Genomic DNA, 57,671 nt, shown 5'->3' on the forward strand with positions numbered 1-57,671 from the left:
GACGGAGATAAACATGGCACAACATTTTGACTATATCTGCCTGGGTGCGGGCAGCGGTGGTATTGCGTCAGCCAACAGGGCCGCCATGCGTGGCGCCAAGGTGTTGCTGATTGAAGCCAAACACCTGGGTGGTACCTGCGTCAACGTCGGCTGTGTGCCCAAGAAGGTCATGTGGTATGGCGCCCAAGTGGCCGAAGCCATGCATCTCTATGCCAAAGATTATGGTTTTGATGTCAGCGTCAACCAGTTTGACTGGAACACTTTGGTGGCCAGTCGTGAAGCCTATATCGAACGGATCCATGGCTCCTATGAACGCGGTCTGGCCAACAACAAGGTCACTGTGGTTAACGGCTATGGCCGCTTTGTTGATAACCACACCATTGAGGTCGACGGTGAACACTACAGTGCCGAGCATATTCTGATAGCTACCGGTGGCGCGCCCAGCATCCCCGACATTCCCGGGGCAGAACATGGCATAGACTCGGACGGTTTCTTTGCCCTGCGTGAACAGCCCAAGCGGGTAGCTGTCGTGGGTGCCGGTTATATCGCGGTGGAAATTGCCGGTGTATTGCATGCCTTGGGCAGTGAAACCCATCTGTTTGTACGCAAACATGCGCCGCTGCGTAACTTCGACCCCATGCTCTATGAAACACTGATGGAGTCCATGGCCAGCGAAGGGCCTTCGCTGCATACCCAGAGTATTCCCAAGGAAGTGCGTAAAAATGCCGATGGCAGCCTGACTCTGGTGCTGGAAAACGCTGAAGAGTACACAGTGGACTGCCTGATCTGGGCCATAGGTCGGGCACCGGCCACAGGCAATATCGGCCTTGAAAATACCGATGTGCAGTTGGATCCCAAGGGATACGTGATAACAGATGCCCAGCAAAACACCAGCGCCAAAGGGGTTTACTGTGTTGGTGACATCATGGCGGGCGGAGTGGAGCTGACACCGGTTGCTGTTAAGGCGGGTCGCTTGCTGTCAGAGCGTCTCTTTGGCGCCATGCCGGACGCCAAGATGGACTATGACTGCATCCCGACTGTGGTCTTCAGCCACCCGCCAATTGGCACCATGGGGCTGACAGAGCCCGAGGCCAAAGAGCGCTTCGGTGAGGATCAGGTTAAGGTCTACACTTCATCCTTTACCTCCATGTACACTGCGGTTACTGCGCACCGTCAGGCTTGTAAGATGAAGCTGGTTTGTGCCGGCGCCGATGAAAAAGTCGTCGGGATCCATGGTATCGGCTTTGGCATGGATGAAATCCTTCAGGGCTTTGGCGTTGCCATCAAGATGGGCGCCACCAAGGCTGACTTCGATGCCGTAGTCGCTATCCATCCAACGGGCGCAGAAGAGTTTGTTACTATGAGGGGTTAATGTAGAAAACCCACCTACACACTGACTGTAGAAAAACTGAGAGGCCAGAGCATTGTTCTCTGGCCTTTGTTTATCGACTCATCGATACACAGCCTCTTCTAACACGTTTATGCCCCATTCAGTGTTACGTATCACCTAACAAGTTCAGCATGTCACTAGCTAGTTGACCAAATTTTTGTAATGATCCAGAGTGTCTATTGGGCCAATGTCGATTCAATAACTAAGGATATTTGATGTCATTTAGTAGAGACTCTCAGAAGATCAGGAATTTAATAAAACGTTACACAAAAGCGTCTGTTGTACAGCACTTACTGACTCGGCTACATACCGTTTATCCGGGTGAGTCTAGTGCATTAGGTCGACCTTGGACTGTCTGTTTAATGCTGGAGTGGACATTAGAACTAGAGCCCAATCAAAGCGCAATTCCTGCGACTGAAAAAGATGTTTGGAAAATATTGAATAAAATTTGGGCATTACAAGGAAAGGCTACCAATTTTGCCGATGAGGATAATATTTGGCTGTCTTTAAGGGCATTTATATTAACACAACTCAGATTCCAAACTAACCAGATAGTACATAGCTATTTTTTGGTCAGATTGTTCACAATCATGTGTCATGAAAGCGCAAGTCGATCTTTTCGAGATAGCTTCAAAGCTCAGACAGAAATTGAGTTGGAAGACTTTTTTGTTTTGTCAGTTTTTTTCTTTTCTATATTTTATAGTTCCAAAAAACCAGTCATCAAATACGAAGAGTTTTTACCAAAGCTTTCGCCGGAATATCCTGTCACACTAATAAAGCAGTACCTCAGTTTAGTTGGAGCCAACTTTCAGCAATTGCAACAATTGATGAAATGTCGAAAGTTTGAAATTAGAGGGGGTGGAGATATAAGAGCAGAAGAATATTTTTCTGAACCACTATTGCTTGAGAAACCAATTCTTATTTTAGCTGAAGGTATATCAACCGTTCATCCATATGTTGCAAGTATAGGATTGAGTGAGTTTGTCCTCAGAACCCTTAAAACGGCTGACTCGGAAGGTTTTCGAGACAAGTTTACTAAAGAGTTTGAAGATTATTTAGCATATGTATTTAATGCATATGGTTTCGATATCACACGAGAAGATCAACTGAAGGTTATTTATAAAAATAACAAAATACAAGGCAAAGTTGTCGACTTCTTACATCAACGAAACGGAACTTCGGTATTTATTGATGCAAAGGGCGTTGAACCAAACCAAAAAGTACTTGTTACTGATCAGAGTCATATAATAAAGGACAAATTAAGGGATACTCATCTAAAAGGTATTAAGCAAGCAAGTGAGTGTGCAGCTAAGTTGAGTGATGTTGGTTTTGATAAACTTGCAGACTTTAACGATAGATATGCCCTCATTGTTACTCATCAAGATTTCTACCTTGGTAACGGTGTTAAGCTCGCCTCTTATTTAGGGCAAGAGTATAGACAACGAATAGATGAAGCTGTTGCTGGTAGGATACCTCTGAAAAACATCCACTTTTGCTGTGTTGCTGATCTTGAGGGAATACTTGCGCTATGCAATGAGACAGAAACCGAAATAAGTGATTTTTTGGATTTTTGTGCCGTAGAAGAAGAAGTTCCGGAAACCGCAAAATTTGAAATGCGTCAGCACATTAAAGTATATGCAGCGAAGCTGTCGTCAGATAAAAGCTCTCCTATCGGCACCGATAAACTTGTGAAAAACTATGAGTATTTAACTTCAGAACTAGCCAATAAAATGTTGAAGTCCAGCCAGTATTGGAAAGAAGGTTTGGTAAAAATTCCTGAGTTCTTACAGCAGTTTAAAATTATCAAAGAGTTAGTGTAGAAATTTTGTGAGTTAACTTACTTTGTCCAAGAGCGGACCTACGTATGTTTGCCCGTGTAGCAGCCTCAATGGCGTTGAGATAATCACATTCGATGGCCTCAAGAGCGCTCGAGGTTTATTGTCCATGCAGAGAATAGCTAACAAAAAGAAACTCTGCGAACCGGGACTTCCCCAGTTTTACCTGGGGAAATGTTCTCTACCTGTCCCCCCCATAACGTTTTTGGTGGAGGGGCCCGGGGTTGCTCAGTTATGGTGATGATCACCACGGATGAACAAAGACTACTACTTATGCCAAGAGATTCATAGATGACAACACTATTTTCATGGGCTGGTATCGATACACATGGCCCAGCATCGATTTATATTGCTAGCGATAGTCGAATTTCCTGGGGTAAAAAGGATACTTGGGACGTAGGCCGGAAGTTGTTTGCTTCAAGAAATTTCCCTGAAGTATTTGGCTATTGCGGCTCAGTTTCGTTCCCTATACAGATATTAGGTCAGTTAATTGAGCATATTGATAATGGATTTTTACTCTGTGAAAATGACGATATAGAAATAAAAATTGAAAAGATCAGACACGAGATTGAAAGGAATCTCAGTCTGATGCCAAAGGCTCATAGAGGAATTTGTCAAATTTTATATGCAACCCGCTTGGGGAATAGAATGAGGTCTAGTTTCCATGCTGCCAGAATTGAGGTTACTTCTGATGGGGTTAGAGCTGATAAAATTGAATTACCTGAAAGGTCTGGATTAATAGCACGTGCCGGTAGTGGAAAGACTTCTTTAAAGACATGGTATGAGCAATGGATTGGAAATCCTAGCCAAGATCCTCATCAATCAGGAAGAACTAGTAGAAATGTTTTTAGTGCCTTCTGTGACTCACTTGAATCCAAGCAAGATCCATATAGTGGTGGTGCCCCACAACTTGTAGGCATCTATCGTGAAGGCCCAGCAAAGAATTTTGGTATAATATATCGTGGACATCGATACCTTTATGGAAGTGAAGTAACTGCCTCGAAAGACTTTAACTCAATTGAATGGCGAAATGAGTTATTTGAAAGATGCTGCGGTGAATCTATGGATATTTTAAAAAATGCTCAACGTCAGCCAAAGTTAAGAGAAATAAAGGCCCCATAGCTAACAAGTTGCTGCTACGGAAAGTTTACTCGTTCCGCTCCTAAACTTCCGCGGAGCAAGGCGTTACCCATATAAATTTTAATCCGAAACTGACGAATTAGAGCTAATTGTCTATCACGCTTTTGTCCAGAAAGGTGTTTCATTGGATGGTCAAGACAACCAGCATGATACTTTGTTCCTCTCCCACCGCTTAAGCCAGTTTTACTTGACCACTATACTGAACAGCTTCTCCACAATAAGCCAAAAATCCGCCTTTGCCTATCGCTTTTTGGGTGGGAATTACCTCAGACGCTTTTGAGGTTAAGGGATGCGCAGGGGGCAATCTGCCTCATATCTTGTGACAGTTTTCTGCTTGGCCGCCAAGCGGTGAAATGAGATAGACTCGAAGATTAAACGCCTGAAACCCCATAAATAAGATCAAGGAAATTTGCATGTTCAAGCCCAATGCAATCGCGCTGTTTACCGCCGCGGCCCTGCTCGGCGGCCTGGCCGCTTGCCAGTCTCAAGAGACAGCTTCAACCAAGGTGCCGTCTGTGACTTCCAGTCAGGGAGAGGCCAATATAGGCATCAGTCTGGCGGCCATGGATACCAGTATTAAACCAGGAGATGACTTCTACAATTACGCCAATGGTCAATGGATGCGGGATACCAAGATACCTGCCGACCGAGCCTCAACTGGGTCTTTTCTGGTGGCCTTTGAATCGACCGAGCAGCACAAGGCCGAATTGATTGCTGAGCTGGTGGCCAAGCCCCATGCTGCCGGTAGTGATGAAGCGCGAATTGCCGATTTTTATCTGGCCTATACCAATACTGATGCCATCGAAAAAGCCGGCCTGCAGCCATTGGCGAATTACCAAAAGCAGATAGCAGCCCTGAAAACCAAACAGGCGCTATCGGCGGCCTTGGGAGCCAGTTTACGGGCCGATGTTGACCCGCTTAATGCCACCGACTATCACACTGAGAATCTGCTGGGGGTATTTGTCACCCAAGGGCTGGCGACTCCGGGAGAGGTATTGCCCTATCTGTTGCAGGGCGGGCTGGGATTGCCGGAGCGGGAATATTATCTGTCGGGCGATCCCAAGATGCAGCAACTGCGACAGGCTTATCGTCACTATGTCGAGACCTTGTTGCAAACCGCCGGCATAGACAATGCCGGTGAACGGGCCGAGCGAATATTCGCGCTGGAGCTGAAAATAGCTGCCGCCCACGTCAGCCGTGAAGACAGTGAAGACTTTGCCAAATCATCCGCAGTTTGGAGCCGGGCTGACTTTGACACCAAGGCCCCGGGTATCGACTGGCAGGCATTCTTTGAGGCCGCGCAACTTGGCCAGCAGCCACGCTTTGCCGCTTATCATGGCCCCGCCATCCGCGCACTCTCGGCCTTGGTAGCTTCCGAGCCGCTGGCGAGTTGGCAAGATTGGTTGCTGTTCCACCAGATCAATAGCCACACAGATGTCTTGCCTTCGGCGCTGGATCAGGCGCACTTTGCCTTCTATGGCACGACCTTGTCAGGCACGCCTATGCAACGTAGCCGCGATAAGCGCGCCTTGGAGGCGTTGGATAATTATCTGGGAGATGCTGTTGGCCGCGCCTATGTGAGCCGTTATTTCCCTGCGTCGGCCAAGGCCAAGGTCAGTGAGTTGGTGGATAACATAGTCGATGCCTTCCATGGCCGGGTTGAGGCGATTGATTGGCTGGCACCGGCCACCAAACAGGAAGCCCTGGCCAAGGTTGATACTCTGGTGGTGAGTGTGGGCTATCCGGATAACTGGCGTGATTACAGCCATTATCAGGTGGAGCAGAGTGCTTATGCCAATGCCGTGGCCGGTGAACAGGCCGAATACGCTCATCAATTGGCCAAAATAGGCAAGCCCCAAGATAAAGGGGAATGGTGGATGAACGCCCAGATAGTCAATGCGGTAAACCTGCCGGTGCAAAATGCGCTCAACTTCCCGGCCGGGATACTGCAACCGCCGTTTTTTGATGCCACTGCCGACGATGCCTATAACTATGGTGCCATAGGGGCGGTCATCGGCCATGAGATCAGCCACAGCTTTGATAATAATGGTGCGGCTTTCGATTCCAGCGGCGCTATGCGCAATTGGTGGACTCAGGCGGACTTTGAGCATTTCGCCGCCCAAGGAGACGCCCTGGCCAAGCAGTTTGACAAATATGCGCCTTTCCCCGACTTGCATGTCAACGGCAAACTGACTCTGGGGGAGAATATCGCTGATGTAGCCGGATTGGCTGCCGCTTACGATGCTTACCGGGCGTCACTCAAGGGCAAAGAAGCGCCTGTTATTGGCGGTTTTAGCGGTGATCAACGTTTCTTTATCGGTTATGCCCAAACTTGGGCAACCAAGATGCGAGATCAGGCCATGCGCCAACGTATTGCCACCGATGGTCATGCTCCCGGCAACTACCGGGCCCTGACTGTGCGCAATCTGGATGCCTGGTATAGCGCCTTCGATGTCAAACCCACAGATGCTCTCTATCTGGCGCCAGAGGACAGAGTCAGGATCTGGTAAGCCTACCGATAAGAAGACCGCCATTAGGCGGTCTTCTTACATCTAGGCGGATCGCTTAAGCCCAATTCTGCGCTAATCCAAACTCAGAAAAAGAACTCCAGACCAAGAAAGACACCGTCTACCTGATTTCTGTCCAACATATAACGACGGTAATCGGCTCTGATCGCCCACTGTTCGGAGAGTTGATATTGGCCACCCAGACCCCAGTAGAAGTCGACGCCAGAGTCGTCATAACGCAACTCTTGCTGTTGCCACTGGCTGCTGAAGTTGCTCTCCCAGATAAATATCCCGCCGTTGAGGCTGAAAGACCAGTCGTGATATCGCCAAAAGCGGTATTCGGCTCCGGCAGTTACCCCGGAGGCCAGTTGCGGCCCAAGGTTGGCAAGTGATTGCTGCAAGGCCTGTGGGTCGAGTGTGCTGCCGGCCAGCATGAGTGAGGTTTCGCCCAAATCAAGATAGCCAAACTGCAGCGCCCAGGCATCACTAGCCTGGTAGTTCAGCGCCACAGACCAGGCGAAATCATCTTTGTCCAACTCCGTCAGTTTGACCTCTGCCGGTAAGGCCTGGTTGATATCCGACTCCGAGAGTCGGGCATGGCTGTAACCCAAGTTGAGGTTCACAGACCAGCGTGCCTGGGCATTGAAACTGACCCCAATTGCCAGTAGTAGCAACAGCGGCAGGCTTGCCAAACGCAGGCTTAAGCGCCTGAATCCTGCCATCAACAGCATTAGTGCCAAGGCCCAGGGGGCGACCGCCCCGCCGGAAGAGCGGTTTTCCACCACAACCTCTTGATAGGCCGTGACCGTCACCACTACCTGAGCGGTTGCCGAGGCGCCGTTGCCATCACTGACACTAAAGCTGATGATGTCTGTGCCTGCAAAGCCGGTCTTAGGTTGATAGCTCAGCGTCTGTGATGTTGTGATGCTGACGCTACCGGATTGAGCCACAGCGCTTTCCAGTGTCAGGCTGTCGCCATCCGGGTCACTGGCAGTGCTCAATACATCCAACTCTATCGCCGTCCTGTCATCCGTGCTGGCGCTGCTGTCATTCACCACTGGAGCCCTGTTGTAAAAGACAACCAGTTCGGCATGGCTCATTGCCGTACCGCCCATGCCGTCGCTGACGGTATAACTCAGCTGTGCGTTGCCGATAAAGTCTTCCGGCGGCGTGTACATCAGACTGAGCTTGTCGTCACTGACACTGATCTCACCGATAGAGACACTGGCCTGCACCAGATAGAGGCTGTCGTTATCGGCATCATTATCGTTGGCCAGTACGTCCAGTAGATGTTGCTGATTCCATGGCAAACTAAAGCTGTCAGCCTGGGCTATGGGGGCTTGGTTGGCTGACAGCTTCACGGCAACGCCGCCCGGGTCGACTATGGTGCCATTAGCTTGGCCGTCACCGTCGTTGGGGCCACCATCCTGAATAAGCAGTTGCACACACCAATGACCTTCAGTAAGGCCACTCTGCCAGCTGGCATCACCCATTGGTGGACAATATCCGGGTTCTCCCGCGCTGCTAAATATCTGGTTGTTGGCATCTGTTACAAACTCCTGCCAGCCGGAAGCGACATATTTACGGTATTGAGCTTGTGCCGGTATCGCCTGAACTTGCGGGATCACTATGCTGACATTGCCGCCATACTCACTGCCCTCGAGTTCGAAGTCGAATAAACCTCCGACAATTTTCCCTTCACTGTCATCTGGCAACATTGAGCCATCTTCCAGCTCAATACCGTTATCCAGCCGCTGTAGACTTAGCAACCCCTTACGGGAGCAGATGCCGGGTTGCGCCTCGGCCAGGTAGCTATTGGCGCGGCTGAGCTGTTCGGGGATTACATTACAAGGGTGATCGCCCTGCAGATAGGCCGGAATACCATTGCCGTCCGGATCGCCATAGCCTTCGGCACTATCCGGTAAACGGTTGTTGTTGGCGTCTGTTTCCCCAAGAGCCGGTAGCTGTGCCAGCAGCAATAGCTTTAGACTCTTGCTGCTTCCCAGTTGGGGGGAACCATCGTCCATGGCGTTCAATGTCAGAGTCATAATCCCTGGAGCCAGCGTTGCGGGGTCAAAGGTGAACTCGTTTGCAGAGGTCGAGAGGTTTGTCATAGCTGGCTCGCTGGACCAACTGAGGCTGATGTTGTCTGCCGGGTTGGGGTCAGCGACTTCTGCCGTTACCGTTACCAAGCCATCCGAGCTGCTGACACTGGAGCGCATTTCACCCTGTTGACTGGCGCTCAAGCTGAGGTTGGGCGCCAGATTATTGTTACTGATGCGTATTTCAGTAGCGGCGTTGTGCCCGGGGTTTTGGCCGTCGTCCAGGGTGATTGTCAGCGATTTTTGTTGCCCGGCGGTCAAGTCGGCAAAAACATTGAACTCCAGGCTGGTGGACATTCCCTGACTCAAGAGCAGGCTTCCGCTTGCAAGGTCATGGTCTTGACCTGCAATCGCATCGCCGCTGACACTGTAGCGGATTTCCATCGGATACTCGGGGGCCGAGCCGTTGAGTAAAACCGGCACCTGCACTTGAGTGAAGTTGGCGACAGTTTTCGAGGCTCCCAGGTTAATCCTGGGGTACACGGTAACCAACTGCGACGCTGTGGCACTTACCCCCTTACCATCTGTGGTTTTCCAGTAAGCCAAATGTTGGCCGGGAGCAAAAAACGGGAAGCCGTTCAACAAGGATACCGGAATGGGGTTGTCATCGCTGTCGATGGCGCCGACCCGACCCAAGTTTACCCGGGTAAACAGACCTGTGGCGTTGGCTGTGACATCGGCCGGGATATTGATGACGGGGGCTTCTGGATTACTGCCTTCTATGCTGAAGCTCACCTTGGCACTGTCATAAAACTCCCCGTCCGTGATGCTGTAGCTGAGTCGCACCTGACCATTGAAGTTTTCCGGCACTGTCAGTTGCAGCTTATCTCCCAGTACAGTAGCAGTGCCCAGACTGGCGCTGATATCCACAATCGTCAGTGGATCGTCATCTGGGTCACTGTCGTTGGCCAGTACATCGAGTAAATAGATATTTTCCTGGCTGAAGGCCTGGGTTATCCGGTCGTGGTTGGCCTGTGGCGCTTGATTGACAGCCTTGACTTCCACACTAAAGGGCGCCAAATCTGTACTGAGCGCACCATCCGAGACTCGAATAATGATGTTGTCACTAACGCCTACATGTTCTCGCAGTGGAGTACCGCTGAGCTCGCCGCTTGCCGTGTTGAAACTGGCCCAGGCCGGTTTGTTGCTGATGCTGAACGTCAGAGGATCCTGATCCGGATCTGTGGCCGTGGGGATAAAGCTGTAATAGCTATCCTGATCTACGCTGCCGGCTGGAGTACCTGAAATACTGGGGGCCTTGTTATCCGGCTCCGGGGTTACAGTATTGGAGGGGCTTGAGGCCGGGCCTGTGCCTGCGATGTTGCTGGCGCTGACGATAAAGCTGTAGTCGGTGCCGTTGCTCAGGCCGCTAACTGTCAGCGGCGATCCGGTGCCGCTGGCGGTGAAACCACCTGGGCTTGAGGTGACTGTGTAACTGCTGATCGCCGCGCCGCCGGTACTTGCCGGGGCGCTGAAACTGACTGTGGCGCTGGCGTCAGAGGCAACGGCGCTGACGGACATCGGCGCGCCGGGCACCACAGCATTAACTGTAAAGCTCTGGGTCACTGTGGGCGCCGCATTGTAGCCGCTGTCCCCGGCTTGGTCGGCGTTAATGCTGCAACTGCCCGCACTGACAAAGCTGAGAGTGCCGGTAGTTGTGATGGTACAGACGCCAGTGCTGTTGGAGCTGAATACTGGCGCCAGCCCTGAACTGGCGGTGGCCGTAAGGGTTGGCGTGGTACCAAAACTCTGCGCCCCCGGGTTGTTGAAGCTGATGCTCTGGTTTGCCTTGGGGGTCACAGTATTGGAGGGGCTTGAAGCCGGGCCCGTGCCTGCTGTGTTGCTGGCGCTGACAGTAAAGCTGTAGTCGGTGCCATTGCTCAGGCCGCTAACTGTCAGTGGCGATCCGGCGCCGCTGGCGGTGAGGCCTCCCGGGGTTGAGGTGACGGTATAGCTGCTGATCGCCGCGCCGCCGGTACTTGCCGGGGCGCTGAAACTGACCGTGGCGCTGGCGTCAGAGGCAACGGCGTTGACGGACGTGGGCGCGCCGGGTACCACGGCATTGACCGTAAAGCTCTGGGTCACTGTGGGCGCCGCATTGTAGCTGCTGTCTCCGGCTTGGTCGGCATCAATACTGCAAATGCCAGTAGTGACAAAGGCTAATGTACCAGTGGATGTGATGGTACAGACCCCAGTGGTCGTGGAGCTGAACACAGGTGTTAGCCCTGAGCTGGCGGTGGCGGTAAGGATTGGCGTGGTGCCAAAGTCCTGCGCCCCCGGGTTGCTGAAGCTGATGCTCTGGTTTGCCTTGGGGGTCACAGTATTGGAGGGGCTTGAAGCCGGGCCCGTACCCGCTGTGTTGTTGGCACTGACAGTAAAGCTGTAGCCGGTGCCGTTGCTCAGGCCGCTAACTGTCAGTGGCGAACCGGCGCCGCTGGCGGTAAGGCCACCCGGGCTTGAGGTGACGGTATAGCCGCTGATCGCCGCGCCGCCGGTACTTGCCGGGGCACTGAAACTGACTGTGGCGCTGGCATCAGAGGCGACAGCGCTGACCGACGTCGGCGCTCCGGGCACCACGGCATTGACCGTAAAGCTCTGGGTCACGGTTGGCGCCGCATTGTAACTGCCGTCTCCGGCTTGGTTGGCATCGATACTGCAATTACCCGTGGTGACAAAGGTTAAGGTGCCGGAGGCCGTGATGGTACAGACCCCAGTGGTCGTGGAGCTGAACACAGGCGTCAGCCCTGAGCTGGCGGTGGCCGCAAGGGTTGGCGTGGTGCCAAAGTCCTGCGCCCCTGGGTTGTTGAAGCTGATGGTCTGGTTTGCCTTTGGGACTACCGAGTTGGATGGCGCGGATGGTGAGCTTGTACCCACGGCATTGATGGCCTGCACAGTAAAGGTATAACTCGTGCCGTTGGTCAGGCCTGCAACCCCTATCGGCGAGTTGGCGCCACTGGCGGTGATCCCGCCTGGAGATGAAGTCACTTGGTATGAGGTAATCGCAGAACCACCATCACTTGCCGGCGCCGAGAAGTTGACCACGGCTTGGCCATCCAAGGCCGATGCCGTGCCTATGATGGGGGCGCCGGGAACAGTCGGGACGGCAACAGTATGAACATCGCCAGAGGTGTAGGCTGCCGGCCCACTGTTGGCCTGAGCATCGCTGATGTTGGTTGCTGCTTTCAGATCCAGGCGCAGCGAACCGTTACCGCTGATATTGTTGATAGTTACAGTAACGCTGGTGCCTGAGCTGGCGGATACCGACGCAATATTGCCTGCGGCAGAGCCAGTGTTGGTCAGGTTAAAGTCGTCGGTCGAGATATTATTGGCCAATTCATTGAAACTAACTGTGTAACTGATGCTGGTTGCGGTATCTGCGGGTGAGCCATCGATAGTAATTCCGGTCACTTCCGGAGCAAGGTCATCCACCACTGTGATGCTAAAGGCTTTTTCAAATGTGGCATTGCCTGAATCTGTCGTCTGCACCCGGATGCTATAACTACCGCCAATCAAGGTGGAGGCATTGTTGGCCCTGAGGGAATCACCACTGAGATTGAAGCTGCCATTGTTGGTGTCACCACTACCGGCAATCAAGGCATAACTGAAACTGTCACCAACATCGGCATCCGTGGTTGTCAGGGTGCCCACCACAGCATTGCTGCCGCCGCTTTGGTTGACTGAGGTGCTGGAAAGCGTGATATCAGTTGGGCTTTGATTGACGCTAAAGGCCCCGGCGACAGCTAATGTAACACCGCTGCTGCTACCGTTAAGCAATGCTCCGTTGGTTTGGCTGTCATTGACAACTGTGCCGCTGGTTTCGTTGAGTTTCCAGTAGCCAATCAAGCCGGTTTCATTGCCCGCCAGCTCGAGTTGGCGGTCATTTTGAATTTCGGTTTGAGTCCGCGCCGTACTCCAAAGGCGGATGTCATCTATTTTGCCGGTAAAGTTGTTTACCGCACCATGATTTTGAAGACCGGCGACCAGGTTGTTGACGTTTGCCGCTTGATAATCCGGCACTGTGTTGTTGCCACCCATGTCGGCAACACCAATACCTGTGGCTTGGCCATCCAGATAAAAATCCCACTGGCCGTTGTTGAAGACAAAAGCAAAGTGATACCAGACATTGGTTGAAATAGTGATTGGATTACTTTGGGTCAAAGAGCTGAAGTCGCCGCTCAGGTCAACTGTCATTGTATTGTTATATATGATAAAACCACCGGCATCGAGTGAGCCGGTAATATCCATCAGATTGATGATGCCTGAGGTGCTGGAAAAATTGGCCCACATTTCCAGGGTAAAGGTGCTGTCATTGGAGAGTGCAGAGGCGGCATTGGTGAGGGTAACCGCATCACCGTCGGAGAATTCGTAAGCTGTGTTGGACAATAGCGTATTAAATCCTCTCACGTCACCGGAAAACAATGTCCTGGCAGCCATGGTCGAGGAGGTGGAGTATTCGAGTTGCCAATCACCGCCAAGACGCTTGTTGCCTGTGGCGTTGGTTGAGGCCAATACGGGCCGGGCTAAAATCGAGGCCAGATTATCGACAAAGGCTTGGCCCTTTGGATCCTGAGCCAAGTTACAGGCGTACAGATAGAGAGGGGCACCCGGTAGTAGCAGTTGATCCAACTGAGAGGCCAGTTCCCGCGGCGCCAACTTGTAGCCCGCCAACAGTATTTCGCCGCTTTGACCGTGAGTGATCAAGTGTAAACCCGAGTACTTCTTGTCTTGGGCTATCAAGGCGTTGAGTTCGGTCAGTTCGGTAATGGGTCTAGAGGTGAGGGCCGTGGTAGATGCCTGTTCCAGCAAGGTTTGATATTGGGAGATTGTGGCATCGACCAAGATGAGCTCAGCCTTTGTCCCCGGTTCTGTGACACTCTTTGCTTGTACAAATGGCAACAGCAACAATGTCACCAGGCTTAATATCCGTATTAAAGAGTTCATGGTTTTGGCAGCCCTGAATAGTCTGGTGTTAGCTTGAGCAAGTCAACGGCAGCGGGAAAGCACACTTCCAACTGCCGTTGATTGTGATGCTTTATGTTCTGGGAGGGTAAATGCCTTGTAAGGCAATGATGAAGTTCACCACGGTTAACGGCTGGCGCAAGTCGACAGTGTCACTGTTGCCCGTTGTGTTTGTGTTGCCATCCAAGCTGACCGGTGACGGTTGCATACTGGTGTCCGCCGTGGTGCTGTATGCTTCCAGAGCATTGAGACCGCTGGCAATCTTGGCCGGTACCGTATTGGGACCAGGCTCATCAGTGGTGCCGCTGCCGGTGGATGCCAGTGGGCTGACACTGGCATTGATCTGGTTTGAATGAATGGTGTGGTTATGGGCTGGCAACTGGGCTGTTGTCAGATTGGTACCCTCGACTCCAAGCATCTGCCCTTGGTTGTATAAACTGGTGCCTGGACTCTGGCCAAAGCTGACGGGTACCCGGCCACGAAGATCCGGCAGCTTAAAGGTGCTTACTCCATCACCGCCATACATAGTGCCTAATAAAGAGAATAAAGCCGTATTACTGGCAATGCTTATTGTCTGTCCGGCGCACAGTGCCCAACCTGGCGGAGCATAGTTGAAGCCCACCATACGAATTTCGCCGATAAAGTTGTCTGCCATGATATTCACTCCTTGAAAATGAAGGCTTGGCTTGAGCAAGCCATCTTGATGATGTCCATTTACCTTGAGGTGTCGCTGCGAGGCAGTGACAGGTCTCCATAAACACTGGTACACAAGTCCGGAAATAACAAGTTGATTACTGGATTTTAACTTTGGCAGAGAATTGCGGAGGGGTAAGTTGTATCTTTGCAGGTCAGCAGTCGGTACTTAGTGGCAGTGCCAGTGCATCAATTCGTGAGTCTCAGTAACATCTTGGGTAACAAAGCCTTTGTTCAAGTACAGTTTTTTCGCTTGCGGATTGTCCCTGGCGACCATCAGGGACACCGCCAGTTGTTTTAGCTGGGCCAGAGATTGAATGGCGCTCAGCAATTCGCTGCCCAGGCCTTGTCCCCGATACTCAGGTAACAAAGCCATATCCAGAATATGCAGTGCTTCAGTACCTGTGTTTAGGGTGAGTATTCCTGCCGCTTGCTCTTGCACCCGGAGTATTTGGGTAATGGCATTGGGATAGTGATTCTGGAACCAGGTTTGTTGCAGCTGAAACTGTTGTAACAACAGCACCTGAGCCATCTCCTCAGGTAAGCCCAGGTGCAGAAAATAACTGCGGCAGGAGTTGAAGACTTTTTGGATAAAAGCTGTGTCTGCGGCCGTGGCCATTGAGGCCGACAATGGGGACTGAGGTGTGAATTCAAGCTTCATAGTGTGTCCATCCTTGAGTCATGAGGTTGCTGACCAGAGGATAGCCTGGAGCAGGTGTCCGATTTTTGCAAATAGCGGCGGCTTATTGCACATTAGGGGTTCTTCAATGGCATCTGAGTTGGAAAGAGCATGCAGCTGTGGCAGATATTGGCGACATTCCTGTTGTTGGGCGCCCTGAGTGGCTGTTCCGGTCGTCCCGATCCTGCTTCCGCTCCGGCTACTGTGGCTAAGCCCCAAGACGGCACAGGGTCCGAAGCCAAGCGCTCTGAGCAAGTGTCCCTGTCACAGCAGCGGCTGCTGACGATGCAGCGAGAATGGCATGGGGTTCCCTATCGTTTGGGAGGCATGAGCAAGCGAGGTGTCGACTGTTCGGGCTTTGTCAGCCTGACTTATCAGCGATTGAGCGACATCATGCTGCCGCGCACCGTGGATGAACAGCGCAAGCTGGGGTTTGCGGTCAAGAAAAGTCAGCTCAAGGTCGGCGATCTCCTGTTCTTCAAGACTGGCTGGAGTAGCCGCCATGTGGGGATCTACATAGGTAACAATGAGTTTATGCACGCCTCTACCAGTCAGGGGGTGATGATCTCATCGCTGGATAACAGCTACTGGAAGCAAAAGTATTGGCAGGCCAGGCGTCTGCTCTAGTGTCGGGAGAAGGGAGATGGATAGCCTGTTACTCGCCAAAATAGCTACCGCCATCATAGCCGTGGTGGGCCTGTCGCTGGTGGCTGAGCGGGTCAGCCCCAGAGTGGCTGGTATTTTGTCCGGCTATCCACTGGGTACGGCTATCGCGCTGTTTTTTATCGGCATTGAATTGGGTGAGCCCTTTGCCGCCGCCAGTGCCACCGCCGCCTTGTCTGGTTTTATCGCTTCGTTGCTGCTGATTTGTGGTTATGCCCTGGGTATTCGTCTCGGCGGCGAGCGGCGACTGCCGTTAGTGGCACTGCTGGGGTCAGGGCTGGGATTGCTGGCCTTTGGCCTCAGTGGCTATCTTCTGAGTCTGTTGAATCTCAATCTCCTCAGCGGAAGCCTGGCACTGCTGCTGGCGATTGTGCTTGTGGGCTTGGTGCTTGCCAAAATACCGGACGCCACTGTGGCCAAGCCCGTTCGACTCAGCCCACTGGTATTGCTGCTTAGGGCTGCGGCGGCCGCCATGATAGTGCTGTTGGTCACGGCGGCGGCCAAACTGTTGACGCCGGCTCAGGCCGGTATTCTGGCCGCCTTCCCCATTACGCTTTATCCGTTTTTGTTGATCATTCATCTGGCCTATGGCGCGCCGCAGGCGCAAACCATTATCAAGCATTATCCCAGAGGCCTGGGGTCGCTCATGTGTTATGTGATTGCGGTGAGCTGGCTCTATCCGCTGCTCGGCATTGCCTGGGGTACTGTGCTGGCGTTTGTGGTGGCGACCCTGTATCTGTTGGCGTTGAGCGCCTGGCACCGCTTGAGAACCAAGCCTCTTGAGACTCCCGCTCCCGAGACGACAAAATGCTCCCGCTGATGGGGGCTAATTGTGGTATGTTAGGCGCCACTGCAACACAAGCATTTTTGCCAAGGGGAACAGCATGGCCAAAGCCAAAATCGGGATAGTAACCGTCAGTGACCGTGCCAGCGCCGGAGTCTATGAAGACATTTCCGGTAAGGCGATCATAGAGACTCTCAATGCTTATCTCACCAGTGAGTGGGAAAGTGTTTATGAAGTGATCCCGGACGAGAGGGAGGTGATTGAAGCCACCCTCAAGCGGATGGCCGATGAAGACGGCTGTTGTCTGGTGGTGACCACAGGGGGCACAGGGCCGGCCAAGCGCGATGTTACGCCCGAGGCGACCGAAGCCGTGTGCGACCGTATGATGCCTGGCTTTGGCGAGCTGATGCGCGCCGAGTCGCTCAAGTTTGTTCCAACGGCGATTCTGTCACGGCAAACCGCCGGGTTGAGAGACGACACCCTGATAGTCAACTTACCGGGTAAGCCCAAGTCGATTCGTGAGTGCCTGGATGCGGTATTCCCGGCCATTCCTTACTGCATAGATTTGATGGAAGGCCCCTTCCTCGAATGCGACGAGACAGTGATTAAGCCATTTCGTCCCAAGGCGAAATAAGCGCCCCCCGGTTTTTACCCGGCCGATACCCTTGAGTTTCGGGGGGCGGGTTTCGGGGTTTTGGCAATCGAAAGGCAAGCCAACACTGAATATCGGCTTGCCTTTTCTTTTGCGGCCTTGGGGTTTGGATCAGAGGCCGAACACCACCTTTTCGCTCTTGAGGGAGCGCTCCAGCCCCAGCACTAGGGTGGCGGCTATGGCCAACGTCAGCAAGCTGGATACCAACAGCTGCAGCAGCGGCAACTCCTTACCCTTGATAAAGGCCATCAACGCCTGTTGCTGCCCCGAAACCGGCAACCACTGCAAGGTGTCCGGCGCTATGTCGTAACTGGCGGTCATTGCCAGGGCCAAGGGCACGAACAGCACTATGGTCAGATAGGACTGGGCTTCCTTAAAGGTCTTGGCTAGGAAGGACACAAACAGTTGCATGCTGGCGGCCAGCAGGGCGACCGGCAAGCCTATCAACAGCATCAGGGCAATAAACTCGGCGCTGATACTGATGCTGAAGCCGAGCTCCTGCCAAGGCACCATGGGATAGGCAAACTTGGAAATCAGCAAAATCAGGATCAAGCCCAGCATGGCAAACACTGTCACCGCCAGCAGCTTGGAGATCACCAATTGCCTCGGGGTGACAGGGTGACTCAGCAACAGCGCCAATGAGTTGCGTTCACGTTCGCCGGCACTGGTATCTATCGCCAGATTCATCCCGGAAATAAAGACCGAGTAGATCATGGTGAAGATGGCGATTCCGAGGATCATTCCGCCCTTGGAGTCGGGCGTGGCCTGATCCTGCAGTTGCACCTTAATCGGCTGCATTATCCTGGGATCTATGCCGCGGGCCAGTAGGCGCAGGCTGCCCATTTCGGAGGAATAACCCTGCAGCGCCCGCTCCAGACGGCGAATCGATTTCTGCAGCTTTTCATCCGAGTTGTCGGCTATCAGGATCACCTCGGCCCTTTCGCCTTTGGCCATCTGCTCCCGATATTGCTCGCTTATCTGCAGTATCAGAGCGCCTGCCTGCTCGCCGCTGTCATGATTGATCCCCTTCTGGCCGAGATAGCGCACCAGATCCGGCGCCTGTTCGGCGTTGTCTATGCGAATTTGCAGGTCATCCGGGCTGGAGAGCTGACCAATCAGCACCACAAACAGACCGCACATGATCAACGGAGTGCCTATGGCATAGTAGAGACCGGCCATTACAGAACGCTTGTCGCGGGCGGCATCCAGCAGCTCCTTGCGAACCAGTGTCAAGAGTCGACTCATCATGCGGCTATCCCCTCATCCGTGCCTATCAGTTGTATAAAGGCATCTTCCAATGACTCCTTACCGGTTTGACGGCATAGATCGGCCGGGCTGCCAACGGCCACCACGCGTCCCTGGGTCATGACAATCACCTTGTCACAGAGGGCGGCGACCTCCTGCATCACATGGCTGGAGAACAACACACAGTGGCCCTGGCGTTTGAGATCCAACAGCAGCTCCCGCAGTACCCGGGTGCTCATCACATCCAGCCCGCGGGTGGGTTCGTCGAGAATAATATTGGTAGGTTGATGCACTATGGCCTGAGCCAGTGCCGTCTTCATCCGCTGCCCCTGGGAAAAGCCCTTGCAGTGGCGGTCGGCAATATCGTCCATCTTGAGTTTGCCGAGCACATCGGCGGTTGCCTGCTTGGCGGCCTTACTCGGCATGCCGCTGAGTTCGGCGAAGAAACGAATATATTCCCTCGGACTCAGGCGTTCATAGAGGCCGAAGGGATCCGGAAACAACCCCAGTTGCTGCTTGGCCGCCAGCGGATTGCGACCGACATCTATGCCGTCGACTTCGGCTATGCCTTCGTCCGGTTTCAGCAGGCCAAACACAGTGCGCAGGCAGGTGGTCTTGCCGGCGCCATTGGGGCCGAGCAGGCCGGTAATCATGCCATCTTCGGCGCTGAAACTCAGGCCATCCAGGGCTTGAACCTTGCCAATGCGCTTACTCAGATTGGTCACCTTGATCATTTTGTTCCTCCTGGAATGGCTTCCACTGTGCTGGCGTTGAGATAGAAACTGCGACGCACATCTTTGTTGAGACACTCGCCATCCAACTTGTCCGGCGCCGTGCCCTTGACCAGCTCGGCGATCAGCTCATTGGCGCAGGACTGGGCGGCAACACCATGGGTGGCATAGGGGGAGATCAAGTGTCTGGCGTTGCTCAACTGGGCCATGGCCAGCTCGCCCCAGGAAGGCGGCGTGGCGGGGTCCTTGGCTCCGGAAAGCAGCAAGGTGGGGATATCGCTGACTATCGGCTCGGCAAAGGTGGCCGCCGCGGCCGGGACATTCCAGATAGGGCAGCTTCTGTCCAGGCTGCTGAGCATCTCTTTGCCTATGACGCTGGCCTCTGCCTGTTGGCGCTCGGCGGCGGTCAATCTGGGCCAATCTTCACCGCAAACCACGGCGGCGTGCATGCCCATGGCGATACCTGTGCTATCGACACTGAGAGCCATCAGCCCCAGCAGAGGTTGGTATTCCTCCATTGCCGCCCGGTGGATGGCGTAGGGCAGCAGAGCTCTGACCGAGGGGCTGTAGAGCGCCATTCTAAGGCTGCCGAGCAGCTTGCTACGGGTCAGGGTCAGCATGGCGATATCACCGGTTACCGGATGAGGCACCTTCTTCATCACCGCATGTTGCCCCAGGCGCTCGGCCAGCTGGTTCAGTTCCTGACGCAGCTGTGGGTAGGTCTGAGCGCACAAAGCGTCCTGCTCACAATCGCTCAGCAGCAGATCCTGGGCCCGGCCAATGGCGGCACCTATGGCCAGCACACTCTGCTGCATAGGCACGACGCCATCCAGGGTCACTGTCTTGAGTGCCTCGGGATAGTGGCGCATATAGAGCTGAGCCATGCGGCTGCCGTAGGAAATGCCATAAAGGTGCAGTTTCTGATAACCCAGATGCCGGCGAACCGCTTCGAAGTCGTGCAATGCCTGCTCGCTGCCGTATTGGCTGATGTCGGCATCCAACTTACTCAGGCAGTTACGGGTTTCCTGTTCGACATCGAGTGCTTGGTCGTTATAGGCCAGGGTTTGTTCCAGATCCAACGCCGCACACTCAAGGGCGTTGGACTGGCCGGTACCGCGCTGATCTATCAGCAATATGTCCCGGTTTTGACGGACTTTGCTTAAGATCAGGTTGAAGGTGGCGGCATTTTCGATGGCCGACTGTCCCGGCCCGCCGGCGATGGCCAGTACGGCTTCATTGGGGGCGGTATTCTTGATGGCCGGCAAGACGGCATAGTGGATTGCCAACTGGCGGCCTTCGGGCTTTTGCGGATCCTCCGCGACTCGAATCGTGCCGCAACGCAGACGTTCAGACAGACCATCGACATAACAGCCCGTGCTTTCGGAAGCTGTCTGTGCCTGACTCAGCGGCGTCCAACAAAGCCCCAGTGCCAACAGCAGCATGCTGGTTACGGCAAGCCTGTGGTGCCGGCCAAAGTTCCTTTGCTTCATGCTTGTGTTCCTTTTTGGCATTCCTGCCGGAGTGTGTTAGTTTTATTGGTGTATCAATGTATTAATACAGTGTTTCAAGGCTAATGTTAGAACTATTGCATGTCAACCCCGGCAGCGGTGAACCCATCTACCGTCAATTGAGCGAGCAGATTATCCATCTGATTGTCGGCGGCCAGCTGCCCGAGGAAACCGTATTGCCCTCGGTGCGGCAGATGGCTGAGCATCTGGCTGTAAACCCCATGACAGTTTCCAGGGCGGTGAAACAGTTGGTGGAGCAGGGATGGCTGGAGCGGCGACGCGGCCAGGCAACCCGGGTAGCCCAGCGCCGGGCCCATCAGAATTTGTCGGCCGAGGCCATTATAATGCCGCAGCTTGAAGACTTGTTGGCAACGGCGCAGCAATTGGGGTTGTCGCAACAGGGGCTGCAACAGTTGATAGTCAAACATTGGCCCCGAACCAAGGAATAACAGGGAACAAGTATGAAGCAGCCGGCCGGGCGATTATTGCATTTCGCCAAGATTGGACTGTGAGTCTTAGCTGGGGTGGCGTTGGTCAGGCTGCTCTTTGCCAAGGGCGCTGTTTCATCTTGGCCGCAATAGATTATGGCGTACAGAAGTACTGGAACCCTGATATAACAACTGGTCTGATCTCTATGAGTGGAGCGTGATACTGTACGGAATTAGAGCAAAAGCTCTTATGTTTGCCTGAGCCTTGGGGTAGAATCGCAAAAGCGGAACAGCTGTAAGCTAAAAAGGTAAACCGAGTTATGTCTCTAGAGCAGTACAGAATCACCCATCTCTTGCGTCAGCAGCTTAAAGCGCGCGCAGAGCATATCGCCCTGGAAGGCTTCGAAATGGCTGCGCCTTGGGATAAGGTCAGCTGGAATGAATTTAACCGTATCAGTGCTGCCATTGCCGGAACTCTGATTGCCAATGGCTTTGAGGTTCAGGATCGCGCCGTGATCTTGTCCCACAACTGTCCGCAATGGACCTGTGTCGATGTCGGTGTGATCCGCGCCCGAGGTGTTGTGGTGCCAGTTTATCCTACCTCCACCCTGGAGCAAGCTGCTTATATCATCAATGATGCCGGTGCCAAGCTATTGTTTGTGGACAACAAAGCTCAGTATGAACTGGCTTGTGAGTTGGAGTCCTTGTGCCCGACACTGAATTGCGTGGTGGTGTTTGACAAGCAAGTCACCCTCAAGCAGCCCCATCATCAACACCTGGACACCCTGCTAGAGCAGACAGTGCCCGAAGAAGCGCGCACTGAGCTGGCCGCCAGGGAGCAGAGCGCCACGCTGGATGATCTGCTGACTCTTATCTATACCTCAGGCACGACCGGCGATCCCAAGGGGGTGATGCTGGATCAGCGTAACTTCGCCTCGGCCATGCGCCAGCATCAACAGAAGATCTCCTTCAGCAGTGACCAGGTGTCACTGGTTTTCCTGCCCCTGAGCCATGTTTACGAGCGGGGTTGGAGCTTCTATGTGCTCAGTCGTGGTGGCCGTAACGTTTATCTTGCCGACACTCAAAGAGTCAAGGAAGCCATAGCCGCCGTGCGTCCTCACACCCTGTGTGTGGTGCCCAGATTCCTGGAGAAGGTATACAGCGCGGTGCAGGACAAAGTTGCCCGAGCCGGAAATGGTCGCCGCAAGTTATTTGCCTGGGCATTGTCAGTGGGCGAGCGCCAGTTTGAGGTTATGCAGGGCCGGGCCAAACCCAGTGCCAGGTTGTCGTTGCAATGGCGCCTGGCCGACAAGTTGGTTTACGGCAAACTCAGAGCCGCTCTCGGTGGTCGCCTGCAGCTGATGCCCTGTGGCGGCGCGGCTTTGGATGCCAAAGTGAGTGCGTTCTTTGCGGCCATTAACCTGCCGGTACTCTGTGGTTACGGTATGACAGAAACCACGGCAACCGTTACCTGCAATACATTGGACAACAGAGTTACAGGTTCCAACGGCCGCTGTATGCCTGAGGTGGAAGTTCGTCTCGGGGCCGAGAATGAGATTTTGGTTCGCGGTGATACCGTGATGCGCGGTTACTTCAACCGTCCCAAGGATACTGCCGAGGCCTTCGAAGATGGCTGGCTCAGGACTGGTGATGCCGGCTACCTGGATGAACAGGGCAACCTGTTTATCACCGACAGGATCAAAGAGCTGATGAAGACCTCCAACGGCAAGTACATTGCGCCGCAGCGGGTTGAAGGCAAGGTGGGTTGCTGTCCCTTTATCGAACAGGTGGCGGTGATTGCCGATGCCCGTAACTATGTGACTGCGCTAATCGTTCCGGCCTTTGAAGCCCTGGAAGCCTGGGCCAAACAAAAGGGACTCAGTTATGAATCCCCGCTGGAGCTGATACGTCACAGCCATGTGGTGGAGCATTTTGAAGAAAGGCTCAAACACCTGCAACAGGAGCTGGCGGGTTTTGAACAGATCAAGAAGTTTACCCTGCTGCCGGAAGCCTTCTCTATGGAGGCGGGTTTGATTACCCCGACTCTCAAGCTCAGACGCAAGATGATCTATCACAAATATTCTCGCGAAATTAACGCCATGTATGGTGGTTAATTCTGAAAAAGGCTGCCTGGGCAGCCTTTTTTAATAGCATGATTCCTTTAGATTTAATACCGGCTGTTGTAGTATTGGCCCCCAATCTTGGCCGGGTTGCCAAGGTCATTTCTCAAGGAAGCAGTATATGGAACGACTATTCCAACCGGGCTTGCTCACAGGCTTATTTCTCCTTATTTTTTCCCCGCTTTCTTCAGCCTCTGAATTGGCTCACGGCCCTTTGACACTGCCCGGCGGTGACGGCGAGCAGTTGTCTTTCTACCGTGATGCCGAGCAGGTATTGGCCCAGGTTCAGGATGACAAGGGCAGTAAAACGCTGGATAGCTTCCCGTCAGCAACTCAGGTGGTCGCCGTTTTCTATCTGGATCTCGATGGTGATGAACAGCGCGAAGTGCTGGTGATGCTCAAGAGCGGCTCAGAACTTTCCATCAGGGGATATGGTCGGGACTACAGCAATTGGCAGTGGCTGCAACGTCTGCAGCCCAGGCTGGACAGGCTGTTCCCTTCCCTCAAACACTTCACAGTGGCCGAAGTGCGTAAACAGTTGAAGCGCTGGCCGCCGCAACAATATTTGATGACTTACGATATTGATGGCACTGATGACGCCAATATCAGGGCCTTGCTGCAAGGGACCCTGGAGAGTGAAGGTCAACTCTTGGGTTACCGGGATGAAGAGGGGCGGGCGGTGAAGCGCGCCGAGCAGGCGTACTCCTATCGGCTCAAGTATCCCGTCAGTATCAAAGAGGGACAGACAGCATTCTTCCTGACAGCCAGCTTCGAGCGGCTCAGCTTTGGTATTGGTGAAGCTGAAGGCTTTATGGTGACTGAAGTGGCTTACCAGCGCGATGATATCGAAGGTGAGGCCGGTCGCAGTGGCCCGCTGCTGGGGTTTACTCCTTCCGGTAGTACCTGGGGTGGCGTGACACTGAGCGCCCATTATCAAGGCGGTAAGCTGCATGGTAGTTGGGCCAGCTATAGCCCACGTAATGGCCGTATCAACGCCGCCGGTGACTATCAAAATGGCTTGCAGCAGGGCGAGTGGATAGAGGCTGACTTCGATGGTCGTTTTTGGCGGGGGCAGTACGTCGACGGCAAGCAACAGGGCCTGTGGAAGCTGGAATCTGACTATGACGAAACCTTGTCGCTGGGGTTTGCGAACTACAAAGATGACTTATTGCATGGTGAATACGAGGAGCTTATGGCCGATTTTGGCAGTGACGCCGAACCCACACCCACAAAAATCTGGCTCAAGGGTGCGTACCTTGACAACAAACGCCATGGCCCCTGGATTGAAGATGGCAATCGGGTGACTTATGACCACGGCTTGAAAGATGGACTCTGGGTTGAGGTGGATGGCGAATCTGAGCTGCGGACCCATTACCATCAAGGCAAGAAACAGGGACTGCGGCAGCGACTGGATAGCAGCGGCAAACTGCTGCAGGAAGAAAATTATCTTGCCGATCAGCTTGATGGCCAGAGCCGTTACTTCTACGCCAGTGGCCAGTTGAAAAAGCTGGCGCAGTTCAAGCAGGGTAAGCAAGACGGCCAGCAGCTGTATTTCCATGAAAATGGTCAACTGAGCAGTTTGTATGATTATCAGGCGTACCAAGATAAAGAAGGTCGTTGGTATGAGATCCTTCAGGGGCAGGTTCTGAGATACAGCGAGCAGGGACAGCTGCTGGAGGTGCAGCAGTATCGCGATGCTCGCGCCGAAGGCCGCTGGTATCGCTTTGATAAACAGGGGCAACTGGAGCGCCTGCAAAACTTCAGTCAAGGGCTGGGTCAGGGAATGCAGGCCAGCTTCAGCCCCCATGGGATCTCCTCTTTTCGGACCGTAGAAAAAGGGATATCCATAGGCGATGGCTATCGTTTTCACCGCAACGGCCAGTTGCAGGAGATCAACTTCTATTGCGATTATGACGGCGCGGCAACCAGCAATAACCTGTGCGGTTGGCAACACAGCTTCTATGAAGATGGTCAGGATGCTTGCTTCAGACGCCTCAGCTACGGTTATGAACAGGAATATATCTGCTATGACCGGGAGGGACGGCTGCTCAAGAGCCAGGAGCTGACGGCGGCCAACAAGATGGTTGAACGCCGTTACATCAATGGCAAGCTCCATAAGGAGGAGCCGAGGATCTCTGTATACAACCGGATGATCAATGGCGAACAGGTTTACAACTTCAACGGTGCCCGTTTCGATGGCGTGGTCATCGGCATCTATCACGATGGCCGCTATGAAACCCTGTATCGGGACGGCAAGAAAATTTGCGGCAAACAGTTTGACCCTCAAGGTAAGCTGAAGCCCGGCAAAGACAAGTGCGAGTTTTAATCAACAATAATAACAATAGGATACCCTATGGAAGCGTTAAGCCTGGATATTCAACCCAGATTCAATGAAACCGATGGCCTGGGCCATATCAATAACACTGTGCTGCCCGTGTGGTTTGAAGCCGCCAGAGAGCCTGTGTTCGAAATCTTCAACCCAGGTCTGGATCTGACCAACTGGAACCTGATAGTGGCCGGATTCACCATCGCCTTTAAGGCGCCCACCTATTACGGTAAGACAGTCAGAGTATTGACCTCGGTCAGCCGCATAGGCAACAGCTCGTTCGAAGTATTGCAGCAGAGTTGGCAGGGAGAGCTGCTGACCGCCGAAGCCAAGACCACCCTGGTGCACTACGACTACAGCTGTGAGCAGAGTCGACCTATTCCTGATGAGATCCGTCAGCGTCTGCAGCCTTTGCTGCGGGAGTGAGTCGGCGTTTTCCAAGTACAGATTAAGCCAGCGTCTTCTACGTTGGCCTATTCTGGCTACGGTATTGGTGAGGTGTCTGGTCAAAGAGACCTTTGAAGGCACAGATAAAGGCAGAATCGGACTGATAGCCCGCCTGAAATGCCACCTGTTGCACTGTTTCACCTTGTTCCAACTGCGTCAGCGAACTCAGTAAACGTAGGTGCTGGCGCCAGAGTGGATAGCTGCAACCCAGCTCCCGGGCAAACAGCCGGGAAAGAGTGCGCTCGGATGCGCCCACCCGCTCGGCCCATTGGGCCAGAGTCATTTCCAATGCCGGTCTGGCAACTTGTTCATCAAAAATCCGCAGCAGACGTTTGTCTTTTGGCAGCAGTAACCCCAAACGATAGGGCGCCGCCTGGATCACCTCATCCTTGAGAACCGCCAATAACCTCAACCTTGCGTCTGAGGCTTGCGGGCTGGGTGCTTGTGTCAGATGCAGCAGCAATTCCCTTAGAAAGGGAGATACTGCCAAGGGTTTGGCCTGAGTGGGAAAGCCCTGGCTATATGCGGGATCCAGGTAGAGACCGATGAACTGGGTATCCACCAGGACTCTGGACTCATGTTCCTGGGTTGCCGGAATAAACAGGGTGCCGTTATGGGGCAGTATAAAGCGGGTATCCCTGACCTGAGTCTGTAACAGGCCGCTTGCCGGAAACACCAACTGATGCCAGTTGTGGCTGTGCCAGCTATCGACATGCCCTCTGGGCATCCACAGCACTTTGCTGAGCACCCGGGCGTCGGGATAAGCCGCTATCAGCCCGTTGGCATCGAACCGTGCTTCTGAAGCTAGGGTATCTGTTGGGGAAATAGCTTGGCGGTTTGGCAATGTTATCTGTCTTTGTGTCGATATCTATCGGTCTGCTGTCAAGGCTAACATGACGGCCAACTGAACAACAAACGCGGGAGCGACAGGTGAAGGTACATTTTATTCAACATGAGTCTTTCGAAGGGCCGGGGGTTTTGGCGAACTGGTGTCGCGCGCGCGGCTATGAAGCCAGCTATACCCGCCTCTGGCTTGGTGAATCCTTGCCGCAGAGCCTCCAAGGCGTAGGTTTATTGGTTGTGCTCGGAGGCCCACAGTCACCGGCAACCGGCATTGCCGAGTGCCACTATTTTGATGCCCGGGCGGAACAGGCCTTGATAGCCAGAGCCATTGCCGGGCAGGTGGCTGTGTTGGGTATCTGTTTGGGAGCACAGCTGATTGGCGAGGCGCTCGGTGCTTCTTTCGAACCCAGCCCAGAGGTTGAGATAGGCTTCTTTCCCGTGACCTTAACCGCGGCCGGCAGGGTGCATCCAGGCCTGGAAAGCTTCGGCGACAGTGTCACTCTGGGGCATTGGCACCATGATATGCCTGGGCTGACGGCCGATAGCAAGGTGTTGGCATTCAGTGAGGTGTGTCCGAGGCAGATAGTGGAATATGGTGCCAGAGTGTACGGCTTTCAGTGCCATCTGGAATTTGACGCCGAGGCGATAGAGGCGCTTATCAGTCACAGTGCCGCCGAGTTTGGTCAGCCCCGTCCTTGGGTGCAGCCACCTGATGTACTGCGCCAGGCCGAGACTCAGGAGATGAATGTCTTGTTGTGGCAATTTCTGGACTGGCTGGTGCGCTGAAGCGGGCAGCATAGACAGCCTAAAAGGCGTCCCCATGCTGCCTGGCGTCTATGTGGCCAGCCCGCCAAACCCCTTGCCTTACCCAAATCGGCGGCGGTTAGGCAAGCTCTGCCATGGCGTCTCTGACCCGGCGGGAGCCATCTTTGGCCAGCGCCGAGAGCAACTCGGCCGCGTCGGGGTAGTCGCCTTCCAGGCAATCGATCAGCTCGATTTTCTCATTGACAGTCAACTGAGTAACAAGGGGCGTCAGCGTGCCGTTTCTCAGTTGAGCGACTAGCCAGTCACAGGGAGCCTCATATTCCCCCTTGTCGAGGCAAAAACGCAGCAGATTCATCGGCTCAAGCCGCAGCGGCTCCAAGGTTTGCAGTAGCCAGCTCAGCGCCGCTTCCTGCAGCTCATCGCTGTCCTGGTATCTCCTGTCAATATATCGCGTTGCTGGCCAGTCACCGCGGCGCACCTTGTCGGCCATAAAGGCCCGCAATAGCTGCTCATCGAACAGTTCAAATCCCAGTTGGTAGCCAAGCAGGAGCTGCAGCAGTCGCTGCCGGGTTGGGGTGGGTAGCAGCCACAGGCACTGTTTGAGGTCATAACGCTCGAAGGATGAGTAGATACTCAGCTCATCAAGGGCGAACAGGCGTTGCAGGCAGGCTTGCATGGCTGCCAGCGGCAGTTCACCACTCAGGTATGCTTGCAGTCGAGCATTGACCAAGGCGACCCTGGCATCGACCGAGTACAGGGCCTTGAATGCAGCTAAGATCTCCTCGGCGCTGACACTCTCGTCAAACAGCAGCACCTCGCCCGGAACACCTTGGGGCAAGCCCTCCGGCGGTATCGCTTGGGTCAGCAATAATGCCTGCAACTCTTCACCCTGACGCCGAAGCAGGCTGACATTGAGCCAGTCATATCTGTCATCTTGGGCCTGCTCGCAAACCACAAGTTGCGGCGCGGCAAGCACAGGCTGCTTTATGCCCCGCTCCAGCAACTGACAGCGACCATCAAAGTCTTGAGCCAGTACCCGCTGCCAACTCTTGAGGTTGTCGCGAATAAAATACTCGAGGCAGAGTGACAACTCCCGCTGCAGCTCAGGGTGTTGGATAAAGCCTTGCCCGGGGAATTGCAGCTCCAGCAGTTCGAAGGCATTGAGCTTCTCTCTATCCGGCAGTTGTCTCAGTGCCTGCAGCAGTGAATCTGCCTGGCTCGATGAGGCCTGGGCCAATGGGCTCAGCTGCGCTGCCGCGCGCAGGGTGTTGGCGCCATCGCCGCTGCTCAGCGACAGTTGGAAGTTAAACACCGTCAGCAGGGCTTCACTGACGCCGAGTGATTGCATGCTACCGACAAAGCCCTGACGCTCGGTATCAGAGTCAAACTCAGGGTCGAAATTATCGTCACTGTAAGGCATGGCGGCATAATGCAAGAGCTTGAGTGGCGCCAGTTCCAGCAGCCATTGCCACAGGCGCCGGGCCAGTATGAGAGCCGGCGCTTGCGGCTCATTTGGCTGAGCCGAGGAGTGAGTTAAAGCGTGCTGCGAGGCCAGCAGGAAATAGCACAGCATGGCACCGCGGCGAAAACCGTCTTGTTTGTCGAACAATAGGTATTTGGGCTGGAAGTCACTGATGGGCTCCAGGGTCAATTGGCGGCCAACACTATCACGCCCTCTTCGATAGAGCTGGTCTTGTGCCAGCTGCAGCGCCTCAAGCTCACAAAGAGAGGGTTCGGGCCGACAGATAAACGCCTTGAGCGGCTTGGCATCGTCTGCGGCTTGCTTGAGCACTTGCCCGGCAAGCAGTTCCCAAGGGCTATTAGCGTTTAATCTCTCGCTCAGCGCCCGGCTGGTGGCGTCATGGCACTCGGCCAGACAGTCCTGTTGCCAAAGGAAGGCCAGCAACACATAGTGGCCGAGCTCCATCTGGCTCAGAGGCCAGTTATCCGGGTTGGCAAGCTGCCGGTGTTGCCGGAACAAGGCCAGTGTCTTGCTCAACAAGGGGCGGTTGTAGACCTGGCGCTTGTCGTTCCATTGCTGCAACAGTTTAACCAGTTGCGCCTCAAGCAGCGCCTGCTCACTCGTGTCACTGAGGTTGCCGTAGCGCTGCAGATATTGGCCGTCATCGAGCAGTTCTTCATCGTCGACCAGGTTTTCGCGGATCTCTTCCAACTCGGGTTTGCCAAGCCAAGCGAACCAGATATCCAGCAGGCGTAAATACTGCTGTTGCCTTTGCTGCAGACTCTTTGATGGCAAAATATCGGCAAAGGCTTCGACATCTTCTTGATCACCATAGAGCAGTTCATAACGGCTATCGCCGAGAATGCTGCTCAGCTCTTCGGCAATATGCCGATTGGATTCTGCCGTAACGCAGTAGTCGACTATGTAGTGATAGAGCCCCAGGGCTTTGGCCTTACAAGCGGGAATTAATGCTATTGGTTGCTGAGCCGCCAGCGCCTGGGATTGGCTGCCATCATGCAGATATTGCCACAATGCCGCGCCTTGGGGTTGCGCCAGTACCAATGGCTTTAACAGACGCAGCAGCCTGCCCGGCCGCTGATCGTCCTCATCCTGATAGCTGTCGTCTTGCTCATCTGCGTCGGTTTCGGCGCTCCCGGTTATGCCGCATCTATAACAGGCCAGGGCGCCACTGGCCTGGCTCTCTATGGCGGCGCGCAGGTCGCTTATCTCCTCTTCGAGACTGGCGCGGATAAACTGGCTTTCAAGCAGGGTATCCAGCCCCTCGCTCTGTTCAACTTCAAACCAGGCAAACTCAATCGGGTACATGCTGACAAAGAAATGCAGCACGGCATCGACTCTGCCGAGTGGGCGGTCTTCGGCGGCGAGCAGTTTCGGGCTATTGAGTAAACGCTCGCTCAACAGCTGTTTGAACAGAGGATATTGCTGTGGATTTTGCTTGAGGAAGTCGGCCAGAGGCTGATGACTCTGAATGCCGGTTTCGCCGCTGTAGAAGAAGCCCTGGCGCAGATGGTCACTGTCGCACCAGACAAAGGCCCGCAGCATATTAGGGCTCCAGCCATTGAGCTCGAGCAGCCGTGCCATATATTGCTCATAGCCATTGCTGTAGACATTGTCCCAGGCGGGGATCAGGAAGCGTGCCAATAGCCAGGTCAGTTCGGGTGTGCGCCGGGCCAGCAGAAACAGGGCCTCGACCCCGAAAATGCGGCTGTCGTCCAGCCACATGCGCTGCAGATCATTATGCCTGCGGGCGAAGTCTATCATGGCGTCGGCGGTGGCCAGCAGTTCGGGTGCCAGGCGAGGGTGTTGCATGGCAATGGCGAACAGCAAGGGTTCAGAGAGGTAGAGGTCACACTCGTCGCTGATGAGTGGCGGCAGCATGAACCCTTCGCCATCCGGCCCCAGGCTCAGGGCTTCCTGCAGCAGAGCGCGCAGTCCTGAATCTTGCAGGTCATCGATTTGCAGGCGGCGGTTACCGCTGTCGGTCACTGCGACAAATTCGATATCGAACATGCCCTGGCGCAGAATAGTACCTTGCTGCAGTTGTTGCCGGTATTGCGCCAGTGCCAGGCTGATGGAGAGAGGATCCCGGGGATCCAGCGGGATAAGGGTGTGCTTTTTAAATGACTGCATCTTCCTGACTCAGTAACTGCGAAGGCCAAAGGCCTTTAAACGAGGCGGGATGATAACAAAAGTTGTTGTGGATGCGGCTACGCAAGCGTGAAAACCTGCGCTGAGTCACCGCTGTTTGCCGAATATTAACGGGTGGCGGCCAAGGCCTGACGTTCTGTTTGCTTTTGCTGTTTATAGTCCAGTGCTTCTTGGGGAACCGGACTGACTTTGCCGGTTTCCAGCCACTTCTTCAGGCGGCCGGCATCGGCCAAATGGGTCAGCTTGCCGAAGGCATCCAGTACCACAAAGGCGACTTCGCGCTTGGCCATTTTGGTGAGCATAACCAGACAGTGACCGGCGTCATCGGTATAACCCGTCTTGGTGAGGTGGATCTGCCAGTTTTTCTTGTTCACCAGGCGATTGGTGTTGTAAAACGCCAGGTTATATCTTGGCTTACGAAACATGACGCTGCGGTTGGGGGCCGAACTCAGTTCGCCTATCAGAGGGTATTTCCTGGCTTCACGCAGCAGTTTGACCAGGTCTCTGGCGCTGGAGACATTCTGCTCCGACAGCCCTGTGGGTTCGACAAAGCGGCTATCAGTCATCCCCAATTCTGCCGCCTTGGCATTCATCGCTTGGATAAAGGCCTGGTAGCCGCCGGGATAGTGATGTGCCAGGGTTGCGGCGGCGCGATTTTCCGAAGACATCAACGCCAGCGCCAGTGCTTCTTTGCGTTTCAACTCACTGCCGATACGGATACGGGACACCACGTTTTGCATGATATCGGCCTGGCTGACATCCACGGCAATCCGCTCGTTGAGCGGTAACTTGGCATCCAGTGTCACCAGCGCCGTCATCAACTTGGTGATCGAGGCTATGGGCTGTACCTGCTGTGGGTTGTCCTCATAGAGGACCTCGCCGGTTTCCAGATCCACTAGCATGGCGCTGGCCGAGGCCAGCTGTTGCAGCTCGGCCCTGACCGGTAATTTTTGCGCCGCCCAAACCGGCAGACAGCAGCACAGCAATATTATTAAGCTGGTAAGTCTTCGCATTACCTTAATCTTCCCGCAATCATTTCTCGTAGGACTTTAGTATAAGTTTAAGGTGAATTACAACGATTTACTCCATGCCAATAATGCCAGTTTATCCCAACTGACCGGCGACCATAATGTCTTTGTTTTCAGAAATCTCATTGTAAGACAACACATTAAGACCTCTTGAAAATGCCAGAGCATAACGGCCCAGCAGCGGGCGCAACTGAGGCGGCACCAGTAGGATAGGGTGATGTCCGGCGGCCTTGGCCTCGGCCAGCAGCTGGGGCATTTTTTGCTGTAGCTGCGCCAGCAACTGCGGATCCACAGGGAAACCATCCAGTGACACGCTGCCTTGTTGTTGGGCGGTGCTCAGGGCACTCATCAGTTGTCGCTCAAGCTCTGGGGTCAGGGTCATCACCTTGAGCTGAGGCGCATCTCCACAGATGGCCTGTACTATCGCCTGCCTTAGCGCGCAGCGAACATCTGCCGCTAACAGTACGGGATCTTTGCTGTTCTCACTGCAATCCAGCAGTGTGGTGCCTATGGTCAATATATCCCGCAAAGAAACCTGTTCCCTGAGCAGTAGCCGGTACACCTTGAGCTGCTGAATCGGCGACAGCGCCTGGCTCAGGGACTCGGCCAGCTTGGGGGCCTGGCGCGCCAGTCGTTCATTGAGTGAAATCACATCATCGTGCTGCAATAGCTCGGCCATTCGCTCCCGCAGCAACTTGGCGACATGGGTGGCGATCACTGTGGCGTTGTCCACGACGGAATAACCCAGGTTCAGCGCATTGGCTTTCTTTTCCTGCTCTATCCAGACTGCCTCCATGTTATAGGCAGGATCCCGGGTGATGATGCCGTCCAGCTCACCAAAAACATTGCTGCTGCGAATCGCCAGCAGTCGCTCTGGGTCCAGTTCTGCCGTGGCCACCAGCGTGCCCATTATGCTGATTTGGTAGTGAGTGGGGCTCAGCGCCAGGTTATCCCTGACCCTGACTTCCGGCAGCAGATAGCCCGCCTGTTCCGACAGAGTGCGGCGAATTCCGGTCAGGCGTTTCATCAGTTCGGCGCCGCGCTCTTTTTCCACCAGAGACACCAGGCGATAACCCAGCTTGACCTCTATCGCATCGACATAGGGCAGGCTGTCCCAGCTGGGCGCTTGAGGTTCGCTCAGGGCCTCGCCGGCCTGTTTGGCCTGTGGCTGTGGCATGATTGTCGGCTTGGTGCGGTACTGTTTGTAGGCGACAAAACCCAATAACAACGCGGCACTGAGGAATACCCAAGTGGGCATGCCGGGTACCAGACCCATGATCAACATCACCAGCGCCGCGGTCGCCAGAGTTTTTGGATTGGCCAGCAGTTGTTCGTTGAACTGGGCCGGCATCTCTTCGGCATCTGAAACCCGGGTGACCACAATCGCCGCAGCAGTTGCCAGCAGCAGCGATGGGATCTGCGCCACCAGGCCGTCACCTATGGTCAAGAGTGCATAGGTCTTGAACGCCTCTGTGCCGCTGAGATCATGCATAAAGATGCCGATACAGATACCGCCTATGATGTTGATTGCCAGGATCAACAAGCCGGCAATGGCATCGCCGCGAACAAACTTGGAAGCACCATCCATAGAGCCGTAAAAGTCGGCTTCCGCGGCGACTTCTTTACGCCGCTCCCGCGCCTGATCCTGGGTCAGCAAACCGGCATTGAGATCGGCATCTATCGCCATCTGCTTGCCGGGAAGCGCATCCAGGGTAAAGCGGGCCGACACTTCGGAGATCCGCTCGCCACCCTTGGTGATCACCACAAAGTTAATGATCATCAGGATCAGGAACACCACGGCGCCAACCACATAATTGCCGCCGATCACCACTTCACCGAACGCCTGGATCACCTTACCGGCGGCATCGCCGCCTTCATGGCCGCGGATCAGCACCACCCGGGTCGATGCCACGTTCAGCGTGAGTCGCAGTAGGGTTGCCAGCAACAAGAGGGTCGGGAAAATGGAAAAGTCCAGCGGCCGCCGAATCGACACACTCACCAGCAACACCATGATGGCCAGCACTATGTTGAAGGTGAACATCACATCCAGCAGCCAAGGCGGCAGCGGCAGAATGATCATCGCCATCAGGGTCAGCAGCAGCAATGGCACCATGGCATGGGACTTATTGGCGGTAAGTAATCGCAGCCAGTTCATTGGGTTATCCTTTAGTTATGTCGCAAGTGGGGTGGAATATGAAATTCCGGCAGTGGTGCCGGCATGGGTTTGCGTCCGGCCCGGGCCGCCTGGATCTGCAAAACGTAATTGAGTACATGGGCCACAGCCTTGAACAGCGCCGCGGGGATCTGTTGCTCCACTGCCGTCGAGTGGAAGATGGCGCGGGTCAACGGCGGAATCCTGAGGATTTCGACGCCGTGCTGCTTGGCAATCTGTTGCATATAGAGGGCGACTTCATCGCGGCCCTTACAGAGAACGAAGGGGGCCTCGGCCCTGGCCGGGTCATACTTGAGTGCCACGGCATAGTGGCTGGGGTTGACCATCAACACATCGGCCTGAGGTACGGCGACCGAAGCGCGGGAACGGGCAAACTGTTGTTGCAGTTGGCGTATTCTGGCCTTGATTTCCGGCTTACCCTCCATCTGTTTATGTTCATCCTTGACCTCCTGCTTACTCATCCTCAGCTCTTTGTAGTGCTGCCAGAGTTGGTAGGGCACATCGACCAGGGCGATCACCAACATTCCCAGTCCCAGATAGAGGATGTAGTCACTGAGCAGCTGCAGCCCTGTGCTGGCACCCTGCAGCAGATCCTGCTGACTCAGGTAGAGCAAGTGATCAAAATCATGCTTTAAAAACAGCAGCATGATCCCGATAAGCAAGCTGACTTTCAGGCAAGATTTCCCCAGTTCCACCAGGGAGCGGGTGCCACACATGCGCTTGAGGCCGCTCAAAGGGGCGATACGGCTCCACTTGAAGCCCGCATTGCCTAGGTTGAAGACATGGCCGCCGGGCAAGCCGCCCACAATAGCGGCCAGCAGCAGTATCATCAGAAACAACGGTCCCAGCAGCTCGAGTATCCCCAGCAGCGCAGCAGCCAGGTGGCTCTGCATCATTCCCGGGGTATCCAGGTTTTCGCGGCTGACCAGCATATGCAGCTCAGTCTGTTGCATCAGCTGCTGCGCCAGCCAATCGCCGCTGTTGCTCAGCAGCAGGGAGCCGGCAATCATCAGCACACAGGCGCCGAGATCCTTCGAGCGCGGGGTTTGGCTTTTCTCTCTGGCCTTGCGCAGCTTGTGACTGCTGGCCTTTTCAGTCTTATCCTGGGAGGATGATTGACTCATTTAGCCGCCCCCAGAAATTGATGCATGGCAAACAGGGCGTCGAGGCAAAAGTCGCTGTACCTGTCCGGCAGGGTCGAGAAGGACAGCAGGACACAGACAAGCCCCATGATCATGGTCATGGGAAAACCCAGGGCAAAGATATTCAAAGAGGGCGCCGAGCGGCTGAGCACCCCGAATGTCAGGTTGACCACCAACATCGCCATCACCGCCGGCAGCGCCAGCATCAAGGCGGCGGCAAACATCCAGCCAAACTGGCCGATGAGTTGCATCAAGGGCAGGTCGAACAAGCCATTGCCTATGGGCCAGAGGCGGAAGCTGTCCACTATGATGCCTATGGCAACCAAGTGCCCGTCCAACGCCAGAAACAGCAGGGTGCCGTACATTACCAGCATCTGCCCCAGCAGAGGTTGGCTACTGCTGCTGCCGGGGTCGTTGGCCAGCGCCATGGAGAGCCCCATCTGCATCGACAAAATGGTACTCAGCAGGCTGAGGATATGCAGCATCAGGCTGAGAAACAGTCCCAGCATCATGCCCAGCAGCAGTTGTTCCAGCGCCAGCAATACTGCCCTGAATGAGAGTGCGTCGAGGACGGGAACCGCCGGTAGTATCGGAATGATCAGCGCCGCCAGCAGCAGTGCCAACAATACTCTAATCAATACGGGGACATGGATATGGCCGAGGAAAGGCATCACCAGAAAAGCCCCCAGAAGACGACTGAAAGGCCACCAGAAAGAGCCGAGCAGTTGCTGCAGATAGTCTGTCGTCAGGCTCAGCATTTTAGCCAATCACATGGGGGATAGAGAGGAACAGCTGGTTGAACAGATCGAGCAGCTTCTGCACCAGCCACTGGCCGGCGAACAGCACCATTAGCAGAGTCAGTACCAACTTGGGCAGAAAGCTCAGGGTCTGCTCATTGACCTGAGTGGCGGCCTGAAAGATGGCGATCAACAGACCCAGCAACAGGCCCGGGCTGATCAACACCAATACCATCAATACCGCAAGGTAGATGGCATCGGAGAAGAAGCTTGTCAGTTCACTCAGCTCCATGGCGCTATCCGAAGCTGGCCGTCAGGGTGCTGACAGTCATAGACCAGCCATCGGCCAACACGAAGATTAACAACTTGAATGGCAAGGAGATAATCAGCGGCGACAGCATCATCATCCCCATGGACATCAACACGCTGGCCACCACGAGATCTATCACCAAAAAGGGCAGATACAGCAGGAAACCAATCTGAAAGGCGGTTTTCAGCTCCGACAGCACATAGGCCGGCAGGATCACAAAGAAGGGGATCTGCTCCTGGGTCAGGGTCAAGGGTTCCTGGGCGATTTTCAGCATCTGCTCCAGGTCGGTTTCCCGGGTCTGCGCCAGCATGAAATGCCTCAGCGGCTGCTCGGCAATCGCAATCGCCTGCGGCAGCTCTATCTGCCCCTGATCATAGGGAAGGTAGGCCTTTTGATAGATCTCCTTGCCCACGGGTTGCATGATAAACATGCTGAGTACCAGGGCGATACCTATCAATACTTTGTTGGGCGGGCTCTGTTGCAAACCCAACGCCTGACGCAAAATTACCAGTACTATGATGATACGGGTGAAACTGGTCATCATCAGCAGCATGGCGGGTAACAGGCTCATCACTGTCATCATCGCCAGAATTTCCAGTTTGATGTTGACCTTTTGTGCCTGTTGACCGTCGTCCAGGGTGAAGAGTGTCATGCCATCGGCAGCAGACACGGGAAGGGCCAGCAGTGACAGCAGCAATAAACCGAGCAGGAATAGGCCGCTATTCTTTGACCAAGGTTGCGCCACTGGCAACGACCTCCAGCAGCCGCACACCGTAACGACCATTGACTTCAACCACTTCGCCGCGTCCGAGCAGGGCGCCATTGACCCGGATATCCAAAGGCTCACCCACCATGCGATCCAGGGCGATAACATCCCCCTGTCCCATGTGGGTCAGTTCGCCGAGTGTCATCTCAGTACTGGCCAGTTCCAGAGTGACCTGCACAGGCAGCTGCTTGAAGAAGCTCATATCCCGGGAGGGCTTTACCTGTACCGAGGTCAACGGTTCTTCGAGCAGTTCATTGTCGAGTAAAAAATCATCACTCAGCGATGTTTGTCCATCCACTTTGATCATCCTCATTTTGTTGGAAAGCATCTTGATTCAGGCGAGCGACCAACTTGCCTTGGTGGCTGTGTACCGAGCCGTAGAATAAAGTCAGCCCTCCCAGTGAAATCGGGCAGCGTTGATGCAGATTCAGTGGAATGATTTCCCCGGGCTGCAGTTCGGCCAGAGCCTGTACCGGCATGGGTTGCCAACCCAGCTCCAGCTTGAGCTTGACCGGGATCTGGGTCAGCTGTTGTTCCAGCGCCTGTTCGAGATTGTCGGCTTGTTGATATTGGGGGGCGGCCTGACCGATACGTCCCAGCAGCTCGTCTGTCATGGCAAACAACATAGGACTGGTGTAATGGCTGTCCGGAAAGCTCATCGACCAAAGGGCCGCGACCTTGTATTCAGTCTCGGCACCGGACAGTTCTATCTGCAGTTCGTCAGGCTTGATGGGATCAAAGGGCATGCTTTCCAGCAACGCCTGCATCAGTTTGAGCCCCAAGCGAAATTCCGACTGAGTCGGCGCTCCCAGCGGCGAGTACAGCTGGCCGGATTGACCGCCATAGTAGCTGCTGGCCAGCTGTTCGAGGGTACAGCGATCAATTCGCAATAAACCCAATAGCTTGCGTTGATATTTAAAGGCAAACCAATGATGTTTATTACAACTTTTCAGCAGCGTTTCACCGGGCGTTAATTCGGTACGAATCAATGCCGGAAGTCCCTGTCGTGTCAATGGCTTGAGTATTTGATTTAGCGCTTGTAATAATCCTTGATTGCAGTTATCCAACTGTCCGAATAAACGACTACGGGCTAATTTTTCTCGAATTAGAGCAATCGGCCTACAATCATGAGTCTGATCTGATTTTATTAGCTCTGCCCGTGCAGTTATCTTCATTCCATTATTACCGTGCAGTTATTTTCATTAAACCATTACCGCGCAGTCGCTGCTCGCAACAATACAGATACAAAAAAGTTATTTTTTTTGAGAAAAAGTAACCAATGATATATTAAACTCAGGGGGCAGAATATTATCAAAGTCTGGGCATCATACAAGCTGAAAAGTATGTATTTATTCAGCGTCAAAAAATGGCTATAAGACAAAAAATTGACACATTGATGTTAATCAAAAAAAGCACTTTGTAATTTGACAGGATACATTTGTATGAGCTATTTTCGCCGTCAATTTTCTCGATAGAAAAGTGATTGTTTAATATTCTAAGAGATTTTAACTGTTTTAAGGTTAATCGAATTGGCTATGTTAATAGCGATTAAAATAGCGCCTACCTCTGGGTTTTAGGTGCTTAGAGTATATTTTTTCAATTCGAATTCATCGCTGAAATAAGGGTAATAACAAAGGAATTTACATTGTAATTATTCCATCTATTTATCCTTCACTAACTGGAATTTACTGTGTTGAAGCCTTTGACCCTAGCCCTGTGTTTCTTGCTGTTCAGCGCTATCAGTTTCGCAGAACCCATCACGCAGACGGTGACCTACAGAGTGGCCGCGGACGATGATGCCTGGCAACTGAGTAGCAGTCCCTTTGGTTGCCGGCTCAGCGTTGCAGTTGCCGGAGCCGGCTTGCTGCAGTTGGAACTGCTGCCAGGGCAACATTCCAACTTGTCCCTGATCTCCTCCTGGCTCAACCAAGCCCACAGCGTAAGCGCCAGCGTTGGCTATCCTGCATGGGGCGAGGGATTTCCGGGCAAGGTGCAGAGCCGGCAGATGCAATGGCAAACAGGAAAGGCCAGCCTGAGCGGCGGGGAACTGGGCGTCTTTATCAAGGGGCTGGAGCAGGGATGGCGCTGGACATTTGATCTTGGACAAAGTGATGGATTCCTGCTTGAGGTCGATACCCTCAGTGCCCGAAGCCAGTTACAACCCTTGCGCCAGTGCCGCCAACAACTGCTCCCACAAGATTATGACTATGTTCATGATTTATCTATTTTCTACCCCTCAGGAATCGCTGGAATGGATTCGTCCATGCAGGCCGATATTCAAGCCGTGGCCCGTTATGTGGCGGTGGATCGCAACATCAAAAAAATTCTGATCGATGGTCATGCAGACGACGGCAGCTCCAGGTTGGCGGATCTGGTATTGAGCAAAGACAGAGTGGAAAACGTGGTGGCGGCTCTGGTGGAGCTGGGGGTGAAACGGCAGATGATAGAAGCCAGACATCATGGCAATCGTCAGCCCTATTCCAAGGAACAGTCCGAAGTGAATCGTAGAGTACGGATTCGACTGGTCAAAGCGGTATGAGGATAGAGTCTTGAAAAACTACAGCGTGGTTGGCTGCAAGGGGCTGGTCAGTACTCAGACAGCCCAGCTCATGGAACAGGAAGGGTTTAATATCATAGAAGGGATCAGCAGCTGGCTGGCGCTGGTCGATGTTTCTGCCTGCAGCCCCGAGCAGGTAGCCGGACTTCTGCATCGACAGCGGGCCCACAATCTGGTGGCGTTGCTGCAACCTGAGCAGACTGAGCTGGCGGTGAAGGCCATGCAGGCCGGGGCTCAGGACTACCTACTGCTGCCCCTGGATGAAAGCCAACTGATCAAGCTGCTGTTTCGCCTGCGGCAGATGGAGCAGGAAGACAGCGAATTGGTGGTGGCTTCTCCCCTGAGTCGGCAGCTGTTGATGCTGGCCCACAGAACCGCCAAGGCGGATACCACAGTTTTGCTCACCGGCGAGAGTGGTACCGGCAAAGAGCCGCTGGCCCATTTCATTCACCGCCATTCCAGTCGCAGGGAGCAGCCCTTCGTGGCGGTGAACTGCGCCGCCATTCCTGAGCAGATACTCGAGTCGGTACTATTTGGCCATGTTAAAGGTGCCTTTACCGGGGCCAGCGCAGATCAACCGGGAAAATTCGAGTTGGCAGAAGGTGGCACTCTGTTGTTGGATGAAATAGCGGAACTGCCTTTATCTTTGCAGGCAAAACTCTTGCGGGTATTGCAGGAAAGAGAAGTCGAAAGAGTCGGCAGTCATAAAATCATTCCTTTGAACATACGCGTTATTGCAGCTACCAACAAAAATTTAAAAGAAGCTGTATCTCAAGGCCGATTCCGGGAAGATCTTTATTATCGTTTGGATGTGTTGACACTGGAATTAAAACCCCTTAGGGAAAGGGCGGAAGATATTATTCCGCTGGCGGAACATTTTATTCAGCTTTATGGCTATTTGACCAATGGTCAAGAATGTTATTTAAGCGATGCGGCTAAAAATGCGCTAATTAATTATAACTGGCCTGGTAATGTCAGAGAGCTGGAAAATGTCATTCAGCGGGCGTTGGTTATGCGTCATGGCACTATTTTACAGGTTGTCGATTTAGGCATCAGGCTGCCGGAAAATATTGCAAGTGTAAATTCCATTCCGGAACCATCCAATGGGCTTAAAGCCTCCAAAAAACATGCAGAGTTCCAATATGTCATTGAGATTTTGAAGCGTTTTGGCGGTCACCGCAGTCGCAGTGCCGATGCTTTGGGAATGACCACCCGGGCACTGCGCTACAAGCTGGTACAGATGCGGGATGCGGGCATAGATATCGACAGCCTTTTAGCCAAGGCCAAGGCCGCCTGAATGGCTGACAACAGAGAATGGCAGCAATGAGCAACAATAGTATTTCCGCCGGTTTTAACAATATCCAGCAAACGCTGGCCATCCACAAGGAGATTGCCCAGGGCGCAATCATGCCTTCCATCGATGGCCACACTCCCCAAGTCGTCTCCTTTGGCAGCCTGATGAAGCAGAAGCTGCAGGAGATCAATCAAGATCAGCTGACATCATCAATGCTGACCCAAGCGGTCGACAGCGGCAGGAGCGATGATCTGGTGGGCGCCATGGTGGCGTCTCAAAAGGCCAGTCTGTCGTTTTCGGCCTTGATGCAGGTGCGTAATCGCCTTGTTCAAGCCTTTGATGATGTTATGAAAATGCCCATTTAAGGACAATAGATGTCAACGAGTTTAGCTCTACCGGCAAAACCGTCTGCCGCCGGACAAAAGCCCATGCTGGAAGCGATCAAGGGGAAGCTATCCCATGTGAACCAAATGCTGTTGCTGGCCATACTGGCCTCGGCAGTGGCCTGTGTGCTGGTGTTGTTCCTCTGGAGTGGCAGCCAGGGATATCGGCCCTTGTACGGCCTCAAGGAAAAGGTCGACAGCAGCCAGATCATTGAAGTGCTTGAGGGTGAAGGCATTGACTATCGCCTGGAAGCCAATTCGGGACAGATCCTGGTGGCGGAAAACAAGTTGAGTTCGGCGCGGCTCCTGCTGGCGGCCAAAGGAGTACAAGCTCAACTTCCGGAAGGATTGGAAAACCTGGCCAAGGCGCCCATAGGTACCAGCCAGTTTATGGAGCATGCCCGCTATCTTCATGGTTTGGAAGGGGAACTGGCGCGCACCATAATGGCGCTCGAAGCCGTACGTTATGCCAGAGTGCATCTGGCGATTCCCAAGCGAACCCTGTTCATTCGTGCCGAGCCGGAAAAGCCGACCGCTTCTGTGTTGTTGGAACTCTATTCCGGGGCGCGTTTGGATGAGTCACAGGTCAGCGCTATTGCCAACCTGGTTTCCGGCAGCATTACAGGCATGACCCCGGCACAGGTGCAGATAGTCGACCAGGCCGGCAACTACTTGAATGCCGATATGGCCTCCGGCCAGGACATCAGCCAATCCCGCAGCAAGCAGCTCAAGTATACCCATGAGCTGGAAAACAACCTGATCGCCCGCGCCGAATCCATGTTGAATCCGATTCTGGGACGGGACAATTATCAGGTGCAGCTGGTCGCCAGGGTGAACTTTAACCAGATAGAGGAAACCCGCGAGTCTGTGGATCCCAATCCTGTGATGACTCAGGAAACACTCAACAAAGACCAAACCAACGGCAACCTGGCCTTGGGGATCCCCGGCGCTCTGAGCAACAAGCCTGTGTCCGGCAAGAAGGGCAAGAAAGAGGACAATCAGGAAAGCAGTCTGCGGCAACAGGAAACCCGCTCATACGAAGTTGGGCGCTCGGTGCGGCACACCAAATTCCAACAGATGCAGCTGGAAGGGCTGTCGGTAGCCATCTTGTTGAACCAACAGGCGGCAGGCAAAGAAGGCTGGCAACCGCAGCAGTTGCAGCAGATAAGCGACATGGTTAAAGACGCCATAGGTTTTTCCGAGGCTCGTGGCGATCAGATCAATATCAACAGTTTTGACTTCGTGGTGCCGGAAAAGCCCGTGATAGAAGCTTTGCCCTGGTGGCAGAACGAGCATCTGCGTGAATACCTGAAATATGGCATAGGCACTCTATTGGCCTTACTGCTTATTCTGTTCGTGTTGCGCCCCCTGGTTCAGCACCTGACCCGCGGTGATTCAGGCTCAAGACGCTCTGGCAACAAGGCCGGTGACAAAGCCGCTGAAATGGCGCTGGAAGCCGAGCCTCTGACACAAGCCATTGAGCCGCCTCAGCTGGCATTGCAGGCAGAGGACAGCAAGGCCTTGCCGCAGTCGAATCTGCCGCCGCCCGGCTCGCCACTGACGGTGAAAATGCAGCACCTGGGACTGCTGGCAACGGAAGAACCCGCCAGAGTCGCCGAAGTGATCAGCCATTGGATGAAGGACAAAAATCGTGACTGAACAAACGACTCTGGACAATCTTGAGCAGGCGGCCATGTTGCTCTTGTGTATGGGTGAGGAAGGTGCCTCTCAGGTCATGGCGCACCTCGACCGCCAGGATGTGGAACAACTGAGTTACAAGATGGCGCGCCTGTCTTCGGTGACCCAGCAGGAAGCGGAATCTGTACTGGATCGTTTCTTCAACCGCTACAAAGAGCAGGCCGGTATCGCCCGGGCATCGAGAGCCTATCTCCAGAAAACCCTGGATTTGGCACTGGGTGACAGAGTCGCCAAGGGCCTTATCGACAGCATCTATGGCGATGAGGTCAAGATGTTGGTGAAGCGGCTGGAGTGGGTCGATGCCAAGCTGTTGGCGCGGGAGCTGCAGCACGAACATGTGCAGCTGCAGGCCATCATGTTGGGACTCTTGCCACCGGAAATTGCCGCTCAGGTATTACAACATCTGCCGGGAGACAACCAGGACGAAGTGCTGGTACGCATAGCCCGCCTCGGCGAGCTGGATCGGGATGTGGTGGAAGAGCTGCGGCAACTGGTGGAGCGCTGCATGGTGATGGCGATGGAGAAAAGCCATACCCAGGTGTCCGGCGTGCGTCAGGTGGCTGACATTCTCAACCGCTTCGATGGTGACCGTGAACATCTGATGCAGATGATACGCTTGCAGGACAAGCATCTGGCCAATGATGTTACCGAAAACATGTTCGACTTTATCATCCTGGGCCGTCAGAAGCCGGAAACCCTGCAGGAAATCCTCGGGGCGGTCGAAGCCGAGTCGCTGGCACTGGCACTCAAGGGTATTGATGGCGAACTGAAACGCACTCTGCTCAACGCCCTGCCCAAGCGTATGTCTTCCGCCATTGAGACCCAGGCCGAGGCCTTGGGCGCTGTGCCGCTGAGCATGGCCAATGAGGCGAGACGCAACATTATGGAAACGGCCAAAGAGATGATGCAGAACGGCGAAATCGAGCTGCAACTGTTTGAAGAACAGGTGGTTGAGTAATGGGTGCAGATAGTCGCCTTTGGCGCATAGGTGCATCTCAGGTGCGCCGTTATCAATTTGCTCCCCTGGAAGGGGAGAGTCCTGAACAAGGCAACTGGCAAGACTTCCAGCAAGCGTTGGAGCGGGGCTATCAGGAAGGCTGGGAACAGGGCTTTGAAGCCGGCAAGACTCAGGGCGAAACCGAGGGGCGCCAAGCGGGCCAGGAATCCGGGCTGCGGGACGGGCTGGAGCAGGGGCGCAGCCAGGGTTTGGCACAGATAGATGAGCAGTTGAATCAGCTATTGACTCCCATGACGGCATTGCAACAGCTGCTCGCCGAGAGCCACGCCGAGCAGATCCAGGCGCAACAGCAGTTGATTGTCGACCTGGTCAGAAGGGTGGCACAGCAGGTGATCCGCTGCGAGTTGTCGCTGCAGCCACTGCAGATCATTGCCCTGGTTGAAGAAACCCTGCAGGCACTGCCCAAGGATGCCAGTGATATCAAGATCCACCTGGAACCCTCAACCATCAAACAGCTACAGCATCTGGCGGCCGACAAGGTGGCCGACTGGCACCTGGTGGCCGACGACAGCCTGAGCCAGGGCAGTTGCCGGGTGGTTTGCGATCAGTGCGATGCCGATGCTTCCATGGAAACCCGCCTCAACAACTGTATGGATCAGGTTGAAGCTCATTTGAACGACGACTTGATTCCAGAAGCCGAGGCCACAGTCGCCAGCAATGAAGACTAATGTCCTGGCCGGAAACTGGCCCCGGGTACCGGTAGCCCAGATATACGGACGCCTGACCCGCGTGAGTGGCCTGTTGCTGGAGGCGGTCGGCTGCAACCTGGGTATTGGCGATCGCGCCATGGTGGAGCGGCGCGATGGCACCTATGTCGAGGCCGAGGTGGTGGGGTTCCATCAGGGGATCCTCTGCCTGATGCCTATCACAGACACCCAGGGGCTGAGCCCTGGCGCCCGGGTCATTCCCCAGACAGAGACCCATAAGATCCCTCTGGGTGCCGGCCTGCTCGGCCGGGTACTCGATGGCCTTGGCCAGCCGCTGGATCAGCTCGGGCCGCTGAGTGGTGTGCAGTTTTGTCGCCCTGTCACTCAGGTGCCCAATCCTCTTGCCCGGCAACCCATTACCCGCATTCTCGATGTGGGGGTCAGAGCCGTCAACGGCTTGCTGCCGGTTGGCTGTGGTCAAAGGGTAGGCTTGTTTGCCGGTCCCGGGGTGGGCAAGAGTGTACTGCTGGGGATGATGACCCGCTTCACCGAGGCCGACCGCGTGGTGGTAGGGCTCATCGGCGAGCGCGGCCGAGAGGTGCGCGAGTTTATCGAGCAGGCCTTGGGTGAAGAGGGGCGCCGCCGCGCCGTGGTGATTGCCGCTCCGGCAGACACTTCCCCCTTGATGCGCCTCAGAGCCATGCGCCTGTGTCACCAGATAGCCTGTGGCTTTCGCGACGAGGGCCATAGGGTGTTGCTGCTGGTGGATTCACTGACTCGTTACGCCCAGGCACAGCGGGAGATAGCCCTGAGTTTGGGGGAACCGCCGGCCACCAAAGGCTATCCGCCTTCGGCCTTCGCCCAACTGCCTTCATTGGTGGAGATGGCGGGCAACGGCACTCATCCACAGGGAACCCTGACGGCGTTTTACACTGTGCTGACCGAAGGGGAAGATACACAGGATCCTATCGCCGATGCGGCCAAGGCGATACTGGATGGTCACTTCTTCCTGAGCCGCCGCTTGGCTGAGGCCGGGCATTTCCCGGCACTGGATTTGGGAGCCTCTATCAGTCGTTTGGCGCTGCAGATTGCCCCCAAGGAACAACAGCAGGAGATGGCACTGGTTCGGCGTATGTTGGCGCGTTATCAGGAAGTACGTGAGCTCTTGCCGTTGGGCGGTTATCAACCGGGGCAGGATCCCGAGTTGGATGCCGCCGTGAGCCATTACCCGAGGATTGCCGACTACCTGACCCAAACCACAGACGAGGCGGTTGACCTTTCGGGCAGCCAACAACAACTGCAATCGCTGACCCGTGCACTGCGAGGTGAGTCATGAAACTGTTGCAACGCCTGAGCCATCTTGAGCAGCGTAAGCTCAGCGAGTTGGCGGAGCAAAAACAGGCGCTGCAGCAACGTCAGGCCCAGGTGCAGGGGCAACAGCAGCAGGTGGCGTTACTGGAGTCCCATTACAGCCAGTTTCGTCAGGGTTCAATAGTGGGGCTTTGCAACAGTCAGGCCTTGCTGCAAAGGCTGCAACCATTGAAGCAGAGTCTCAATACTCAGCAGCAGTTGCTCGGCAATGAACAACAAAGGCTGCAGGGCTTATGGCTGCAGCAGTTGGGGCGTTATCAGCGGGTAAATTGGTTTGACGGGCAGCAGCAACAGCGACAGCGACGACGGCTGGAGCAGCAGGAGCAGTTTCAGCTTGATGAGTTGGCGGGCAGCAGTACGGCGCGGCTTAAGGCTTCAGGGAAACTGAGGTGAAGCGAGGTTCTGTGGGTACTCATCGGCATTTCCCAGCCCCAGAATACCGCGGATGATCTCCTGTTGGCGCACCAGCAGTTGGCCGTTGAGCTCGTTGAGTCTCTGGCTCTCTCTGGCCTGTTGCAGCAGTTGCTGCCACAGTTGTTCCAGTTTGTGAGCTGCCTGCTCGGGCAGTTTACTCTGCAGTTGGCGTATGCCCTGATGATCATTGCTGACACCTATTTGTGCCAGATGTGCGGCGCGCTGCAGCGAATTGTGCTGTAACTTGGCGACCAACTGATCCTGCTGCTGGTTATGCTGGATAAGCCCTTGATTGTCATGGCGCAGCATCAACTGGCGCTGCTGTTGCAGCAGCTTCTTTAACTCCCGGTAGTCCAGTATGTCCTGGCGGATCCCGGCGACCAGACCTTGCAGTGCTTCGCGTTTATTGCTCATGGATGGCTTACTTGTCCTGTTTCCCGTGCTGCTGCAGCATAGCTTTGGCCATGGCCTCGACATCCAGTTCAAAATTGCCCTGTTGCAGTGCCTGACGCAAGCTGGCCACCTTGAGTTGATCTACCTCGCTCTCCTGAGCCAGTTGAGTCTGGGCCTGATTCAGCCAGTGATACTCAGGGCTTACCTTATCCTGCTGGGCTGCGGATACCGTGGTTTCCTGGCGTTGACGCCGATTCGCTGCGGTGACGCCGCTGTCGCTGATAACCGCATGCAGACGCTGAGTGATTTCCATTGAACCCCCGAAATAATGTGCTCTAGTGAGTAAAGGCGACCGGATCCGTAAAAAATAAAATTATTTTTGTGATGTGGCTACATTTGCTGAGTAACTACTTTTGTGGTGTGACTATGCCCTGCGCTATCGGGTAGGCCTTGATGACCTTCTGCGAGCTTAAGTTTCGCACCCTAATCACTTCTCCCCGGGAGGCACTTTCCAGCGCGGTGCCCGGCATTTGAGCTTCAAAACCCTCCTGGCTGACCTGAATGATCACCTGTTCACCGGCACGCACCCAATCACTCTGGCTCAGCTGGCGCAGCAAGATGGCTTCACCTGCGCGGATCCTGCGCGCCACCTGTTTGCCTATGAGCTCGCGTTGGCTGCTGACAATGTCTCTGTCACTGGCCTGCAACTCCAGCCAGCGCCACTCTATGTTCCGCGCGTCGATGATGCTGCCTCTGTGCAGGGTTTGTGTCAGCACAGGCAATTGGGCCTTGGCTTCGACCCTGGCCCGTAGAAAGAAACGCCAGTCGGCCGCCGGACAACGCACCTCCAAAGATACCCGTCCCCAGAGCGGCGCCGAAGCGTTGGCCAGGCTGATGTCCGGCTTTTGCGGGCAGTCGGCCAGGCGCTTGACCCCGGATGGCAGTGTCATTCGAATCTTGCTTTGAAGCGGTTTCATCTGTTGCGCCGCAGCAAACTGCTGCAATTGCTGCTGCAGATATTGTCTGGCCGCTTGCTCGACCTGGTTGGCCGAGGCGGCCGCCGGCAACGGAAGCAGCGGAAACAACAGCAAAAGCAGCAAGGCAAAAGGGGAAATCAGGGTTCCGCAATTATTGACGGTTGGCTTGTTAGTCATTGTATTTTAAGGGTAAAAACTATTGGCATGGTATTTGTTACAAGGAGCGAAAACCTATGGATACCTTACTAGGAGAAACCATGGCTATCAAGCTCGATGCGGCATTGGGTCTGCATCCTCAATTATTGGATTTCAGGGTTGAGCGCAGCAAGGTGCTGGCCGGAAACCTGGCCAACGCCGAAACACCCGGCTACCAGGCCAGAGATCTGGACTTTGGTGCTCTGATGGCGCAGCTGGATGCCGGCATCCCTTTTGGAGGGCAGTACACAGTGGGGTATCGGGTACCTTATCAGTCCAGTGCCGATAACAGCACGGTTGAACTGGGACAGGAGCAGGCGCGTTTTTCACAAAATGCCATGGACTTTCAGACCAGCCTGACCTTTCTCAACATGAAAATCCAAGGCCTGAAGGCCGCTATCGAAGGGAAGTAATCGTGTCATTTGCAGAGATATATCAGGTTGCCGGCAGTGGCATGACGGTGCAGACCCTGAGACTGAACGCTATCGCCAGTAACCTGGCCAACGCAGGTGTGGCTGCCGAGTCCAGTGATAGCGCCTACCGGGCGATAAAACCGGTATTTTCCACCCTCTATCAGCAACAAAACAACAGCGTCAGTGCCAAGGTGCAGATCAAGGCCCTGGTGCAGTCCGATGCACCGTTGGAAACCCGTTATGAACCCGGCCACCCGCTGGCCAATGCCGATGGCTATGTGACCTATTCCAATGTCAACACAGTGGAAGAGATGGCCGACATGATGGCCGCCAGCCGCGCTTTTGAAACCAGTGTCGAAGTGATGAACCGCGCCCGCTCCATGCAGCAGGGACTCCTGGCTCTGGGAAAATAAGGGAATAGAGGATGCAACAGGTACAGAACGTCAATACCCGCGAAGATGGCCAGAAGACAGATGCCATCCGTGCCAACGGCAATGATCCCGCTTCGCTGAAGAACGAGTTTATGTCGTTGATGATAGCCCAGATCAAGAATCAGGACCCTACCAACCCCCTGGATGCCAGTGAGTATCTGGGCCAGTTGGCGCAGTTCTCCCAGGTGGAGAGCCTGGAGGCGATGCGCCAGAACCAGAAAAACCAGATGACCATGATGGAAAACCTCGGGCTGGTGCAATCGGCTTCCCTTATCGGTAAGCAGGCCATGGTGCCGGCAGACAGCTTTACCGCGGCCGAACATGTGATAGACGGCAAAGTCTATCTGGAGCACAGCGCCTCGGCGGTGACTGTGGAGATCAGCGATAAAAACGGGGAAGTCGTCAAAACCCTGGAGCTCGGCAGTCAGGCGGCAGGTGATGTCAGTTTTCAGATAGATCCCGAAGGACTGGGGCTTCCTCCGGGGGAATACCAATTGAAAGTTCAGGCCAGCGACGGTGAAAAAGCATTGAAGGCTCAGTCATTTCTCGCCGGCGAAATCAGCAAGGTTCATTTCGTCAGTGCCAAGGGCATGATGATGGCTGAGCTGGCCAACGGTTTGGGCACAGTGTCTGTGCTGGATATTTCCGAAGTTTCATAACAGGAGACAAGATGTCTTTCAATATTGCGCTAAGTGGATTGCAGGCCACCAGTCAGGACCTCAACACCATAAGTAACAACATTGCCAACGCCTCTACCTGGGGCTTCCGTGGTGGTCGCAGCGAGTTTGCCGCCATCTACAACAGTGGCATGGGTGCCGGTGTCAATGTGATGAATACCAGCCAGAACTTCTCCCGTGAGGGCACGCTGACCTACACAGGCCGTGAGCTGGATATGGGGATCCAGGGTAGTGGCTTCTTTATGTTGCGTGGCACCGATGGCTCCAATCTTTATGCCCGCGCCGGGATTTTCGGCCAGGATGCACTGGGCTTTATCACAGATCCTGTCGGCAACCGTCTGCAGGGCTATCCGGCCACGGCCGATGGCGTGCTGCAAACAGGCACCATGGGTGACTTGCAGATCAAGACAGGTTCTCTGCCGGCCAAGGCGTCGACTCTGGTCAATCAGGTGTCCAACCTGGATGCGCGTATGGAAGCCATAGATCCTGCAACGACGCCATTTTCGCCCACAGACCCGGCGAGTTATCACTCCTCGGGTACTGTCAGTGTGTTCGACTCACTCGGCAACCAGAGATCCCTGACCCAGTACTACGCCAAGACAGGCGACAATGAATGGAAAGTCTACTTCGTGCTGGACTCGGCCGTTCTCGAACCCAAAGACGGCCACAGCCTGCAGTTTGACAAGAAGGGCAGCCTGAGCGGCGGCGACAAGCTGAGCCTGACTCTGCCCGCCAAGGCCGGTGCCGAGGATGTCAGCCTGGCGGTGAACTATGAAGGGTTCACTCAATACGCCAATGACTATAACAACTCCAGCCTGAGTCAGGATGGCTATGCCGCCGGTGAATTCAACAAGATACGCCTGGATGACAGCGGGATGCTCTTTGGTACCTACACCAATGGTCAGGAGTTGCTGCAGGGCCAGGTGGTGCTGGCAGATTTCAACAATCCCAATGGTTTGACGCCTGTGAGCAACAACGCCTGGCAGGCCTCTGCCTCAGCTGGGCAGGCCACAGTCGGCGCACCTGGCAGCGGTACTCTGGGCAGCCTGAAGGGTGCCTATCTTGAGGGCTCCAACGTGGATACCACGGCCGAGATGGTGAGCCTGATGACGGCGCAGCGTAACTATCAGTCCAATGCCAAGGTACTGGACACCAACTCGACCATGCAGCAGGCGCTGCTGAACGCCATCTGACGGATGACTCATGGATAAGATGATTTATACCGCGGCCCAGGGTGCCAGCCGCATTCTGCAGTCCCAGGCGATTCGGGCCAACAACCTGGCCAATGCCGATACCCAGGGCTTTCGTGCCGATCTGGAGCGGGTTGCTGCGGTTCCTGTGTCTGAGACCCAGGGAAGCTTTGCTTCGCGGATCTTGCCGCAGACCCAGAATGTCGGTTTCAACAGCCGCCATGGAGAGATAGTCAGCACTGGGCGCCGGCTCGATATGGCGATTAAGGGCGATGGCTATTTCACAGTGCAAACACCTCAGGGCGAAGCCTATACCCGTAACGGCGCCATCAGCGAAGGTGCCAACGGTGAACTGACAGTGGCGGGGTTCCCCTTGATGGGCGCCAATGGGCCTTTGGTGCTGCCTCAGTATCGCGAGCTGATTGTCAGTGAAGACGGCCGCCTGTCGATAGTGGCCGAGCAGGGTGGGCTGATTGAAGAGGTTGCCCAGCTCAAGCTGGTGAACGCTGCCCAGAATCAGCTGCACAAGGGCGCCGATGGTTTGCTGTATGCCAACAACGGCGAGGCCCAGGTGTCCGAGCAAGTACGGCTGGCTTCCGGCGCGCTGGAGAGCAGCAATGTCGATGCCGTTGGTGAGTTGCTGGCCTCCATGGATCTGGGTCGTCAGTTTGAAGTGCAAATTAAGTTAATGAAAAGCGCAGAGAAGTTGGCTGAGGCGGGTAATCGCCTGCTGCGTGACGCCTAATATTGAGGAGAGTCTAAATGCAATCGGCATTATGGGTGAGTAAGACAGGATTGACTGCTCAGGATGTGAAGATGACGACCATCGCCAACAACCTGGCCAACGTTAATACCACAGGTTTCAAGCGCGATAGAGTCGGTTTCAACGATCTCTTCTATCAGGTACAGCGCCAACCAGGCGGCCAAGTAGACGAGCTCAATGAGTTGCCATCCGGGCTGCAACTGGGCACGGGCGCCCGAGTAGCCAGTACCCAGAAGGTGTTCACCACAGGCGACATACTCACTACCAATCAGCAACTGGATATCGCTATTGAGGGCCAGGGGTTTTTCCAGATTGAAGAAGCCAATGGCGAAGTGGCATACAGCCGTGATGGCCAGTTTTATCGTAACAGCGACGGCATCATGGTGACCTCCCAGGGGCTGCCCTTGGTGCCCAACATCCAGATCCCCGAAACCGCCACCGGGATCACCATAGCCGAAAACGGTGTGGTGAGTGCCAAAGTGGCGGGTCAGGCAGAGGCGATGGAGCTGGGGCAGATCACCCTGGCGCACTTTGCCAACCCGGCCGGACTCGAGTCCCGAGGCAATAACCTGTACCACGAAACCGCGTCTTCCGGTGTGCCGATAGAAGGGGTTCCCGGCGAGGAAGCGTTGGGCAGTTTACGTCAGGGTGCGCTCGAAGGGGCCAACGTCAATGTGGTCGAAGAGATGGTAGAGATGATCTCGACCCAGAGAGCCTACGAGATGAACGCCAAGGTGGTCTCAGCCACTGACGATATGCTCAAGTTCCTGAACCAATCGGTATGAAGATCATGAGACTCTTGTTGGCGCTGCTGATGCTGTCGCTCAGCGGCTGTATCTCCCACTTCCCCGACGCAGAACAGCAGCCGGGCAACAAAGAATGGGCACCGCCTGAGGTGGACTACTCCTTGCCGGAAGCCAAAGATGGCAGCCTGTATCGCCCCGGCTTTATGCTGACCCTGTTCAAGGATAAGCGGGCCTTTCGCGAGGGAGACATACTCACAGTCTCCCTGGATGAGAAGACCTATTCCAGCAAGAAGGCCAATACCCAGACCAATAAGTCTCAGGATCTGAACTTTGGCGTTCAGGGCGGGGTGGATGACAGTAGTTTCAGCGCCAATGGTGAGGGCAAGTTTGGTCGTGGCTTCAATGGCAGCGGTGCCACGACTCAGCAGAACCAGCTTTCCGGCGCCATTACAGTGACAGTGGCCAAGGTGATGCCCAACGGCGTGCTGCTGATCCGCGGTGAGAAATGGCTTCGCCTCAGTCAGGGGGATGAGTATCTGCGTCTTATCGGGCTTATCCGCTCCGATGACATAGACAACCAGAACACCATCTCATCGCAGCGGATTGCCGACGCCCGCATTATCTACGGTGGCCAGGGCGCCATTGCCGACAGTAATGCCATGGGCTGGGCGGCTCGCTACTTCAACAGCCCCTGGTTCCCTATGTAACAGGAATGAAGATGACAAGACTGCTTTTAGCTCTGCTGTTGCTGGGGCTTACCATGCCGGGCCAGGTGTTGGCCGAGAAGAGTCGCCATCTGCTGGATATGGTAGATGTGCAGGGGATCCGCGAAAACCAACTGGTGGGCTATGGCCTGGTGGTGGGTCTCGATGGGACAGGTGACAAGAACCAGGTGAAGTTTACCGGCCAGTCGGTGGTGAACATGCTGAAACAGTTTGGGGTGCAGATTGATGGCAGCATGGATCCCAAGCTGAAAAACGTTGCCGCCGTGGCCGTGGTTGCCAATGTGGCGGCGCTGGCAAGTCCGGGGCAGACTCTGGATGTGACCGTCTCCTCCATAGGGGATGCCAAGAGCCTCAGGGGCGGCACTCTGTTGATGACGCCTTTGCGGGCGGTCGACGGTGAAATCTATGCTGTCGCCCAAGGGAATCTGGTGGTGGGCGGCGTGTCGGCCCAGGGCCGCAACGGCACCTCCATGACCATCAATGTGCCTACCGTCGGCAGTATTCCTGGGGGCGCCTTGCTCGAGGCTGTCATTCCCAGCTCTTTTGCCAGTAATCCGCAGGTGATACTCAACCTCAAGCAGGCTGGCTTTCGCAGTGCCCGCAATATTGAGAAGGCGATCAACGCCGTGTTTGGCCCGGATGTCGCCAAGGCCGAGAGCCATGCTCAGGTGAGCGTCAGGGCGCCGCAATCCGAGCGGGAGCGGGTAATGTTTATGTCTATGCTGGAAGACATCATGGTCGAGCCCGGCCGCATTCCTCCCAAGGTGGTGTTCAACGCTCGCACAGGGACTGTGGTGATGGGCGGTGATGTGGTGGTGCGCAAGGCCGCCGTCAGCCACGGCAACCTGACTGTGACCATTACAGAGAAGCAGCAGGTAAGCCAGCCCAATCCGGGGATTTTTGGCGATGCCGCCGGTCAGACCGTGGTGACCAACGACTCGGATGTGGATATTCAACAGGAAGACGGACGTATGTTTGTCTGGCCAGAGGGTAGCTCTTTGAATGATATCGTACGTGCCGTCAACAGCATGGGAGCCTCTCCCATGGATCTGATGGCTATCTTGCAGGCACTGGAAGAAGCCGGTGCCCTGGAAGCTGATCTGGTGGTGATCTGATGAAAGTAACCCAAACTCCGGGGCTGCTGGGGCGGCTCGACTCGGGCGAGCTGATTAAGGCGCATGGCGAAAAGGGCGCCCTGAAGCAGGTCAGCCAGCAGTTTGAAGCCATGTTTTTGCAGACTGTGCTGAAACAGATGCGTACCGCCAGCGATGCCATTGCCGATGAAGAGAATCTGCTGTCATCCAGCAACGATGGCCTGTATCGGGATTGGTATGATTCCGAGCTGGCACTGAGGTTGTCGCAGATGCAATCGACCGGGCTTGCGGATGTTATGAGTCGACAATTGGGGGCAAAACTTCAGTTTAGTGCCGAACCGGTCGCTTCTTCTGAGAAGACAACCATGGCAATGCAACCTGCACTCCTGGTTCCGCCAGTTCACAAGGAGACTGAATGAATCTGCTCAATAACGCCATGTCCGGGCTGAATGCCAGCATGGCGGCCTTACAAGTCATGTCCAACAACACCAGCAACGCCATGGTGCCTGGCTATTCCCGCCAGCAGGTGTTGCTCAGCTCAGTCGGTGGCGGCGCCTATGGCGCCGGTAATGGCGTCAGTGTTGATGGGGTGCGGCGGATTTCGGATCAGTATCAGGTGATGCAACTGTGGCGTACCGGCAGTGATGTGGGCTTCGCCGGTGTTAAACAGAGCTATGCCGGCCAGCTGGAACAGCTGATGGCCGCCGACAGCAACAACCTTTCTACTGGCTTGGATCATCTGTTTGCCGCCATGAATGCGGCCATGGAAAAGCCCAATGACCCGGCGCTCAGACAGGCGGTGCTCAATGAAGCCAACGGCGTGGCGCAGCGTTTCAACTCGATAGCCTCAGGGCTGGACAGTCAAGAGCAACAAATCGTCGGCCAGACCCAGGCCAGCATCAAAGAGATCAATACTCTGCTGGAGAAGATAGCTCGCTTGAATGAAGATATCGCCGCCGACGGGGCTGCCAAGGTGCCTTCGGCCTCGCTATTGGATAACCGGGATGCCGCAATAGCTGAATTATCTTCACTCATTGATATCCGGGTAGTGATGGATGACAAGGGCCTGGCCAATATCTCGCTCTCTCAGGGGCAGCCGCTGCTGAGTGGTATTGTTCCGGCAACACTCAAGGGCGTGACAGATCCGGCAAATCCCAAGCAAATCAATTTAGAGCTCAGTTTTGGCCAGTCTCAGTTTAAGTTACAGGAGACGGGTGGTCAGCTGGGGGCTCTACTCAACTACCGGGATACCAACCTGAAACAGAGTCGGGCTTTCTTGGATGAACTGGCAACCCAGTTGGCACAACAGATGAATGACATTCAGGCTAAAGGCACAGATTTGGCCGGCAATAAGGCGACCCAAGCCATTTGGCACTTGGATGCTTCCAACCCGGCGGGCAGTCTGCGGCTCAATCAGGGCCTGAACTCCGGCGATCTGGCCTTCGGCCTGGATGGCACTCCGGGGGATAACAGCAATCTCAAGGCCTTTGTGGCCTTGGCCAATCAGGAGCTGGACTTTGCCTCCATGGGCAGTCGAGCCACTCTGGGTAATGCCTATGCCAGTAAGGTGGGTGAGCTGGGCAGTATTTCCCGGCAAGCGCAGCAAGAGAGCAAGACAGCGCTGGCACTACAGAAAGAAGCACAGAGCCAATGGGCCAGCACCAGTGGCATCAATTTGGACGAGGAAGGGGTCAACCTGATCGTTTATCAACAGTCATACCAGGCCAATGCCAGGGTGATAGCCACGGCCGATAGGCTGTTCCAGTCCCTGCTGGACAGTATTTAAGGAGTCCTGAATGCGGGTAGCCATGTTTAATATGTACAGTGCCAACTTGCACTCAATGCAACAGACACTGAGTCAACTGGGGCAACTGGATCAACAGCTGTCCAGTGGCAAGGCCTTGCTGCGTCCTTCCGATGACCCCATAGGCAAGGTAAAAGTGCTCAACTGCGAGCGGGACCTGGCCAAGACTTCACAGTACATAAGCAATATCGACAGCCTGTCGACCAGTCTCGGGCGGGTGGAAACTTATCTCGATAGCCTGGTGCAGGCGCAGACCCGGATGCGGGAAATTGTCATTTCCGCCAACAGTGGTCAACTGTCGGCCGCCGACCAACAGGGTTATGCCGATGAACTCTCGGCCCTGATGGACACCTGTGTCGATATCCTCAACGCCAGGGATGCCGACGGCAACTATCTGTTTTCCGGCAACCTTAGCCGTACTCCGGCGGTAGCACAGGACAGCAGTGGTCGCTATCAGTTTCAAGGGGATGCCCAGCATCGTCAGGTGCAGATAGCTGCCGACTCCTGGGTCGATGCCAATGTCACGGCGCAGGAGTTCTGGTTCGGTAACGGTAGCCAGGATCTGCTCAATCAAGCCGCCGAGTATGTCGAAGTGCTGCGGGATCCGGCCAAGGCTCCCGGTGATGCCGACTTTGAAGCCGTGGCAGGCGCCATGATGCAGTCTCTGGATGATACTCTCTCCAGTATAGGCGCGGCGATTACAGACATAGGTGGCAAACAGAACCGCTTGAGTCTTGGCAAGAGCAGTCATCAGGAGATGGCACTGTTCACCAAGGAAGTGATAGGCGAAACCGAGGCGCTGGACTATCCGGCGGCAACCTCAGAGTTTCAGATGAAGCTGACGGCCTTGCGGGTGTCGCAGCAGAGTTTTGTCAAAATCAGCCAACTGACGCTGTTCAACCAGCTTTAATCAGGATTGGGGAGACGCCTAACTTGTTCCAAGACTGTCATAGGGTGCCATGATCCATTCGGTTACTGATGCCCTGCAACTGGCCGGGCAGATAAGACCCATCAGCCAGAGTGCCCCCCTGCTCGATATGACAGTGGTCAACAGCACTCAGGAGAGTTGGCGCGAGCTGCTGCCTTATCGGCAAGTGGCGTTCGAGCGCTGGGAGCGGGCCACCCGGCTGCAACATAACATCAGTGCCATGCAGCTGGTGGATGCAGGTTTTGAAGAGGTGCAGCGGATCCTTGAGAGGATGCGGCCCTTGCTGCTTATCAAGCCTTCTGCCGAACAGTTTGAGCGGCTGTTGTCGCTGCAAAAGCAGTTGCAGCAG

General features: G+C 54.7%; 51 protein-coding genes (1 of these 51 only partly in view). 32 read left to right on the forward strand and 19 right to left on the reverse strand.

Going from position 1 to position 57,671, the window contains the following annotated elements; genetic code table 11:
- Nucleotides 1–13 precede the first annotated feature (13 nt).
- From gorA to N512_RS0111210, 4 genes are all read left to right on the forward strand, one after another.
- Complete coding sequence (gene gorA / locus N512_RS0111190; RefSeq protein ID WP_028780394.1) at nt 14–1,372, forward strand: glutathione-disulfide reductase; 1,359 nt, start codon at nt 14–16, stop codon at nt 1,370–1,372.
- A 233-nt stretch (nt 1,373–1,605) separates the two neighbouring features.
- Nucleotides 1,606–3,210, forward strand: coding sequence for a GapS1 family protein (gene gapS1 / locus N512_RS0111195; RefSeq protein ID WP_028780395.1), 1,605 nt, complete (start codon nt 1,606–1,608; stop codon nt 3,208–3,210).
- A gap of 306 nt (nt 3,211–3,516) precedes the next feature.
- Nucleotides 3,517–4,347, forward strand: coding sequence for a hypothetical protein (locus N512_RS24360; RefSeq protein WP_156029175.1), 831 nt, complete (start codon nt 3,517–3,519; stop codon nt 4,345–4,347).
- A gap of 431 nt (nt 4,348–4,778) precedes the next feature.
- Nucleotides 4,779–6,875, forward strand: a complete 2,097-nt coding sequence (locus tag N512_RS0111210; RefSeq protein WP_037474818.1) for a M13 family metallopeptidase — start codon at nt 4,779–4,781, stop codon at nt 6,873–6,875.
- Nucleotides 6,876–6,958: 83 nt separating this feature from the next.
- On the opposite strand, the gene N512_RS22855 is transcribed toward N512_RS0111210, so the two are convergent.
- From N512_RS22855 to N512_RS0111225, 3 genes are all read right to left on the reverse strand, one after another.
- Nucleotides 6,959–13,915: an Ig-like domain-containing protein gene (locus N512_RS22855; protein ID WP_081737148.1), complete on the reverse strand. Its 6,957-nt coding sequence runs from the start codon at nt 13,913–13,915 to the stop codon at nt 6,959–6,961.
- Between the two features lie 91 nt (nt 13,916–14,006).
- Complete coding sequence (locus tag N512_RS0111220; RefSeq protein ID WP_028780397.1) at nt 14,007–14,588, reverse strand: phage tail protein; 582 nt, start codon at nt 14,586–14,588, stop codon at nt 14,007–14,009.
- A 207-nt stretch (nt 14,589–14,795) separates the two neighbouring features.
- Complete coding sequence (locus N512_RS0111225; RefSeq protein WP_037474820.1) at nt 14,796–15,287, reverse strand: GNAT family N-acetyltransferase; 492 nt, start codon at nt 15,285–15,287, stop codon at nt 14,796–14,798.
- A gap of 129 nt (nt 15,288–15,416) precedes the next feature.
- Here N512_RS0111225 and N512_RS0111230 point away from each other — a divergent pair, with 129 nt between their 5' ends.
- The 3 genes from N512_RS0111230 (at nt 15,417) to mog (ending at nt 17,386) form a co-directional block, all read left to right on the forward strand.
- Nucleotides 15,417–15,932, forward strand: coding sequence for an NlpC/P60 family protein (locus N512_RS0111230; protein WP_051472769.1), 516 nt, complete (start codon nt 15,417–15,419; stop codon nt 15,930–15,932).
- A gap of 16 nt (nt 15,933–15,948) precedes the next feature.
- Nucleotides 15,949–16,788: a hypothetical protein gene (locus tag N512_RS22860; RefSeq protein WP_051472770.1), complete on the forward strand. Its 840-nt coding sequence runs from the start codon at nt 15,949–15,951 to the stop codon at nt 16,786–16,788.
- 64 nt (nt 16,789–16,852) lie between these two features.
- Nucleotides 16,853–17,386, forward strand: a complete 534-nt coding sequence (gene mog, locus N512_RS0111240; protein ID WP_028780400.1) for a molybdopterin adenylyltransferase — start codon at nt 16,853–16,855, stop codon at nt 17,384–17,386.
- 129 nt (nt 17,387–17,515) lie between these two features.
- Here mog and N512_RS0111245 read toward each other — a convergent pair whose 3' ends face one another.
- Genes N512_RS0111245 through N512_RS0111255 form a run of 3 tightly spaced genes read right to left on the reverse strand, consistent with a single transcriptional unit; the run spans nt 17,516 to nt 20,870 of the window.
- Nucleotides 17,516–18,652: an ABC transporter permease gene (locus N512_RS0111245; RefSeq protein WP_443018271.1), complete on the reverse strand. Its 1,137-nt coding sequence runs from the start codon at nt 18,650–18,652 to the stop codon at nt 17,516–17,518.
- On the reverse strand, nt 18,649–19,383 hold the full coding sequence (locus N512_RS0111250) for an ABC transporter ATP-binding protein (RefSeq protein WP_028780402.1): 735 nt from the start codon (nt 19,381–19,383) through the stop codon (nt 18,649–18,651). Before N512_RS0111250 ends, N512_RS0111245 begins: the two co-directional genes overlap by 4 nt.
- Complete coding sequence (locus N512_RS0111255; RefSeq protein ID WP_156029178.1) at nt 19,380–20,870, reverse strand: alpha/beta hydrolase; 1,491 nt, start codon at nt 20,868–20,870, stop codon at nt 19,380–19,382. Before N512_RS0111255 ends, N512_RS0111250 begins: the two co-directional genes overlap by 4 nt.
- Before the next feature lie 83 nt (nt 20,871–20,953).
- Here N512_RS0111255 and N512_RS0111260 point away from each other — a divergent pair, with 83 nt between their 5' ends.
- The 4 genes from N512_RS0111260 (at nt 20,954) to N512_RS0111275 (ending at nt 26,188) form a co-directional block, all read left to right on the forward strand.
- Nucleotides 20,954–21,337: a GntR family transcriptional regulator gene (locus N512_RS0111260; RefSeq protein WP_025009112.1), complete on the forward strand. Its 384-nt coding sequence runs from the start codon at nt 20,954–20,956 to the stop codon at nt 21,335–21,337.
- A gap of 299 nt (nt 21,338–21,636) precedes the next feature.
- Complete coding sequence (locus N512_RS0111265; protein ID WP_028780404.1) at nt 21,637–23,430, forward strand: AMP-dependent synthetase/ligase; 1,794 nt, start codon at nt 21,637–21,639, stop codon at nt 23,428–23,430.
- Between the two features lie 127 nt (nt 23,431–23,557).
- Nucleotides 23,558–25,762: a toxin-antitoxin system YwqK family antitoxin gene (locus tag N512_RS0111270; RefSeq protein ID WP_028780405.1), complete on the forward strand. Its 2,205-nt coding sequence runs from the start codon at nt 23,558–23,560 to the stop codon at nt 25,760–25,762.
- A gap of 27 nt (nt 25,763–25,789) precedes the next feature.
- Nucleotides 25,790–26,188, forward strand: a complete 399-nt coding sequence (locus N512_RS0111275) for an acyl-CoA thioesterase (protein ID WP_025009115.1) — start codon at nt 25,790–25,792, stop codon at nt 26,186–26,188.
- Nucleotides 26,189–26,225: 37 nt separating this feature from the next.
- Here the strand turns inward: N512_RS0111275 and N512_RS22865 are convergent, their stop codons facing one another.
- On the reverse strand, nt 26,226–27,053 hold the full coding sequence (locus N512_RS22865; protein WP_231473569.1) for an AraC family transcriptional regulator: 828 nt from the start codon (nt 27,051–27,053) through the stop codon (nt 26,226–26,228).
- A gap of 86 nt (nt 27,054–27,139) precedes the next feature.
- Here N512_RS22865 and N512_RS0111285 point away from each other — a divergent pair, with 86 nt between their 5' ends.
- Nucleotides 27,140–27,838 carry a glutamine amidotransferase-related protein gene (locus N512_RS0111285; protein WP_028780406.1) on the forward strand — a complete coding sequence of 233 codons (699 nt, stop codon included), beginning with the start codon at nt 27,140–27,142 and terminating at the stop codon, nt 27,836–27,838.
- A gap of 97 nt (nt 27,839–27,935) precedes the next feature.
- Here N512_RS0111285 and N512_RS0111290 read toward each other — a convergent pair whose 3' ends face one another.
- The 9 genes from N512_RS0111290 to N512_RS0111330 form a co-directional block, all read right to left on the reverse strand.
- Nucleotides 27,936–31,430 carry a hypothetical protein gene (locus N512_RS0111290; RefSeq protein ID WP_028780407.1) on the reverse strand — a complete coding sequence of 1,165 codons (3,495 nt, stop codon included), beginning with the start codon at nt 31,428–31,430 and terminating at the stop codon, nt 27,936–27,938.
- Nucleotides 31,431–31,555: 125 nt separating this feature from the next.
- On the reverse strand, nt 31,556–32,461 hold the full coding sequence (gene pbpG / locus N512_RS0111295; RefSeq protein WP_081737149.1) for a D-alanyl-D-alanine endopeptidase: 906 nt from the start codon (nt 32,459–32,461) through the stop codon (nt 31,556–31,558).
- Between the two features lie 91 nt (nt 32,462–32,552).
- A complete protein-coding gene (gene flhA / locus N512_RS0111300) occupies nt 32,553–34,631 on the reverse strand; it encodes a flagellar biosynthesis protein FlhA (RefSeq protein WP_028780409.1) in 2,079 nt (692 codons plus the stop codon).
- A gap of 11 nt (nt 34,632–34,642) precedes the next feature.
- Nucleotides 34,643–35,773 (reverse strand): flagellar biosynthesis protein FlhB, encoded by a 1,131-nt coding sequence (flhB, locus tag N512_RS0111305; RefSeq protein ID WP_028780410.1) that lies wholly within the window; start codon nt 35,771–35,773, stop codon nt 34,643–34,645.
- Entirely contained in the window at nt 35,770–36,549 is a 780-nt protein-coding gene (gene fliR / locus N512_RS0111310) for a flagellar biosynthetic protein FliR (RefSeq protein ID WP_028780411.1), read from the reverse strand. Before fliR ends, flhB begins: the two co-directional genes overlap by 4 nt.
- 1 nt (nt 36,550) lies before the next feature.
- On the reverse strand, nt 36,551–36,820 hold the full coding sequence (locus N512_RS0111315; protein WP_025009122.1) for a flagellar biosynthetic protein FliQ: 270 nt from the start codon (nt 36,818–36,820) through the stop codon (nt 36,551–36,553).
- Nucleotides 36,821–36,824: 4 nt separating this feature from the next.
- Complete coding sequence (gene fliP, locus N512_RS0111320; protein WP_229672027.1) at nt 36,825–37,490, reverse strand: flagellar type III secretion system pore protein FliP; 666 nt, start codon at nt 37,488–37,490, stop codon at nt 36,825–36,827.
- Nucleotides 37,491–37,557: 67 nt separating this feature from the next.
- Nucleotides 37,558–37,911 carry a flagellar motor switch protein FliN gene (gene fliN / locus N512_RS0111325; RefSeq protein ID WP_028780412.1) on the reverse strand — a complete coding sequence of 118 codons (354 nt, stop codon included), beginning with the start codon at nt 37,909–37,911 and terminating at the stop codon, nt 37,558–37,560.
- The gene (locus tag N512_RS0111330; RefSeq protein WP_051472772.1) at nt 37,877–38,593 is read right to left on the reverse strand and encodes a flagellar motor switch protein FliM; all 717 of its coding nucleotides are present in this window, start codon (nt 38,591–38,593) and stop codon (nt 37,877–37,879) included. Before N512_RS0111330 ends, fliN begins: the two co-directional genes overlap by 35 nt.
- Nucleotides 38,594–39,294: 701 nt before the next feature.
- On the opposite strand from N512_RS0111330, the gene N512_RS0111335 reads away from it, so the two are divergent.
- The 8 genes from N512_RS0111335 (at nt 39,295) to N512_RS0111370 (ending at nt 46,965) form a co-directional block, all read left to right on the forward strand.
- On the forward strand, nt 39,295–40,143 hold the full coding sequence (locus N512_RS0111335) for a MotY family protein (RefSeq protein ID WP_028780414.1): 849 nt from the start codon (nt 39,295–39,297) through the stop codon (nt 40,141–40,143).
- Between the two features lie 70 nt (nt 40,144–40,213).
- Complete coding sequence (locus N512_RS0111340) at nt 40,214–41,458, forward strand: sigma-54 dependent transcriptional regulator (RefSeq protein WP_051472776.1); 1,245 nt, start codon at nt 40,214–40,216, stop codon at nt 41,456–41,458.
- Nucleotides 41,459–41,484: 26 nt separating this feature from the next.
- Nucleotides 41,485–41,820: a flagellar hook-basal body complex protein FliE gene (gene fliE / locus N512_RS0111345; RefSeq protein WP_025009127.1), complete on the forward strand. Its 336-nt coding sequence runs from the start codon at nt 41,485–41,487 to the stop codon at nt 41,818–41,820.
- A gap of 9 nt (nt 41,821–41,829) precedes the next feature.
- Nucleotides 41,830–43,497 (forward strand): flagellar basal-body MS-ring/collar protein FliF, encoded by a 1,668-nt coding sequence (gene fliF, locus N512_RS0111350; RefSeq protein ID WP_028780416.1) that lies wholly within the window; start codon nt 41,830–41,832, stop codon nt 43,495–43,497.
- Between the two features lie 10 nt (nt 43,498–43,507).
- Nucleotides 43,508–44,494 carry a flagellar motor switch protein FliG gene (locus tag N512_RS0111355; RefSeq protein ID WP_025009129.1) on the forward strand — a complete coding sequence of 329 codons (987 nt, stop codon included), beginning with the start codon at nt 43,508–43,510 and terminating at the stop codon, nt 44,492–44,494.
- Nucleotides 44,494–45,222, forward strand: a complete 729-nt coding sequence (gene fliH, locus N512_RS0111360) for a flagellar assembly protein FliH (protein ID WP_025009130.1) — start codon at nt 44,494–44,496, stop codon at nt 45,220–45,222. The genes N512_RS0111355 and fliH overlap by 1 nt, the downstream gene beginning before the upstream one ends.
- A complete protein-coding gene (locus N512_RS0111365; RefSeq protein WP_028780417.1) occupies nt 45,212–46,537 on the forward strand; it encodes a FliI/YscN family ATPase in 1,326 nt (441 codons plus the stop codon). Before fliH ends, N512_RS0111365 begins: the two co-directional genes overlap by 11 nt.
- On the forward strand, nt 46,534–46,965 hold the full coding sequence (locus N512_RS0111370; RefSeq protein ID WP_028780418.1) for a hypothetical protein: 432 nt from the start codon (nt 46,534–46,536) through the stop codon (nt 46,963–46,965). The genes N512_RS0111365 and N512_RS0111370 overlap by 4 nt, the downstream gene beginning before the upstream one ends.
- On the opposite strand, the gene flgN is transcribed toward N512_RS0111370, so the two are convergent.
- The 3 genes from flgN to flgA form a co-directional block, all read right to left on the reverse strand.
- Nucleotides 46,948–47,400 carry a flagellar export chaperone FlgN gene (flgN, locus tag N512_RS0111375; protein WP_028780419.1) on the reverse strand — a complete coding sequence of 151 codons (453 nt, stop codon included), beginning with the start codon at nt 47,398–47,400 and terminating at the stop codon, nt 46,948–46,950. The genes N512_RS0111370 and flgN overlap by 18 nt on opposite strands.
- Nucleotides 47,401–47,407: 7 nt before the next feature.
- Nucleotides 47,408–47,692, reverse strand: a complete 285-nt coding sequence (gene flgM / locus N512_RS22870) for a flagellar biosynthesis anti-sigma factor FlgM (RefSeq protein ID WP_051472773.1) — start codon at nt 47,690–47,692, stop codon at nt 47,408–47,410.
- Nucleotides 47,693–47,786: 94 nt separating this feature from the next.
- Entirely contained in the window at nt 47,787–48,533 is a 747-nt protein-coding gene (flgA, locus tag N512_RS0111385) for a flagellar basal body P-ring formation chaperone FlgA (protein ID WP_037474825.1), read from the reverse strand.
- Nucleotides 48,534–48,613: 80 nt separating this feature from the next.
- Here flgA and N512_RS0111390 point away from each other — a divergent pair, with 80 nt between their 5' ends.
- The 12 genes in view from N512_RS0111390 to N512_RS0111445 are tightly spaced (at most 49 nt apart) and all read left to right on the forward strand, a layout consistent with a single transcriptional unit that may run on beyond the window.
- Nucleotides 48,614–48,964, forward strand: a complete 351-nt coding sequence (locus tag N512_RS0111390) for a flagellar basal body rod protein FlgB (RefSeq protein WP_025009135.1) — start codon at nt 48,614–48,616, stop codon at nt 48,962–48,964.
- Between the two features lie 2 nt (nt 48,965–48,966).
- A complete protein-coding gene (gene flgC, locus N512_RS0111395) occupies nt 48,967–49,377 on the forward strand; it encodes a flagellar basal body rod protein FlgC (protein WP_025888439.1) in 411 nt (136 codons plus the stop codon).
- A gap of 11 nt (nt 49,378–49,388) precedes the next feature.
- Entirely contained in the window at nt 49,389–50,054 is a 666-nt protein-coding gene (locus N512_RS22875) for a FlgD immunoglobulin-like domain containing protein (protein ID WP_025009137.1), read from the forward strand.
- A gap of 11 nt (nt 50,055–50,065) precedes the next feature.
- A complete protein-coding gene (gene flgE, locus N512_RS0111405; RefSeq protein WP_025888437.1) occupies nt 50,066–51,265 on the forward strand; it encodes a flagellar hook protein FlgE in 1,200 nt (399 codons plus the stop codon).
- A 10-nt stretch (nt 51,266–51,275) separates the two neighbouring features.
- A complete protein-coding gene (locus N512_RS0111410) occupies nt 51,276–52,007 on the forward strand; it encodes a flagellar basal body rod protein FlgF (RefSeq protein WP_028780421.1) in 732 nt (243 codons plus the stop codon).
- Between the two features lie 17 nt (nt 52,008–52,024).
- Nucleotides 52,025–52,810, forward strand: coding sequence for a flagellar basal-body rod protein FlgG (gene flgG, locus N512_RS0111415; RefSeq protein ID WP_025009139.1), 786 nt, complete (start codon nt 52,025–52,027; stop codon nt 52,808–52,810).
- Between the two features lie 5 nt (nt 52,811–52,815).
- Nucleotides 52,816–53,478: a flagellar basal body L-ring protein FlgH gene (gene flgH / locus N512_RS0111420; RefSeq protein WP_025009140.1), complete on the forward strand. Its 663-nt coding sequence runs from the start codon at nt 52,816–52,818 to the stop codon at nt 53,476–53,478.
- A gap of 11 nt (nt 53,479–53,489) precedes the next feature.
- Nucleotides 53,490–54,611, forward strand: coding sequence for a flagellar basal body P-ring protein FlgI (locus N512_RS0111425; protein ID WP_028780422.1), 1,122 nt, complete (start codon nt 53,490–53,492; stop codon nt 54,609–54,611).
- Nucleotides 54,611–55,009 (forward strand): rod-binding protein, encoded by a 399-nt coding sequence (locus N512_RS0111430; protein ID WP_025009142.1) that lies wholly within the window; start codon nt 54,611–54,613, stop codon nt 55,007–55,009. The genes N512_RS0111425 and N512_RS0111430 overlap by 1 nt, the downstream gene beginning before the upstream one ends.
- The gene (gene flgK, locus N512_RS0111435) at nt 55,006–56,376 is read left to right on the forward strand and encodes a flagellar hook-associated protein FlgK (RefSeq protein WP_028780423.1); all 1,371 of its coding nucleotides are present in this window, start codon (nt 55,006–55,008) and stop codon (nt 56,374–56,376) included. Before N512_RS0111430 ends, flgK begins: the two co-directional genes overlap by 4 nt.
- A gap of 10 nt (nt 56,377–56,386) precedes the next feature.
- A complete protein-coding gene (gene flgL / locus N512_RS0111440) occupies nt 56,387–57,304 on the forward strand; it encodes a flagellar hook-associated protein FlgL (protein ID WP_025888429.1) in 918 nt (305 codons plus the stop codon).
- Between the two features lie 49 nt (nt 57,305–57,353).
- A protein-coding gene (locus N512_RS0111445) for a hypothetical protein (protein WP_028780424.1) crosses the window boundary here: on the forward strand, nt 57,354–57,671 show its 5' portion. The gene runs 663 nt beyond the window's last position; 318 of the gene's 981 nt are visible here — the first part of the coding sequence; its start codon is at nt 57,354–57,356; its stop codon lies beyond the right edge, outside the window.

Origin of the sequence: Shewanella sp. 38A_GOM-205m (assembly GCF_000518445.1) — a bacterium.
Classification (GTDB): Bacteria; Pseudomonadota; Gammaproteobacteria; order Enterobacterales; family Shewanellaceae; genus Shewanella; species Shewanella algae.

Coding starts and splice junctions, on each gene's coding strand:
- gorA (WP_028780394.1), top strand. CDS start 14: ATGGCACAACATTTTGACTATATCTGCCTGGGTGCGGGCAGCGGTGGT.
- gapS1 (WP_028780395.1), top strand. CDS start 1,606: ATGTCATTTAGTAGAGACTCTCAGAAGATCAGGAATTTAATAAAACGT.
- N512_RS24360 (WP_156029175.1), top strand. CDS start 3,517: ATGACAACACTATTTTCATGGGCTGGTATCGATACACATGGCCCAGCA.
- N512_RS0111210 (WP_037474818.1), top strand. CDS start 4,779: ATGTTCAAGCCCAATGCAATCGCGCTGTTTACCGCCGCGGCCCTGCTC.
- N512_RS22855 (WP_081737148.1), bottom strand. CDS start 13,915: ATGAACTCTTTAATACGGATATTAAGCCTGGTGACATTGTTGCTGTTG.
- N512_RS0111220 (WP_028780397.1), bottom strand. CDS start 14,588: ATGGCAGACAACTTTATCGGCGAAATTCGTATGGTGGGCTTCAACTAT.
- N512_RS0111225 (WP_037474820.1), bottom strand. CDS start 15,287: ATGAAGCTTGAATTCACACCTCAGTCCCCATTGTCGGCCTCAATGGCC.
- N512_RS0111230 (WP_051472769.1), top strand. CDS start 15,417: ATGCAGCTGTGGCAGATATTGGCGACATTCCTGTTGTTGGGCGCCCTG.
- N512_RS22860 (WP_051472770.1), top strand. CDS start 15,949: ATGGATAGCCTGTTACTCGCCAAAATAGCTACCGCCATCATAGCCGTG.
- mog (WP_028780400.1), top strand. CDS start 16,853: ATGGCCAAAGCCAAAATCGGGATAGTAACCGTCAGTGACCGTGCCAGC.
- N512_RS0111245 (WP_443018271.1), bottom strand. CDS start 18,652: ATGATGAGTCGACTCTTGACACTGGTTCGCAAGGAGCTGCTGGATGCC.
- N512_RS0111250 (WP_028780402.1), bottom strand. CDS start 19,383: ATGATCAAGGTGACCAATCTGAGTAAGCGCATTGGCAAGGTTCAAGCC.
- N512_RS0111255 (WP_156029178.1), bottom strand. CDS start 20,870: ATGAAGCAAAGGAACTTTGGCCGGCACCACAGGCTTGCCGTAACCAGC.
- N512_RS0111260 (WP_025009112.1), top strand. CDS start 20,954: ATGTTAGAACTATTGCATGTCAACCCCGGCAGCGGTGAACCCATCTAC.
- N512_RS0111265 (WP_028780404.1), top strand. CDS start 21,637: ATGTCTCTAGAGCAGTACAGAATCACCCATCTCTTGCGTCAGCAGCTT.
- N512_RS0111270 (WP_028780405.1), top strand. CDS start 23,558: ATGGAACGACTATTCCAACCGGGCTTGCTCACAGGCTTATTTCTCCTT.
- N512_RS0111275 (WP_025009115.1), top strand. CDS start 25,790: ATGGAAGCGTTAAGCCTGGATATTCAACCCAGATTCAATGAAACCGAT.
- N512_RS0111290 (WP_028780407.1), bottom strand. CDS start 31,430: ATGCAGTCATTTAAAAAGCACACCCTTATCCCGCTGGATCCCCGGGAT.
- pbpG (WP_081737149.1), bottom strand. CDS start 32,461: ATGCGAAGACTTACCAGCTTAATAATATTGCTGTGCTGCTGTCTGCCG.
- flhA (WP_028780409.1), bottom strand. CDS start 34,631: ATGAACTGGCTGCGATTACTTACCGCCAATAAGTCCCATGCCATGGTG.
- flhB (WP_028780410.1), bottom strand. CDS start 35,773: ATGAGTCAATCATCCTCCCAGGATAAGACTGAAAAGGCCAGCAGTCAC.
- fliR (WP_028780411.1), bottom strand. CDS start 36,549: ATGCTGAGCCTGACGACAGACTATCTGCAGCAACTGCTCGGCTCTTTC.
- N512_RS0111315 (WP_025009122.1), bottom strand. CDS start 36,820: ATGGAGCTGAGTGAACTGACAAGCTTCTTCTCCGATGCCATCTACCTT.
- fliP (WP_229672027.1), bottom strand. CDS start 37,490: ATGACACTCTTCACCCTGGACGACGGTCAACAGGCACAAAAGGTCAAC.
- fliN (WP_028780412.1), bottom strand. CDS start 37,911: ATGATCAAAGTGGATGGACAAACATCGCTGAGTGATGATTTTTTACTC.
- N512_RS0111340 (WP_051472776.1), top strand. CDS start 40,214: ATGGAACAGGAAGGGTTTAATATCATAGAAGGGATCAGCAGCTGGCTG.
- fliE (WP_025009127.1), top strand. CDS start 41,485: ATGAGCAACAATAGTATTTCCGCCGGTTTTAACAATATCCAGCAAACG.
- fliF (WP_028780416.1), top strand. CDS start 41,830: ATGTCAACGAGTTTAGCTCTACCGGCAAAACCGTCTGCCGCCGGACAA.
- fliH (WP_025009130.1), top strand. CDS start 44,494: ATGGGTGCAGATAGTCGCCTTTGGCGCATAGGTGCATCTCAGGTGCGC.
- N512_RS0111365 (WP_028780417.1), top strand. CDS start 45,212: ATGAAGACTAATGTCCTGGCCGGAAACTGGCCCCGGGTACCGGTAGCC.
- N512_RS0111370 (WP_028780418.1), top strand. CDS start 46,534: ATGAAACTGTTGCAACGCCTGAGCCATCTTGAGCAGCGTAAGCTCAGC.
- flgN (WP_028780419.1), bottom strand. CDS start 47,400: ATGAGCAATAAACGCGAAGCACTGCAAGGTCTGGTCGCCGGGATCCGC.
- flgM (WP_051472773.1), bottom strand. CDS start 47,692: ATGGAAATCACTCAGCGTCTGCATGCGGTTATCAGCGACAGCGGCGTC.
- flgA (WP_037474825.1), bottom strand. CDS start 48,533: ATGACTAACAAGCCAACCGTCAATAATTGCGGAACCCTGATTTCCCCT.
- N512_RS0111390 (WP_025009135.1), top strand. CDS start 48,614: ATGGCTATCAAGCTCGATGCGGCATTGGGTCTGCATCCTCAATTATTG.
- N512_RS22875 (WP_025009137.1), top strand. CDS start 49,389: ATGCAACAGGTACAGAACGTCAATACCCGCGAAGATGGCCAGAAGACA.
- flgE (WP_025888437.1), top strand. CDS start 50,066: ATGTCTTTCAATATTGCGCTAAGTGGATTGCAGGCCACCAGTCAGGAC.
- N512_RS0111410 (WP_028780421.1), top strand. CDS start 51,276: ATGGATAAGATGATTTATACCGCGGCCCAGGGTGCCAGCCGCATTCTG.
- flgG (WP_025009139.1), top strand. CDS start 52,025: ATGCAATCGGCATTATGGGTGAGTAAGACAGGATTGACTGCTCAGGAT.
- flgH (WP_025009140.1), top strand. CDS start 52,816: ATGAGACTCTTGTTGGCGCTGCTGATGCTGTCGCTCAGCGGCTGTATC.
- N512_RS0111425 (WP_028780422.1), top strand. CDS start 53,490: ATGACAAGACTGCTTTTAGCTCTGCTGTTGCTGGGGCTTACCATGCCG.
- N512_RS0111430 (WP_025009142.1), top strand. CDS start 54,611: ATGAAAGTAACCCAAACTCCGGGGCTGCTGGGGCGGCTCGACTCGGGC.
- flgK (WP_028780423.1), top strand. CDS start 55,006: ATGAATCTGCTCAATAACGCCATGTCCGGGCTGAATGCCAGCATGGCG.
- flgL (WP_025888429.1), top strand. CDS start 56,387: ATGCGGGTAGCCATGTTTAATATGTACAGTGCCAACTTGCACTCAATG.